Consider the following 56,138-nt stretch of genomic DNA (forward strand, 5'->3'; position numbering starts at 1 on the left):
CGAACCTAGCGCTGCTAGCGAACCTAGCGCTGCTAGCGAACCTAGCGCTGCTAGCGAACCTAGCGCTGCTAGCGAACCTAGCGCTGCTAGCGAACCTAGCGCTGCTAGCGAACCCGAAGCCGGAGCTGCGGCGGCCGAGTCCGCCGAAGGCGGCGTGCCCGAGTTGGCGGATTCTGGCGACGATGCCGGGTCCGCTGATGAGGTCGGCACAGCCGAGGAGGCCGAGTCTGCCGCCGGCGCTGAGTTTGCCGCTGGCGCCAAGCCGGGTGATGGCACCGAATCGGCCGAGGGCGCCGAGCCTGCCGATGGCACTGATGGCACCGAGTCCGCCGGATCTCTTGCCGATGTTCCGGAAGCCGCCGCCGGACCCCTGCCGGTGGCCTCCGACTTGCCCGACCTCACCAACGACCGCGACCTGCAGGGCGCGGTCGAGGCGCTGCTGCTCGTGGTCGATTCGCCGATCGAGGTGGAGGCCATCGCCGATGCCCTGGAGGAGCCGGTCGAGCGCACCCGCGAGGTGATCGAGCGCATCGCCGAGCGCTACACCGAGGCCGGCAGCGGCATCGACCTGCGACGCACGGGCGGTGGCTGGCGGTTCTACACGCGCGATCGGTTCGCGCCGTTCGTGGAGAAGCTGCTCCTCGACGGCCAGCGCGCCAAGCTCACCCGGGCCGCCCTCGAAACCCTCGCCGTGATCGCGTACCGCCAGCCGGTCACCCGGTCGCGGGTGGCGGCGGTCCGCGGCGTCAACGTCGACGGTGTCATCCGCACGCTGCTCGCCCGCGGCCTCATCGAGGAGACCGGCACCGACCAGGAAACGGGCGGCAACCTCTACCGCACCACGGAATTGTTCCTGGAGCGCCTCGGGTTGTCGTCGTTGGAAGACCTGCCCCCGCTGGCGCCGCTGCTCCCCGAAGTGGACGCGATCGACGACATGTGAGCGCAGCGCTGGCGGGAAGCGGTGGCCCACCTGGCTCGTTGATACTCTGCGTTGTTCCTACATTCCGCAGCACCAGCAGGGAGAAACGATGTCCGACGGACCCGCACCGGAGGGCGTGCGCCTGCAGAAGGTGCTCGCCAAGGCCGGGGTCGCGTCGCGGCGGGTGGCGGAGGAGATGATCGTCGAGGGGCGGGTGAGCGTCGACGGGCGCACGGTCACCGAGCTCGGGCGGCGGGTCGATCCCGAGACCGCCGTCATCCGGGTCGACGGGACGCGGATCATCGTGCGGGACGACCTGGTCTACCTCGCGTTGAACAAGCCGCGCGGCGTGCACTCCACGATGACCGACGACCGCGGGCGACCCTGTGTCGGCGACTACGTGCGTGAACGCGGCGACCGGCTCTTCCACGTCGGCCGCCTGGACGCCGACACCGAGGGGCTGCTGCTCCTCACCAACGACGGCGATCTCGCGCACCGGCTCATGCACCCGTCCTACGAGGTCTTCAAGACCTACATGGCCGAAGTGCCCGGGCCGATCCCGCGCGACCTCGGCCGCCGGCTGCGTGCAGGCGTCGAACTCGAGGACGGTCTGGCCACGGCCGACAAGTTCCGCGTGATCGACATGACCGCGGGCAAGGCCATGGTCGAGGTCGTGCTGCACGAGGGACGCAAGCACATCGTGCGCAGGCTGCTCGCCGAGGTCGGGCACCCGGTGCGCCGGCTGATCCGCACCAAGATCGGCGACGTGGCGCTGGGCAACCAGCGGCCCGGCTCGATGCGCGCCCTGAACAACGAGGAGATCGGCTCGCTCTACGCCGCGGTGGACCTGTGACCTGGATCGAGCCCATCGCCCGTGGCTGGGTGGTCCGCGGTGAAGTCCCCGGCCCCGACGTGGACGAGTTCGCCGACCCGGTCGCCATCACCGGTGCCCTCGCGACGGGGATCGGCGGTCTGCTCGCGGTGCAACACCCGCAGCGGACTCCGGCGGCGTTGGCCAAAGGCGCGACGTTGGACGAAGCGCTCCCCGCCGCGCGAGAAGCGTTGCACGCTCTGCGTGACGAGCACTACGACGAAGTGTCCAATGTGGTCGCCTTGTACCAAGTGGACGGTCCGGACGCGTCGGCGTGCGGCCTGCTCTGCCTGGTCGACCCGGCCGCGGTCGACGTCGACGGCACCCTGCGCGTGCGGCACAGCGAAGAGGTCTACCCGGCCGTGGTCGCTGAGCGTGCCGCCGCGCTCGCCGGGCTCGGCTGCGCGACCAGCGCCGCCATGCTCGTGCCCGTGACCGATGGCGACGTGCTGACCGAGGCGGTCACCGCCGCCATCGGACGCGCGGGATCGCCTGCCGTGCAGGCAAAAGACGCAGCCGGTCGGGCGCACCGGCTTTGGCTGCTCGGCCCCGGCGGCGAACGCCAGGCGCTGCTGGAGCTCGCGGGCAGGCGCCCGCTCCTGGTCGCCGACGGCAACCACCGCGTGGCCGCGGCGTCGGGCACCGGCAAGCTGCTCGCGTTGATCACCGGCGGGCCGGACCTGCGGATCGGCGCGTTCCACCGGGTGCTGGCCGGCACCGGCAAGACGCTGGCGGATCTCGAGAGGGCGTGGCGTGCCGCCGGGCTGACCGTCGACCCGGCGGGGGAGCCGCGGCCGGGAGTCGTGGTGGCGCGCGCCGGCGACGGTGCGATCGAGGTCGTGTTACCGGTCCCCGACGGGCCTGGCCCGCACATCGACCACGCGACCGTCGAGCGGGTCCTGCTCGCCGACGCGCTCGGCCTCGACCCGGAAGGCGACCACGTCCGCCCGATCCCGGCCGGTGCCGATCCCGGTCCGGACGCGGACGCGCTGCTGATGCTGGCCCCGGTGTCCTTGGCCGAGCTGCTCGCGGTCCACGCGGCCGGACGCACGATGCCGCGCAAGTGCACGTACTTCCAGCCCAAGCCCCGCAGCGGCCTGCTCCTCGCCGACCTGCATCTCTAGCAGAGCTAGCTTTCCTAGCACTGCTAGACATCGCCTCATGTTTGGCGGATGGCAAAACCGTTGAAGCCGATCGGCCCATGGCTAGCAAAGCTAGTTTTCCTAGCACCGCTAGGTATGGCCCCTTGCTCGGCCGGTGGCAAAGCCGTTGAAGCCGATCAGCCATAGCTAGCAATGCTAGTTTTGCTAGCTTTGCTAGCTTGAGGCCCGCGGCTGAGGCCCGCGGCTGAGGCCCGCGGCTGAGGCCCGCGGCTGAGGCCCGCGGCTGAGGCCCGCGGCTGGTCGGTGGGTGGCGGAGTCCATTTCTTGGCGGCGCTAGCAACGCTAGTTTTGCTGGCAACGCTAGTTTGCTAGCGCTGCTAGATATAAGCGCGGCTCGGGGTGGGCGACCGGCAACGCCTTGCAGGCAATTCCAGGCGGCTAGCAACGCTAGGTTTTCTAGCGATGCTAGCAATTCAGCGCACCCACCACAGACCAGCGAGCCCTACGCGCCAGCCTCAGCCAATGCGCGCCACTCGTCAGCAAGCACCGACCACACCTCGGTGTCGTGCCGTACGCCGTGGTGGAGGTAGTTGCCCCGCAACACGCCATCCAGCTTCATGCCCAACCGGCGAGCCACCGCGATGCTCGCCTCGTTGCCTGACGCTACCCGCCACTCGACCCGGTGGATCCCCCGCTCCCGCACCGCCCAGTCGATGATCACCCGCGCGGCCCGGGTCACGAGACCCTTGCCCACGGCCGACGGCTCCAGCCAGCAGCCCGCCTCGGCCGTGCCCTGCTCGACGTCCATCGTGCGGAAGAGCACCCCGCCGACGAGGGTGCCGTCGAGCCAGATGCCGTAGATGCGCCCGGTGTCGGTGGCCGCTTTGTCCGCGTAGTTCCGCAGGACTGCTTTGCTCGCGGCCAGGTCGGCCACCGCGTCGGCCAGGCCGATGAACCGGCCGATGAACTCGCGGCCGCGGTCGACGTGGGCCAGGAACTCGGCAGCGTGCCACGGCTCGAGTGGCCGCAGCACGGCACCGTCGGCGCCCAGGGAGAGTTCGAACACCCGGCGGACTGTATAGCGCCGAAGCGTGTCGGTGGACCGGGATACCGTTCGCCCCATGACCGATGAGATGACCGGCACGCAGCGGCTGACGTTGACGATCGCCATCCTGGCCTCGTTCGTCAGCGGGCTCGACGGGTTCATCGTGAACGTGGCGCTCCCGGCCATCAGCGGCGACCTCGGCGGCGGGCTCAGCACGCAGCAGTGGACGGTCGACGCCTACCTCATCACCCTCGGCTCGGTCATCCTGATCGCCGGGTCGCTCTCGGACCTGTTCGGGCGCAAGCGAATCCTCGTCATCGGGCTCTACTGGTTCGGCATCACGTCGGGGTTCTGCGCGCTCGCGCAGAACGGCGTCATGCTGATCATCGGCCGGGCGTTGCAGGGCATCGCGGGCGCGATGCTGGTGCCGAGTTCGCTGGCGTTGATCGTCAGCGCGTTCAGCGGTGCCGCCCAAAGCAAGGCGATCGGCACGTGGACGGGCTGGACGACGATCTCCGCGGTGATCGGGCCGCTGCTCGGCGGGCTGCTGGTCGGCATCGCGTCCTGGCAGTGGATCTTCGCGATCAACGTCGTGCCGGTCGCGGTCACGCTGTACATGTTGCGCGGGCTCGAACTCCGCGAGGTGACCCGCAGCGAGACGAAGGTCGACCTGCCCGGCGCGATCCTCTGCGCGATCGGCCTCGCCGGCCCGGTCTACGCCCTGATCGAGGAGCCGAGTCGCGGCTGGCGTCACCCACTGGTCTGGGTACCGCTGATCGTGGGCGGCCTGGTGTTCCTGGCGTTCCTCTGGGTCGAGCGGCGCACGCGCGCGCCCATGCTGCCGCTGTCGATGTTCCGGGAGCGCAACGTCGCGTTCGGCAACCTCGCCACCATCGCCATCTACGCGGGCTTGACGATCGCCACGTTCATCGTCGTCATCACGCTGCAGCAGGTGGCGCACTACAGCGCGCTGGTCGCCGGTTTCGTGATGGTGCCGGTGACGGCGATCATGTTCGTCGGGTCGGGCCGGTTCGGCGCGCTCGCCGGTCGCTACGGGCCGCGGTTCTTCATGACCGCGGGCCCGCTCGTCGGCGCGGCCGGGTTCCTGCTGATGCTGGTGACGCGCGAGGACATGAACTACTGGACCCAGTTGCTGCCGGGCATCCTCGTCTTCGGGCTCGGCCTCAGCATGACGGTCGCGCCGTTGACGTCGGCCATCCTGGGCAGCGTCCCCGAGGAGACCGCGGGCATCGCGTCCGCGGTGAACAACGCGGTGGCGCGGGTCGCCGGGCTGGTCGCGGTCGCGCTGACCGGGCTCGTCACGGGCCCCGTGCTCACCCTGGCCGGGTTCCACCGCGCGCTGGTGCTCATCGCCGTGCTGCTCGTCGCGGGCGGGGTGGTCTCGTGGTTCGGGATCGTCAATCCCGAGCGGGCCACACCAGCGCCTGACAGACGATGACGCTGTTGCCGTCGAACGTCGCGGTCGGGCCGCCGTGCAGCTCGAACCCGAGGGTCATCGCCTCGCTGACGCGGCGGCAGAAGTTCTCGTCGTCGGGCCCGGACAGCAGACGGTAGCGGGGCAGGCCGTTGGGCGGCGGCTGCGGAAATCCGGATCCGGTCACAGCACCGATCTTGCCACGCGATCAGGCGGGTTGGCGCCTGCGCAACGCGGTCGCCAGCGGCTCCACGAACCGTGCGGTCAACGGCCCGATGATCGCCATCAGCAGCACGTAGGCGGTGGCCAGCGCCGCGAGTTCGTGCGCGACCGCGCCTGCGGCCACCGCGAGCCCCGCGATCACGATCGAGAACTCGCCGCGCGCCACCAGCGCCGCTCCCGCACGCGCCCGGCCCATCCGCCCGATCCCCTGGCGCGCCGCCGCCCACCAGCCGGTCACGACCTTCGTCAGCGTCGTCACCACCGCAAGGAGCACGGCCGCGACCAGCACCGGCGGGATCGTGCTCGGGTCGGTGTTCAGGCCGAACACCACGAAGAAGAGCGCGGCGAACAAGTCGCGCAACGGTTCGAGCATGCGCGTCGCGTTCTCGGCCGTCGAGCCGGAGATCGCGATGCCGAGCAGGAACGCGCCGACCGCGGCCGACACCTGCAGCTGCGCGGCGACCCCGGCGACCAGCAACGCGGCGCCGAGCACGCGCAGGAGGAACACCTCGGGGTCGGGACTGTCCACGATGGCCGACACGATCCGGCCGAACCGCAACGCGATCACGAGCACGATCGTGATCACGACCAGCGACACACCCACGGCGGTCAGGCCGCCGATCAGCGTCGCACCGGCCAGGACGGCGGTGAGGATCGGCAGGTACACCGCCATCACGAGGTCCTCGAACACCAGCACCGACAACACGACCGGTGTCTCGCGGTTGCCCAGCCGGCCGAGCTCGCCGAGGACCTTCGCGATGATCCCCGACGACGAGATGTAGGTGACCCCGGCCATCGCCAGCGCGCCGACCGGTCCCCAGCCCAGGATCAACGCGCACGCGGCGCCGGGCAGCCCGTTGAGCACCAGGTCGACCAGCCCCGCGGTCCACGAGCGGCGCAGCCCGGTGAAGAGTTCGTCCGCGCTGTACTCCAGGCCCAGCAACAGCAACAGCAAGATGACGCCGATCTCGCTGCTGAGCTGGGCGAACTCGTCGATGCCGTCCAGCGGCAGCAATCCGCCGCTGCCGAAGACGAGCCCGCCGATCAGGTACAGCGGGATGGGGGAGATGCCGACCTTCCACGCCAGCTTGCCGAGCATGCCCAAGCCGAAGAACACGGCTCCGAGCTCGATCAGGGAGACCGCGGTGTGCTCCACGGGGCTCAGCCGTGCTCGAGGAGGTCGGCGGCCGCGGCCAAGCCCTTCGCCGTGCCGACGACCACCAGCAGGTCACCGCCCGCGAAGGTGAAGTCCGGCCGCGGCGACGCGTGCACCGTGCCGGAGCGGACCACGGCGACCAGGGAAGCGGCGGTGCGCGTGCGCATGGCCGTGTCGCCCAGCGTGCGCCCGTCGTAGGGCGAGCCGGGGGCCAGCGGGAACTGCTTGGTGGTGACGCCCTGGATGTCGCTCTGCTGCTCGGCGAGCTGGGCGACCAGCATCGGCGCGCCCAGCAGGTTGGCCAGTGCGCCCGCCTCCTCGGCGCTCAACGGCACCGACGCCGTGCACGTGTCCGGGTCGTCCACTTTGGACACGATGAGCTCGAAGTGCCCGTCCCGGTGGGCGATCACGCCGATCCGGCGGCCCTCGCGGGTCGAGAAGTCCTGGCGCGTGCCGATACCGGGCAAAGGGGTCACATCGACGTTCACGACCCCAGGCTAACCCGCGGCGAGCAGTGCGACCGTTTTCGTGCCGCCCTCCGTGTCCTGCCGCCCCACCTCGGTGAACCCGTGCCGCAGGTGGAAGCGCATCGACCCCTCGTTGGGTGGGCGCACGTTCACCTCGCACGTGACCGGCACCCCGGGCCCGGCGTGGTCGAACACGGCCTTGTAGAGCGCCGTCCCGGTGCCCGCGCCGCGCCCGGACTCGGCGACGATCACCCGGTCCACGTACAGGAACCGCGGGTAGCGCGCGCTGAACCACAGGTAGTTCGCGCTGTCGTAGTCGGCGCCCTCGGCCATCGCCAGCACGAAGCCGAGCAGCGTGTCGCCGTCGGTGGCGACGGTGGCCAGTTCGGCCATGCCGCCCAGTTCGGCGAACCGGCCGGCGTCGAGTTCGTTCACGTTGGGCACGGCGGCGTTGTTGACGGTCAGCAGTTCCGGCAGGTCGGCCGGGGAGATCGGGCGCAGCAGCACAAGCGGAGTGTAAGTCGGGTGCCTGTCCGGGCCGGTCGGGCGACCAGGCAGAATGGAGCGTTGGAAACCCCGTCCGGCCCGAACTGGAGGAAAGCGCGTGGCACCTGGCCAGTTGCGTGGTGTCGTCGCTCTCGACGGGCCCTCGGGCACCGGCAAGTCCACGGTCGCGCGCCGTCTCGCGGGCAAGCTCGGCGCGGGTTACCTGGACACCGGCGCCATGTACCGGGCGATCACGGTCGCTGTGCTGCGGGCCGGCGTCGACCCGTCCGACGACGACGCCGTCGCCGCGATCGCCGAACGCACCGACCTGCACATCGGCGACAGCCCGGCCGCCGCGCAGGTGCGCATCGGCGACGACGACGTCACCGTCGAGATCCGCGGGCCCGAGGTGACGCTCAACGTCTCCGCCGTCTCGGCGGTGCCGCGGGTGCGCGAGCTGATGGTCGCCCGCCAGCGGTCGATCATCACCGACGTCGTGCGGCGGCTCGGCGGGATCGTCGTCGAGGGCCGCGACATCGGCACGGTCGTCGCCCCGGACGCGCCGCTGAAGGTCTACCTGACCGCGTCGGCCGATGCCCGTGCCGGGCGTCGGACCAGGCAGGACGCCGCGTCCGGGCGCAACGCGACCATCGCCGAGACCCGCAAGGACGTCGAGCGCCGCGACCGGCTCGACTCCACCCGGACCACCTCGCCGCTGCGCCCCGCGCACGACGCGGTGGAGCTGGACACCACGGCGCTCGACATCAACGGGGTGCTGAACCGGCTGGTCGGCCTGCTCGACGAGCGCGGGCTGCGGGGGCAAGCCTGTGAGGCCGGTGGCCGGTGACAGCCGGGCCCGCGCCGCTGCCGCCGGGGACCTCGACGGGGCTGCTCGCGCTCGGCCGGTGGATCGGCGCGCACCTCTACCTGCCCGCCTACCGGATCCGCAGGCACGGCTGGGAGCTGATCCCGGTGACCGGGCCGCTGGTGGTGGTCGCGAACCACAGCACGATGATCGAGCCGCAGCTGCTGTTCGGAATGTTGCCGAGGGATGCGTCGTTCCTCGTCAAGGAGGAGTTGTTCCGCGGTGTGGCCGGCAAGGCGCTGCGGGGCATCGGGCAGATCCCGATCCGCCGCGGCGCCGCCGACCGGGCGGCGCTGAGCACGGCCACCGGTGTGTTGCGGGCGGGCGGTGCGATCGGCGTGTTCCCGGAGGGCACGCGGGGCAGCGGCGACGTGGCGGCGGCCCAGCAGGGTGCGGCGTGGCTGGCCCGGGCGACCGGCGCGCGGGTGCAGCCGATCGCGACCCGGGGCACGTTGCGACCCGAGGGATCGCGACGCCGGTTCCGGCCGGTGGTGGACCTGCTCGCGGGTGCGCCGTTCGACCCGGAGATCGACAAGGGGCGAGCAGGGCTCGCCGAAGGAACGGAACTCATCCGCGCCACGCTGGCCAAGCTGGTGCGTGAACTCGACGGCATGCGTGGGAACGATGACTGAGATTGATGACACCGCCGGCTCGCTGGACGGGACCTGGTCCGACGAGACCGAGTGGGCCGCGTTCGACGCCGACGTCGACGCGACGGGGGAGCAGGCACCGGTTCCGGTGCCGACACTCGCCGTGGTCGGCAGGCCCAACGTCGGCAAGTCCACTTTGGTCAACCGGATCCTCGGCCGACGCGAGGCCGTGGTGCAGGACGTGCCCGGCGTGACCCGCGACCGGGTCTCCTACGACGCGTTGTGGAACGGCCGCCGGTTCACCGTGGTCGACACCGGCGGCTGGGAGCCCGGCGTGGACGGCCTGCAGGGCGCGGTCGCCGCGCAGGCCGAGTACGCGATGAAGAGCGCGGATGCGGTGCTGCTCGTCGTCGACGCGACCGTCGGCGCCACGGCGACCGACGAGGCCGTCGCGCGGGTGCTGCGCCGCTCGAAGCGCCCGGTCCTGCTGGCCGCCAACAAGGTCGACGACGACCGGCTGCTCGCCGACACCGCATCGCTGTGGTCGCTGGGCCTCGGCGAGCCGCGTCCGGTCAGCGCCTTGCACGGGCGCAGCTCCGGCGACCTCCTCGACGCCATCCTCGACGCCCTGCCCACGACGCCACGGGAGACCTTCGGCGGCAAGGGCGGCCCGCGCCGGGTCGCGCTGGTCGGCAAGCCCAACGTCGGCAAGTCCAGCCTGCTCAACCGGCTCACCGGCGAGCAGCGCGCGGTCGTCGACTCGGTGGCCGGGACCACCGTGGACCCGGTCGACTCGCTGGTCGAGCTGGACGGCGAGGTGTGGCGCTTCGTCGACACGGCGGGCCTGCGCAAGCGCGTCAACACCGCGAGCGGCGCCGAGTACTACGCATCACTGCGCACCAAGGCGGCGATCGACGCGGCGGAGGTCGTGATCGTCTTGCTCGACGCGAGCGAGCCGATCAGCGAGCAGGACCTGCGCGTGCTGACCATGATCGTCGAGGCCGGGCGCGCGTGCGTGCTCGCGTTGAACAAGTGGGACCTCGTCGACGAGGACCGGCGCCACCAGCTGGAACGCGAGCTGGAACGCGGTCTGGTGCGGGTGCCGTGGGCGGAGCGGATCAACGTGTCCGCGCTGACCGGCCGCGCCGTGCGCAAGCTGGCGCCCGCCTTGCGCACCGCGCTGACCTCGTGGGACACCCGTGTGCCGACCGGGCAGCTCAACGGCTGGCTCTCCGACCTGGTCGCGGCCACCCCGCCGCCGGTGCGCGGCGGCAAGCAGCCGAAGATCCTCTTCGCCACGCAGGCGGCGATCCGCCCGCCGACCGTCGTCCTGTTCACCTCCGGCTTCCTCGAGGCCGGCTACCGCCGGTTCATCGAGCGCAAGTTCCGCGAGACGTTCGGGTTCACCGGCAGCCCCGTGCGCATTTCGGTGCGAGTTCGGGAGAAGCGCCCCCGGAAGTAGGCAGGTCGGTCCGTGACCGGCCGGTTACGCTGGCGTGGAGTCGGGAACGGCCCGGCACCTGGTCAGGGGAGGCACGGCGTGGGGGTGCGGGTCGTGCTCGCCGACGACGAGCCGCTCCTGCGTGCCGGGCTGAAGGTGCTGCTGGAGGCCGACGACCGGGTCGACGTGGTCGCCGACGTCGGTGACGGCCAGAAGCTGCTCGACGCCGTGGAGCGGCACCAGCCCGACGTCGCGCTGATCGACGTGCAGATGCCGGTGCTCGACGGCCTCGGCGCGTTGCGCGTGCTCGCGCAGCAACCCGACCCGCCGGTCGCGGCCGTGCTGACCACGTTCGACCTCGACGAGTATGTCGCCCAGGCGCTCGAGCTCGGCGCGCAGGGCTTCCTGCTCAAGGACGCCGAACCCGACGCGCTGGTCCGCGCCGTGCTCGACCTCGCAGCGGGCGGCGCCGTGCTCGACCCGCGGATCACCGCACGGCTGCTGCCCCGGATGCAGCTGGCGGGCGGACGGCTGCGTGAAGCGCAACTGCTCGACGCGTTGAGCGGGCGCGAACGCCAGGTGCTCAACCTGGTCGCGTGCGGCCAGTCGAACGCCGGGATCGCCGCCGAGCTGGGCCTGACCGAGGCGACCGTGAAGAGCTACGTGTCGGCGTTGCTGACCAAACTGGGGGTGTCGAACCGCGTGCAGGCGGCGCTGTTCGTGCAGCGGGTCCAGGGTGGTGCGTCGTGACCCGGCTGCCGCGCTGGCTCCGGCTGACCCTGGTCGAAGTCCTCGCGGTCGGCTGCCCGATGGCCGTGGTGCTGATGTCGCACCCGACGTGGTGGCCGCTCGCCACGCCGGTGGCGCTGATCGCGTGCGCGTTGCTCCCCGTGCGGTTGGCCTGGCCGTGGCTGGCCATGCTGGCCTGCGGGCCCGCGTTGGTCGGCGGCCTGGGCTGGGCGCCGGTGCTGGTCGCGATGTTCCGGCTCGGCCGGTGCTCGACCCGGGTGCGTTACGTCGTGCCCTGGGTCGTGTTCGCGGTGCTCTGCTCATACCTCCCGGTGCAGCTCAAGGAATCGCTGCCGGTGCCGGACGCGATCCTGTCGATCGCGTTCGTGACGTTGACCGCGGGCGCGCCGGCCGCGCTGGGTGCGTTGCTGCGCGTGCGCCGCGAGCTGACCGAAAGCCTCACCGAGCTACGCAAGGCGCGGGAATCGGAGATGGAGGCGCGCCTGGACAACGCGCGCGCCCAGGAACGCGCCCGCATCGCCCGCGAGATCCACGACGCCGTCGGCCACCACGCCACGTTGATCGCCGTCCAGTCCGCCGCGCTCGCCGCCACGACCACCGACCCGCGGGCCCGCGCGATCGCCAAACGGTTGCGGGAGCTCGCGAAGGAGTCGCTCGCCGAAATGCGGGCGGCGCTGGGCCTGCTCAACGCCGACCGGACGCCCCGCGGCCTGATCGACCTGCCGGAGCTGATCGACCGGGCCCGCGACGCCGGCCTGTCGGTGACCCTCGAGGACGGCACAAACGGCGAGGAGCCGCTGCCGCCGGTGGCCCGCGCGGCCTACCGCGTGGTCCAGGAGGCGCTCACCAACGCGGCCCGGCACGCGCCGGGCGCCGAGGTGTCCGTGCAGGTCAACCGCGAGCGCGCCAAGATCGTCGTCACGGTGTCGAACGGCCCGTCGGTGATCCCGGAGCCCGTCGACCGCAACGGCGGGACGGGCCTGGAAGGGCTGGCCGAACGCGTGCACAGCGCCGGCGGCATCCTGCAGTCCGGCCGGGCCGCCGACGGCGGTTTCGTGCTGCGGGCCGAGCTACCAGCGAACCCGACGAAAGTTGGTAAGGAGCAGTCCACCATCGGCGGTGGTGGCGACTCCGTCGCTGCATCATGATGCGGAACGTCGCCGCGTGGGTGCGGAGGCAAGGGCCGAGGGGAAAGCAGGGATTCGCGCAAGCGGGTCCCTGCTCCTTTGTGTGAGGGCTTTTGCCTGGGGCCTTTGCCTGGGGGTCAGAGGCCACCGCGACGAGGTCTACAGGCGACCGCCGTCGCTGACCTGCGGGTTCGCCGTGGATCGCGAGCCCGCAGGCGCGCCTGCCGGCCGTTGTGGTCGCAAGGTGGTCTCAGCAGTCCGCATCGCCTCCAGCTCGGCGGCGGCCGCGTCGAGGCTCGACGCCATGGCGTCGGCCGCGTTGAGCGCGACGTCGTGGAGGAGGTGCCCGTACAGGTCGACGGTCGTCGACACCTTCGTGTGGCGCAGCATCTTCGACACGACGGCGAGCGGGACGCCTTCGGCGAGGAGCATGGTCGCCGCGCCGTGCCGGAGGTCGTGGACGCGGATCTCCGGCAGTGGGTCGGGCATCGTGGCCGTCTTCAACCCCTCGAGCGCCTCGGCCTCGGACAGCTCAGGGTGCGCCCGCTGGTAGTCGGCGATCTGCCGCGCCCGGCGCGCTCGGTTGGTGATCGACCGGAAGTGCCTCAGCACCCGCTTCGGCCGGAGTGGCGCGCCGTCCTCGCGCGGGAAGACGAGATCGTTGTCCTGGTACTCGGCGCCCCACTGGGCCCGCTCCAGCTCCAACAGGGCACGCTGAGCCTTGAGCGCCTCGACGACGCGCTGCGACAGGCCGACGCTGGCCGCCGACCCGTCGGTCTTGGGCGCCGTGAAGACCAGTGCGCCGTTGACGTCCGACAGGGTGCGTCGGACCTTGAGCGCCCGCGCGTCGAGGTCGATGTCCGACCATCTCAACGCCAGTGCCTCGCCGCGACGGAGCGCGCACCCGGCGATCGTCTCGAACAGGTACACCATCCGGTCAGCCTTCGCGTGCTGGAAGAACAGGGCGAACTGGCCTGCGTCCCACGGCAGCCGCTCGACGGCTTTCGCCGGCGGCCGTCTCACGTGCTCGACCGGGTTGTAGGGCAGCCGTCGCTGCTCGACGGCGTCGCTCATCGCGCTCGACAGCGTCGACAGGATGCGGTCCACGGTCACCGCGCCGCGGCCGGCGGCCATCAGGTCGTCACGGAACGCCTGAACGTGGTTGTGCCGCAACTGCTCCAGCTTGATCGCGCCGATGGCGGGGATGATGTCGAGGTTCACGTACCGCCCGTAGTTGAGCATGGTGCTGGGCTTGAGCGCGAGGCGCATGTCCCCGACCCAGCCGGTTAGGAACGCCGCGACGGTCTCCCGGTCGTTGATCTCGACGCCGATCCCAAGGCGCTTGAGCAGCTCGCTGAGTGCGCTTTCGGCGGCCTTCTTCGTGGGAAACCTACCGCCGCCATCCCGTGATCGGCGCACCGTCTTGCGCCGTCCGTCCACTGTGGGCACATCGACCGCGTAGTACCACTGGCCGTGCTTCCGGTCTGCTGCAAGCTTGGGGCACGCCTTGCCGAGCTGCTTTCCGGCTTCGTCGCGGCATGCGCATCTTCGGTACACCCGTCCCTTGCTCATTCGGTCTCCCTGATCTTGACGTTGATCTCATCCACCAGTTGGCGAGTTACGTTCCCACGCTTCACCGCGGCGGACTGTGACGTCGGGTCGTCAAACGTTCCCACGCGCCGGGCGTGCTCGACCGTTGCCGAGTGGCCGAACAGTCCAGCGGCAGCGGTGGCGACAGCATGCGCAGTGACGCCGAGCCGGTCGGCGATCTCGAAGGCGACGAAGTCCGGCGGCCCGGCTGAAACGTGGGCCACAAGCGCGTCTGGGTCGTCGATGGTCAGCGTCGGAGGCTTTCGACCGGACAACGCTTCGCGCCAAGCCTCGCGCTTGATCGTCGTGCCGGCGCCGGTTCTCATCTCGCCACTTCCTTCGTACAGCGAGGGGAGTGGAACGTTGAGCGTGCCGGCCAGTTGCGCAAGTTCGGCATCCGTGATCCGTGGCCGCGCGCCGCGCTCCAAGCTCGCGACGTTGCCCTTCGTCCACGGATCACCGTTGGCGCTCAACAACTTCGCGAGTGCGGTCTGTGTCATGCCTTGTGCCGTGCGGATGCGCTGGACGTTCTCCCCGACGACCGCACCGAACGCCATGGGTCGGGGAGCGTCGTCGTCGACGATCCACCCGTTCGCGTCAACGCGGAGTTGCTTGCTGCCCACCTGGTCTCCATCCGTCCATTTGGTCCGGCCCGGCCCAGCGTGTCACAGCGACGTGCTGGTGTCCAGTACATCGACGTGGTACGGTTCTATCCGAAGTGCTGGCAGGCAGCACTTCGAAGTGGAGGTAGCCCTGCCATGGGTAGACCGATCACCGATGTCCAGCCGATCGACGTGCTAAGCGCGGCTGGTCCGACCGTGTCCATGGAAGTCGCAGCAAAGGCCCTGAGCATCTCGCGCGGGCTGGCCTATGAACTCGCGAAGTCGGGCCAGCTCACGGACGGGATCAGGGTGCTGAAACTGGGCACGCGGGTCGTCGTCCCGACTGCGGATCTGCGCCGCGTTCTTGGGCTCGCCGCGTGAGCACCCCGCCCGCGGCACGCGGGGTCGACATCCTCGCGCGAGCCGACGCCACCGTCTCCATCCCGGAGGCGGCAAGAGTGCTCGGCGTCTCCAGAGATCTGGCCTACGACCTCGCCCGCCGCGGCGAACTCGGCGTCCGGGTGCTCAAGCTCGGCTGTCGCTGGAGGGTTCCGACCAATGACCTCCGGCGTGCCGTCGGGCTCGACCCGGCTGCTTGATCAAGTGGCCTGACCAGCCGCTTTACGACAACCACAGCAACCTCGCCGCGCCGCTTCCCCTCCCCAGGCGGCTGGCGCGACTAGGAAGGCCAACACACAATGGTCAACTCGAACTTGGTCACACAAGCCGAAGCCCCGGCGGTGACCAGCTCGCCGGGGCTTCGAGACCCTGAACGCCAACACAACGCTCCCGTTCAGCATGCACAGACCGTGTCACAGGTCCCGACGCGCGCCAGGGCCGGGACGCCCGCAGTCCCCGCCCTGTCCAGCGTGGTCACGATCCGTGCAGACGGCGGCTACCTCGACGTCCCGCGGCGCAGCATCGAAGGTCGGCGCGTCCGAGTGATCGTCGGGGACGCGCCGATCCTGGACCTCCCGAACATCCACGAACTCGCCGCCGCCACGTTCGCGGCCCAGCACGTCCAAATCGAAGGCAACCTCGACGCCATTCAGTACCTGGAACGGCACCTGCCGAACGCGTGGCGGGAAGCCCGCGTCGCCTACGAACTGACCATGGCCAACCTCGACGACGTGCCGCGGTTCTGATGGCCGACCTCGAAGATCCATATGCGGCCCGCGAGTGGGATGACCCGTACGCCGGCATGCCGTCACTCGCCGAGATCGAAGCAGGGGGCGACTTCGTGCCGGACGATCCGCGAGACGCCGGGGATGTCTCCACGCTGTTCCCCGAGGTCAACTGGCACGAAGTGTGGGAGCAGACCCCTGACGACGTGCAGTGGCTCGTAGAGCCGGTCATCGAACAGGGCAGGCTGTACGCGCTGTACTCGCCGCCCAAGGTCGGCAAGAGCCTCGTCACCCTGGACATGGTGGCCGCACTGGCGACCGGGCGATCGGCCCTCGGCTGCGCGCCGCGGCCGCCGATGCACGTGCTCTATGTGGACATGGAGAACTCCACCGCCGATCTCGTCGAACGGTTGAACGCGTTCGGGTACACGCCGGACGACCTGGCCGGCCGGCTGCACTACCTGAGCTTCCCCGGCCTCGCCGCGCTGGACTCCATGCGCGGCGGCCAAGAGCTACTCGCCGCGGCAGAGCACTACAAGGCTGAACTCGTCGTGATCGACACTGTGTCCCGCGTGATCGCGGGCAAGGAGAACGACTCCGACACCTTCCATGCCCTCTACCGGCACGCCCTCGCGCCCCTCAAGGCCCGGCGCATCACCGTCATCAGGCTGGACCATGCCGGCAAGGACGAGGGGCAAGGGCAGCGCGGATCGTCCGCGAAGTCATCCGACGTGGATGTCGTCTGGAAGCTCGCCAAGACCGGTCACACCACGTTCCAGCTCGACCGGATCGCAGCCCGGACGCCGCACTCGCCCGAGTCCGTGCGACTCGAGCGGCGGTTCTCGCCGCTACGGCACGAGATCACCGGAGAGGCCGGCGTCGACGCCGGAATCATGGCCGTCGTTGACGAACTCGACCGCCGCGGCGTGCCGGAGGAGCACGGCCGCGACAAGTGCCGCAGCGTGCTCAACGCGGTCGGCTTCCAGTGCTCCAACGGAACGCTCGCGGCCGCGATCAAGTACCGCAAGGACCGTGCTGAGAGCGCCGCATGACGACCTCGAACCTGTCCGGGACAGGTTCGAGCTCCCGGACAGGAGCTGACCTGTCCGCCGACCGTCCACACGCGACCCAAAACCGCACGTCGGACCTGTCCCGGACAGGTGGCGGACAGACCGGACAGTCCCACCTTGTGCACCTGTCCCCTCCCACCTCCCTCCAGGGAGGGGACAGGTGCACAGGGACCGCAGCAAACGCCCGGAGGACAACCCGATGACCAGCCACCCCGGCAACCGCAAGCCCGACCCCGATCAGCAGAACGGGCACGTGCCGTCAGGCGCGCGCGTCCCGCGCGCACGCGTTGGTTCACAGAAAGACCGCTGCCCGCCCGGTCAGCACCTCCCGGCGTGCCGCTGCGGCGTGCCTGACGACGACGAGCGGGAGCACCTGGCCACAGGGTTCGGCACGCACCTTCGCGCGCTTCGCGATGAGGTCGGGCTGACGCAGGAGGCGCTCGCGCGCCGCGCCGACCTGAGCCGGGAGATGGTGGCCCACCTTGAGACCGGCGGTCGCCGGCCGGAGACGCGAACGGTACGGCGGCTGGTCACCGCCTTGCTGCCCGGCGCGGCCAACGCCGAACGGCGCAAGGGGGAGCGCTCGACCCTCAACCGGTTGGCGGCCGACTCGGGGCGCGAGTGGCAGCGACGCCAGCTGACGCCGAGGCGTGACCGTGCGGAGGCCAGGAAGGCACGGCGGGACGCGTTCGCGTTGAAGGAGGTCGAGCGCCTGGGCAAGGAGATCGCCCGGCTGGAGGCGATCCGTGGACCCCGACCCTCTGTACCGCCAACAAAGGCCACCCCCGGCGAGCAGGGCTGATGGGACATGTGGTCGCAAGGTTGTCCGGCGGTAACGCCGTGGTGGGGGAGGGGCGACGTTCTCCGCATGAAGTCCGTGACCTCAGCAGCACAACTCACGTCCGCCGAGCATTACGCCGAAGCGGCGCGACTGCTCGACGAGTCGGCCACCAAGACGCCCCGAGACCCGGCTGTCGTCGGCCTGGCCGCCCGAGCCAGCGCGCACGCGGCGCTGGCCGCGGCCCGCGCGCAGATGGACGCCGCCGTGGCGAACTGACCGAGGCTGGTCAGTCGCCGCTGACGTCATACAGCAGTTCGTAGAGGTCCGCGGACATCACCATCTCGGTCACCTCGACCGGCCGGCCGCTGGACGTCGCTACCCGCGTCACCGTGAGCACCGGCGTGCCGCGGGTAAGACCGAGCTGGGTGCGTTCCTCGCTGGTCGGCATGCGCGCGCCAACCAGCTCCTCGAACCGGAGACGGTGGCCCGCCTCCTCAAGTCGGGCGTAGGTGCCGCCGTCCCCGGTGTCGACGTCCTCCAGGACGGTGCCCTGGGTCAGCTCGCGCGGGAGATGGGACACGGCGAGCTGAACCGGTTCGCCGTCGGCACGCATGATCCTGTCTCGGATGGTTACCTCGGCGCCAGGCGCGAGCTGGAGAAGCTCAGCTACCCGGCCCGCCGCTGGCTCGAACCTGATCCGCACCGACACGGACGGCGTCCAACCGCCCTCGTCGGCATCGGCCAGGAACGCACCGCGGCCGGCGTCGCGGGCTGCACGGGACAGCCGGTTGCGGGCGAGCCTGCGCACCGTGGGGCGTTGCCGAACGAAGATGCCGCGGCCGTGCTCGGCGACAAGAACGCCGTCGCTGCGCAGCAACTCGATGGCCTGCCGGATCGTTGGCCGGGACACGCCGAACTCGTCGACGAGGTCGCGCTCGGATGGCACCTGGTGACCGGGCGGGTACTGGCCAGTCGCAACGCGGTCGCGCAGGGTGTCCGCGACCTGCCGGTAAGCCGGGACACCCGACTCCTTGTCGATCACGCCCCTCCTCCGGCTGGTCGTGACGTCCTGATGGGTGCACACACTACCGACCGTTAACCCGACGGGCTGAGATTCCCCAACTGGTATTGACCAGTTGGCGTCACGCTGCTGTAGTGGAGGTGGACAAGACGTCATTACCAGTGGGAGCGTGGGGGCTGTGGCCGACCCGTGGAAGCAGACCCTGTCATGCCGTGACGTGGCAGGACGGCGCCGCGAGGTCACCGTGTCCATCCCCGCCGCCGAGCTTGAGCTGTACGTCCAGACCCCGCCCGGCGAGGTGGTTCGCCTCAACGTCGACGAGCTGCGCTGGATGTCGCAGGCGTTCACCGACGCCCTGCGCCAGCTGGAAGCTAGGTAACGGTCGTGGCCTGGCACCCGATCATCCGACTCCGGTCCCGCCTCATGGTGCGCAGCGAACGACGCGCCGGCTACCCCAGGCCGCGGCCGGCAGTCTGCACCTCGCCCGCGGTCCGGCGGCCCACGCCGATCATCGTGGACGCCGCCACCCAGAACGTCGTGTCCGGCTCGGCACACCCCTCCTCCCCCGTAGGAGCCGAGCCGGGCACGGCCCCGCAAGACCGGTGGGGAATTGATCTGCGTTGGGGTGTCGAGCTTCTACACCGCATCCCCGACGACGCCGAGCCGCTCTCGTCGGTCGACGACCACCCGCTGCAGGTCTTCCAGGGCGCGTGCGGACGGCCGGCGCTGCTGATCCGCCAGCACCTGCTCGACAGGACGCGCACGGTGTGGTTCGACTGGGCGGACTGGGATCGCTGCCCGAACTGCGCGCGGTAGGTGGGCCCGTGTCGGATACCACGCACTGGCACCGCGACGCGTTCCGCCTCGAGGAGGCGCACGCCGTGGACATCAACCACACCCGGCTCGCGTTCGGCCGCCGGGTACGCCGCTACGTTCCCGCGCTGTGTGGATCTTGGGCGCGGGCCGACCTGCCGGCGAGCGGGGTCACTCGGCGGTGCCCGCTCTGCGTTTGGCTTGTCGACGGCGAGCAGCGACAGACTTAGCCGCCATCGTCTGGTAGTGCGCTTTCCTCGCCGACTCGGCGGCTTTGGCCCGCGCTATCGGGTCCATCACGCCGTCCGGGTCCACCAGACGTTCGAACCTCTCGTCGGCGGCGGCGCGCCCTGCGGCTGTCCGGGCCGCCCGGTTGGGCGTACGCGCCCACGACGTGTTCGCCGCCGCCTGCGCATGGAGGCGCTTCTCCGGCGGGGTGCGTTCGTCTGCCATGCCAGCAGCGTCCCACCCTGCGCCGCCAGAGACCACACCGAGATCACCAGGCCAGTCGATGCACCTGAGCGGCCGTGGGCTCTGTTCACCGATCACCGACCATGGCGCGCGTTGCGGCGGCGCAGGGGAGGGATGACACGCACCCACGACCCTGGACGCCGTGGCACACACATCGAACCCGTTCCCTGACCTGCGGGAACTGAAACACTTCACGGACGAGACGCACGCGCGCGCCCTCGAGCTGCCGATCAACGGCAAGACCTACCGGTTCGACGCGGGAAAGATCAGCTTTCGGGCGGGTCTCCTGATCACCAGGATGCGCGTCGCGCAGGCCCTCTACCAAGCTGCGCTCGACGCCGGCGAAGACCCGGACCCCGAGGTCGTGACCCTCGATGACGACGAGTACCGCCACGTCCTCGAGCAGCTGGTGACGCCCGAACGTCGCGACGAGTTCATCGCCGACGGCCTCACCGTCGACGAGGTCGAGCACGTCCGCAAGACCGTCTTGCTCTGGCTCATGTGGGGCGAGGAAGCCGCGGCCGACTACTGGGTTGGCAAGTTGTCGGACGGCGGGAAGGACGGCCCCGACCCAAAAGTACCGGCCTCCGCATCGACGAAAACGGCTGGGTCGTCAACGCGGAAGAGTTCAACAGGGACGAACCGGCGCCGTTCGACTGGGTCGACGTCCTCGAAGCCTGGGGACTCGTCGAGGCCGGATTCCACGCCCACTACGCCGTCGACCTCGCGTCGTCGGAAGCCCTCGACGGACACACCTGGCGGTGGTTCGAGGTGAGGCTGTGGGGTTTGCCGTCCGAGGCCCGGCTGTGGCGCAAGCTCGCGCCGGCCGAGAAGCCACCCGAGGAAGCCACCGTCGAGGGCATCGACGCGGCACTCGGTCTAAGCCGGGAGGGGTGACGACGGATGGCCCTGATGGTCGGCGAGATCCAGGCGCTCATAACGGCCGACGCGTCGAAGTTCAAGCAGGAGACCGACAAGGCGCTTGCGACCGGCAAGAAGTTCCGGTCCGACGCCAGCCGCCCGGTTGAGATCAACGGCGACGGCAAGCCGTTCGCCGACACCTTGAACAAGGCCGACGCGAACTGGATGAAGACGGTCCAGTCGATCGGCGGCAAGCATGCGGCGCTCACCGCCGACGACAAGGTGTCGCCCGTCCTCAAGGCAGTGAATGCCCAAGATCTGCCGGACAAGAGCGTTGCGCTCAACGCCGACGACAACGCCAGCCCCGCGGTCGACAAGATCAAGCGCGAGCAGATCCCCGCCAAGAAGGTCCCCGTCGAGGTCGACGACCAGACCGCCGAGGGCACCGCGAAGATCGGCGAGAGCCTCACCAAGTGGGCGGCCGGCCTCGGGTTGGGCGCCTTGATCGCCAAGGGAATCGCGACCGGCCTGGACATCTCCGACGCCCGTACCGCGCTACAGAACCAGATGGGCCTGTCCACACAGGACGCCGAGAGGTACGGCGCCCTGGCCGGGAAGGTCTACGCCGACGGGTTCGCCGAGTCGCGCGACCAGGTCGTCGAAGCCATCTCGTCGGCCAGCAGCAACTTCGCCGGGTTCATGCAGCTGACCGAGGACGCACAGGACGCGGTCGCGAAGGCGGGCATCCGGATAGCCAACGTGTTCGGCCAGGACGTCACCGGGGTCATGCGCGCCGCTGGCGCCATGGTCGCCTCACACCTGGCCCCCGACATTCAGACCGCGATGGACACCATCACCACCGGACTCCAGAGCGCGGCCAACAAGAGCGACGATCTGCTCGACACCTTCAACGAGTACAGCCCCTTCTTCGCCAAGGTCGGGCTGTCGGCCTCGGAGTCGCTCGGCCTGATGAACGCCGCGATCCTCGCCGGCGCGCGCGACTCCGACCAGGCGGCGGACGCGATCAAGGAGTTCACACTCCGGGCCACCGACGGATCGGCGACGACCGCGGACGGGTTCAACTCGATCGGCCTGTCCGCACAGGAGATGTCGGCGGCCATCGCCGCGGGCGGCGACTCGGCGCACGGGGCGTTCATCAAGACACTCGCCGGGTTACAGTCCATACAGGACCCGTTGGAGCGCAACAGGATCGGCGTCGAGCTGATGGGCTCGCAGTGGGAGGATGCCTTTAACAACGCGCTCCCCGCCATGGACCTGACGAAGATCGGCATGGACAACATCGCCGGCTCGACGGACCGCCTCCACACGTCGAGCAGCCAGATGTTCAGCGTGATCATGCGCGGCTTCCAGGAGTGGGCGCCCGCCGTCGGTGGCGTAGTGCTCGCGCTCGGCGCCCTGCCTGGGGCGTTCGGAACGGTCAAGGACGTCGCCACTAGCACGTGGGAGAAAGTCACCACGGGCCTCACCAACCTCAACTCGAAGATGGGTTCGGGCTGGAAGACCGCGGGCCTGCTCGCGGGCGGGTTCGGCGTGGCCGGCCTCGCCGCCGCGGCTGTCTCCATCGGCATCGGCGAGCTGGTCGACCAGAACGAAAGGGCCGCGCAGGCCGAGGCCGAGCATCAACAGCGGGTCCAGGCGCTGGCCGCCGCGCTGCGCGAGTCCAACGGTGCCATCGACGACAACGTCCGGGCCATCGCCGCGAAAAACCTCGCCGAGACGCAGGTCGAGGGCGGCAAGACCATGCTGGAGATCGCCCGCGAAACCGGGGTGGCTCTGCCGGACCTGACCGACGCGTACCTCGGCAACGCCGACGCAATCGAGCGTGTGCGCGCCGCGGGCAACAAGTGGGCCGCCGACCAGTTGAACGGCGCCGGCTCCGGCGAAGACGCCATGAGCCGGGCGCGGACGATCGCCGACTACACGAGCAAGGTCAACGGCCTCAACGGCGAGTTCAACGACGGTGTCCAGGCTGAGAAGAATCTCGCCGCTGCCACCAAGGAAGGCAACTCGGCGCAGCAGCAGGCCGCAGCGGCCACCGAGCACCACACGCAGGCGCTCAAGGAGTTGCAGGACCTCCAACTCGGCTTCGCGGACAAGAACCTCGCCTACCGGTCGTCCGTCGCGCAGTTGGGCGATGCTCAGCAGCGTCTCGCCGACGCCACCAAGGCGCAGGCCGACGCGCTCAAGGCGCACGGCAAGAACTCAGCCGAGTACAAGCAGGCGTCCGCCGACGCTGCCGAGGCGAGTCGCGGCGCCGAGTCCGCGATGCTCGGTGAAGTCCGGGCGGCCGGCGAGCTCGCCAAGGCGGAGAACGCCGGCAAGGACCAGAAGGTCATCGACGCTGCGGTCACAAAGGCGCAGACGGCGGAGATCATCAAACTCGCCGAGGCTTCCGGCAACCATGCGCCGCTTGCCTTGCGGCAGATGATCGCCTCCCTCGACGCGACTTCCCTTGCCGCCCTTGGTGTGACGCGCAAGGTCACCAACACCGGCGACGCCATCTACGAGCTGCCTGACGGCAAGACGGTCACCATCAAGGCGTCCGACTTCGCGAGCGGCACCCTGGACAACGTCGCGAACAAGGTCAACAGCTTGCACGACAAGACCGTCACCGTGAAGGTCAAGGCTGACATGGCCGGCTTCTACCACTCGGTCAATGCGGCTGGGCAGCAGTTCGGCGTTCCCTTCTACGCCAAGGGAACGGACTACCACCCCGGCGGGCTCGCCGTGGTCGGCGAGCATGGCCCGGAGCTTTTGAACCTGCCGAAGGGCTCGCAGGTGATCCCGGCCGCCCCGACCCGCGACCTCATGCGTCCATCGGTCAGTTCAACGACCTCGACCGCGACCTCGACCACTCACACGGACAGGTCGCGTCACGTCACGTACAACATCGAGCAGGGCCTCGCGCCCCACGAAGTGGTGCGGGTGATCAAGCGATACGAGGCCGAGCAGATGGCCTTGTACGGGCCCTGAACCTCCGACGGCGGGCGTCCCGTGCCATCGCCCGCCGTCGGTCCCACCTTGCGATCGCGCGCGCTTTTTGTTGCAGATCAAACAGGGCATGGGCCTTCCATCCGAACCGAGGGAGCTCCAGGGGTTCCGCATGCGGTGACATCCCTCTCGGATGATCGTCCTCATGACCAGTTCGCAAGCGGCTGCCGCCCTTGGCATCTCAACGCGACGGGTTCGCTACCTGGCGGCCCGCGGCTGCCTGCCGGGCGCCTACCGGCCGGGCCGCGACTGGTTGATACCACTCGCCGCTATCGAGGAACGTCAAGCGGCACAACGGAAAGAACGAGGCTGACCCAGTGACCACACCCAAGTCCCCGACGAAGCAGGCCGACACGATCGTCGACAAGACCGGCGCCGAGCTCGAGGAGGCCAGAGCCGCGCACGCTGCACTGGCAGACCAGAAGCTCGAGGCGCAGACGGCGGCCACCGACCTCGCCAACGAGGCCGACGGCCTCGAGACGCGTCTGCGCGACGGCGACCGGTCCATCACCTACAAGGACATCACCGAGGCGCAGGAGAAGGCAAAGCACGCCGCGCTGGTGGCGGTCAGCTTCGAACGCGAGATCGAGGAAGCCGAGACCACTGAGAAGCGAGCGAGTCTCGCCCACGCGGCCGCCCGGCTGACCGCCCTCGAGGACAGGTTCGGTGCGGCGCTCGGCAAGGCCGCCAAGCCGATCGTCGACAACCTCGCCGGCCTGTTGCAGGGGTTGCAGGAGACGTACGACGAGTACCGGCTGTGCGTCAGCTTGGCGGCCGGAGGCAACGGCACCCCGCACCCGCAGGGCCTCAACCGCACGCTCCACTACAACCCGAGCGATGGCTACGTGCCGGCGCTCGAGCTGCCGGATGCCGGCGACCTGATCGCGGAACTCATCGCGACGGGCGTGGAACGCGCGTTCGGCTCCCTCCAGGACGACCGCGCCGGCGCAACGTCCACGCTGCGGGCGCTCTCCACGACGCCGAAGATCCCCAACCACCCGGCCGTGGAAGCCGCGCGCAAGACGCACGCGGACACCCACAACAGCGCCGTGCACTGGGTCAAGGCGGTGCAGGCGTGACCGCCCCGGCTCCCCAGGGCAGCGAGCCCCAGCCGATGCCTCACCCCAACGACGATCCCGACTTCGCGGCGGCACGACAAGCCAAGGCCGACTACGAGGCCGCGGTCGGCCAAGCGCGCAAGCTGACCGGCGTCGGCGCGCTCTCGCTGCTCAGGCAGGCCGAAACCCTCGAGGCTGCGCACACCACTTACGCCGAGGCGGTACAGGGCGCGTGGGACCGCGTGATCGAGCGCCGCAAGGGCCGCTACGAGCACCTGCAGGCACAACTGCCGATGGGCCCCGCGGTGCCATCGGACGCGACGCCCGCCGACCGGGCCGCTCTGATGGCCGCGTTCCAGAGCCAGCACGACCGCGCGACAGCGACCGACCGGGACGGACGCGCCAAGATGCTCGACCAAGCCGACCGGTTCGGCGACGAACATGCCCGCCGTGCCGCGTTCACCGCGATCCTGGACCGCGGTGAGATGGACACCCTGCAGAACCGGTCGGACCGCTACGGCGGCGTCCTCGACCAGATCAGCGAGATGCGTGACCTCCAGAACGAGGGCGGCCACGTCGCTCGCGGGTTCGCCCACAAGACGTTCCGGCTGGAGCCGGCGCCCGCTGAGGTCGCACAGATGCCGATGCTGCGGGAGGCCGCCGAGACGCAGATGCAGTCCTGGCGCCAGCATGGATACCGGGTGTAGCCATGGTGAACGCAATCACTTCGATCCCGTCGCTCGGCCTCCGGGACCTGGACCGGTCGCTGCCGTGGTCGAACATGATCGTGCTCCACGGCGTCGCGTTCCGGGACGAGACCCTCAGGGGCCGGGTGCGGGCGACGCTGCGCCCGCACTGTGGCCCCGGCCAGGATCTCGCCGAGACGCTCGCCGAGGCGTGCGTGGCCGTGCACTGCCCCGACGACGATGCGCCGCACCGCTGCGCCGAGTGTGCCGAGGCATGGCCGTGCCAGTCGATCAGCGCCGAACTGATCACGCTCGGCGTGTTCGTTTGACCGTCACCGAGTACCCCCGTCTTCCCCGTGCCATCCCGTCATGGCACGGGGAAGCGGCGTGCCGGTTGTTCCCCGAGCTCGCCGACCTCTGGCACGACGCCAAGGCGAAGTCTGCCGAGGACTTGGCGGTGCGGCTGATCTGCGCCGGCTGTCCCGTGCGCTTCCAGTGCGCCGTGGGCGCGCTCGAGCGCGGGGAGGCCTACGGCATCTGGGGCGGTCTGGACCGCCGCGACCGCAAGGCGATCGCGCTCAAGTACGGCTACCCGATCCCCGCAGTCGTGCCGGAGCACGGCAGCGACGCGAGGTACAAGAAGCACGGGTGCCGTTGCCCGGAGTGCAAGGACGGCCACGCCCGCTACGAAGCCGAGCGGCGCCAGCTTGTGCGGGAACGCGGGAACGTGTGGCGGAAGCGCACGCCGGCCGTGCCGGTGGCGTGCTCGCCCATCCATGCGCCGACGACCCGCTCGTCACGGTCGATCAGGCGCCGTCTCGACCGCTGCGGCCGGGCGCACGCCCGCGCCCGGCGAGCGCGTCGCGCACACGCTCGATAGGGCTTCGTCAGACCTCGGACCGGTCGGCCTTGAGGATCTTCCGCACGTACTCGCCCGACCACTCGTGGTCGATGCCGCGGACGATGTCAGCTTGGCGCATGCCGGCCGCGTAGGCGTCGCGGATGCCGTCGGCGAGCGCGTCGCGCGCTTCGCCGAGCGCTGCAGTGGCTGCGCGGTACTGCTGGGTGAGCTCGGCCAGGTCCGGCCCCGACTTCTCTGCCATGCCCTACAGAGTTGCACAATCGTGTTGCCCAAACAAGTTGCCCAACTCTGTTGCACTATCCAACTCGGTTGTGCAACACTGTTGGCAACGCAGAAAGCGGCCCCCGGAAGGTGCGGGAACACCGACCAGGGGCCTCGACCGAACACCTGGTTGGAGATGTTGGCCGTGAAGCAGATCATAGTCCGCGGTGGGCGCCCCATCGCTCCGCAGCCGTTCCCCGTCCGCCCCGTCGTCGTCGCCCCGCGGCGCGACCAGTTCGGCGCCATCGTCGTGCGCCAGCTCGGCGGCCCGCGATGACCGCGGCCACCAACGCCAAGCCGACCACCAAGAAGGCCCGCAAGGCGATCGACTGGCCGGCCGTGATGTACCGGGCCGCCAGGCACGGCGGGCTGCAGATCGTCGACCTGGACTTCGACCAGTGGAACGCCGCGTTCGGACCCGGAGACGCCCGCGTGGTCGTCGACGGACAGGTGATCTGGATGTCGCCGAAGGCCCGGCCCGCGGACCTCGAGACGGCGCTCCTGGAGATGGATCACGTCAGCCACAAGAACTGTCAGCGTCCCGACGACGTCGTCGAGATCGGGTCGCCGACGAGCGGCTACGTGACCCGCTCCATCGAGTTGCGCCGCACACCGCGCGTCTCGATCCCCGAGCTGGACTGGACCTCCAAGTGATGAGCGGTGCGCACTGGAGCAAGAGAGCCGCGAAGCCCGGCGAGGTGTGCAGCTGCGGTCAGCCGGCCGTTGTCGTCTACCTCGTCAACGACGATCGAGGGAGCCGCGAGGTGCCGCACTGCGGGGCCAGCCGGCAGTAGATGCCCAACCGCCAAGGAGAAGACGGAACCGCCCCCGAGAGTTGGCCACTCGGGGGCGGTTCTGCGTATGCGCCATCCGGCCTTTGCGCAGCGATGTCTCCTGTGGTCGCAAGGTGGTCGCAGAGTGCAGCCACCGCGACCGTACTTGCGCCTACCGGTCCGACGCGACATACGGTCTGACCAGGGCCTAACCGTTTCGGGCCATCTCTAGCCGACGTTGATCCTTTGCCTGGGGGTCAGAGGCCACCGCGCTGGAACTTGTCGAGCACGCGGCGTTCACGCTTCGTCGGCCGGCCCGCGCCCCGTTCCCGCCGCGCGACGGGCACCAGTGCCTCGGGCGGGGGCTTGGGCGTCCGGTCGATGAAGCAGGTCGCCGCGTCGGCCGCACCCACGCGCTTCTGGATGACCCGGACCACCTCGACGACCCGGTTCGTGCCGTTGAGGTGGGCCCGGACCTCGTCGCCGGGGACGACCGTGGTGGCGGGCTTGGCCGGCTTGTCGTTGATGCGGATGTGCCCGCCCCGGCACGCGGCGGCGGCGTCCGGGCGGGTCTTGGTCAGCCGGACCGCCCACAACCACCGGTCCACGCGCGTCGACTCCACGCCACCATCATGGCAAGCCCAGCAGCCGGTCGCCGAGGCCACTGCGGTGGTAGAGCACCATCCGCCCGGCGCGCGTGCGTGTGATCAGGCCCGTCGCGTGCAGCACGCGCAGGTGCTGGGAGACCGCGCTCGGCGTGACGCGCAGGCGCCGCGCGAGCTCGGCGGTGGCCAGCGGCTCCTCCAGCAGGTGCAGCAGCGTCTCCTTCGCCGCGCCGACCAGGTCTTTGAGCGCCGTGGCATCGGTCCGCGGCGTCGACCACAACGTCGCCGCGCCCCGGCACGGGTAGGACAGCGAAGGCGTGGCGTGCGGGTCCATCGGCGGCACGGGCTTGTAGGCGAAGACGGCCGGGAGCAGTTGCATCCCGCGCCCGGACACCACGACGTCGTGCTTGCCGATCATCTGCTCGATCTCCAGGCGGCCGTCGCGCCAGCGCACGTTCGGGTGCAGGTCGGCGAACAGCAGCCGGGCGCCGCCGGTGGCGAGCTGGCGGGCGCGGTAGGTCATGTCGGCTTCGAGGAGGAGGCGGAGCTGCGGCCAGATCGGTGCCAGGGCCAGGTCCCAGTAGCGGCGCAGGAGGTCGCAGAGGTCTCCCAGCGACGGGATCACGGGTGCCGGCTCCGGCGCGTAGGTGGCGACGAAGTCCCGCCGCACCACCTCGGGTGGCGTCCGAGCGACGATCTCGAGCTCGTCGTCGAAGGTGGGTGCGAAGGTCGTAGGCCGCGGGGTGAGGAAATCGGGAAGCGCCCTTGTCGGGCCCACCAACGAAAGCAGGGCCCGTTCGTCCTTTGTGCTCAGTGCACTTCGGACGGTGCGCAGCCACGGCAGGTGCAGCGCGTACCGGCCGGGGTCGCGCAACGCCCAGAGGCTGAAGACCGCCTCCTGGATCGGCGTGATCGCGAACCGCAGGTCGGCGAGGTCCTCAACGCCCAGCTCGAACGTGATCATTTAGCAATAGCCTAAATGCTTGGTGTGCTCGAGGCCAGCCGCGGTGCGCTTGGGACATGAACCCGGCCCGCCTGCTCCTGCTGGCCGTCACCTGCGGCGTGGCGGTCGGCAACGTGTACTTCCCGCAAGGCATCACACCCCTGATCCCCGACGCGACCGGTGTCGTACCCGCGACCCAGTTCGGTTACGCGTGCGGCATCTTCCTGTTGGTGCCGTTGGGCGACCGGGCTCGCCCGCGCACGCTGATTGTGACGCTGCTGGCCCTCACCGCCGCGGGCCTGGTGCTGGCGGCGGTGGCCTGGACGTGGTCGGTCTTGGTGATCGCGAGCTGGAGCGTGGGCGTGACGACGGTGGTCGCCCCGATCATCGGCCCGCTGGCGGCGGGAAGGTGCCGCCCGCCCGGCAGGGTGCGGTAGGAGGCATCCTCCTGAGCGGCTCGATCGCCGGCATCCTGCTGGCCAGAGTCGGATCCGGAGCCCTCGCCGCGCATCTAGGCTGGCGATCCCCGTACCTTGGTCGCCGCGGTCCTGACGGCCGGGTTGGCCCTGCTCCTGTCCCGCTCGCTGTCCAACGCCGGGGGCGTGCTGGTGGCCTCGCGGCACCGGTTCGCGTTGACCGAGCCCGTGCGTCTGTTCCTGGCGTCGTCGGAGCTTCGCTGTTCGTGCCTCTACCAGGCGTGCGTGTTCGCCGCGTTCAGCGCCGCCTGGACAACCGTGCCCATGCTGCTGACCGGCCCGACCTTGGCCTTGTCGGTCCAGTCGGTGGCCGCCGTCGGCCTGGTCAACGCGGTGCCGATGGTGTGCACACCGCTCGCCGGTCGGCTGGTGGACCGAGTGGGCCCGGCCCGCGTGAACACGTGGTGCTTCACCGGCACCCTCGCCGCGGCTTTGTTGCTTGCGGTCGGCACCCTGCCCGCCGTTGTGGCGGGGATGCTGTTGCTGGACGTGACGATGCAGTGCGGCATGGTGGCGAACCAGACGAGGATCTACGCGTCGACCAGGGGTTTTCGAAGCCGCATGAACACGGCGTACATGACCACGTCGTACCTGGCAGGCGCCGCCGGCTCGTGGCTGGGCACCGTCCTGTACCTCCACCTGGGCTGGCCGGCCGTGACGGCCTTCATCGCGGCTGTGGTCGCCGTGGCCCTCGGCCGCCACCTGAGGCAGCCTGCCGACAACCCGGTGGCGGGCGTGCGCTAGGCTAACGCCGCACCTCGGGTGATTGAGGTGCGGCGGGCTGTGGCGCAGTTTGGTAGCGCACTTGACTGGGGGTCAAGGGGTCGCAGGTTCAAATCCTGTCAGCCCGACCGAACGGAAGTAGCCCCTGACCAGCGGAAACGCAACGGTCAGGGGCTACTCTCTTAGTCGGCGCCGGAGTCAGTGTTGGACCAACTTTGGACCAATGCGCTTGACCGGTGCCCTGGTTGAGCGGTCTTGGGCAAGGACTGCATCTCGGTGAACGGTCGTGATCGGGAGGCTTCCAGCCGGCCGGATGTAGGCCTTGCAGGTGGGAGTTGTGGCATAGCCTGTGTGCATGTCCGATGACTTCAGCCTCCCGCGCGATATCTCGATAGGTGAGTTGTCCGCTCAGGTTGTCAGCGTGTCGCATCGGCAATCCTTCTCGATTTATCATCTTTACGCTGCAAGGCATGCGGCCGCCCAGGCCGCAGAGCTTGAGGTACAACCGCAGCGTAAAGGGCTCGACGTGCTACATCGTAGCTACGTTATGGCCGCCGTAGTCGAGTCTGCTTCGTTTCTTGAAGCGTCTATAAACGAACTATTTGGAAATGCTGCTGACGGCGTTCGTCACAGCATGACAGGGCTGCCCGATCATGAGGTCCGCGCATTGGCCGCTGTGTGGCATATAAGTGGCTCGGGCCTCCAGGGCAGGGTGCTGGACAAGTACGATTCGGCGCTCGCGGTTCGCGGTCAGCCTGCCTTCGTCAGGGGGGAGGATCCGTATCAATCGGCCAAGCTGCTGATAGAGCTTCGAAACTACCTGGTGCACTATAAAGTGCATTCAACCAGTCTTGATGAAGAACACGAGCTATCTGCGAAGCTGAAGAACCGGTTCGACAGCAACACTCGCAGAGAAGACCCCAACCACCCCTGGTTTCCGGATCAAGCGCTCGGCGCGGGATGCGCGCGGTGGGCCTGGGAGTCCGCCACGGCGCTGACATCCCAGTTTGAGGCGGTCATGGGCGTGGCGTTGGCGTACTCCACGCAACCTGAAGACTTCTGGCCGGACGGAAGCGGTGGACTGCTGTAACGCGGGACCAACATGTGACCGACATGGCGCCGGCACGCGTCGGCAAACGTCGCCAAGCGATCAACGCCAGCAGCCGCAGCTCCTGGGCCACCTTCTTGATGCCTCGTCGGTTAGGGGTGAAGTCGACTCGCCATGACTTGGCCCGAGCTAGGCTTGGTATGGACGTTGACTTGTCGTCATCCGGCGAGGCGGACCGTTCGACAACCCGCCGTTCATTAGAGTGTCCTGACCATGAGTGACGAGACCTACCGGTTCTGCAAGATCTTCCTCCGTGCGGAGTCCCGTGCGGCTATGGATCTCTTGGCCGTTTTGCTGGAAACACCATTTCAGCGTCGAACCCTGACTTTGCCCGACGGGGTTGTGGATGTAATGAGAAATCCCGATATGGGAGCAGTGGACGACTTCATTGGTTGGCCAACGGTCGTCGAGATCGACGCTGAGGAACACGCCGACAGGGCTTCTGTCATCGTTATCACCTCCAGAATCGTGACTGCGATGTGGGATGCTGGAATTCCGGCAGTAGCAGCGTGCGATTACGAAGATGACCTGCCCTGGTCTGGCGGAATAAAACGGCTACGCGGACTCGGGCAAGAGTGTTGAGGAATGAAGAGAAGGGTGAGCGTGAAGGTAGGGCGGAATCGGGGCAACTAGATCGTTCTGGGTCGTCGCGGAGTCGATGATGGTCTGCACCTGAATCAACGCGGAGGTCGAGGGCTATCGGGTGCCAGTCCACGCCGTGGCCGGTCGCTGCAGCGCTGCGGGCCAGTTCCCGTGCGCTGCCCCGGCCGGGGTCTGGCGGCATCGCACGCGGGCCCGTCACCTCCTGGTCCGCCGCCTCATGCCGGGACGGCCGAGGTGAAGCGCGTCAGCAGGGCGTCGAGGTAGCGCTGCGAGGAGTTCAGCCGGATGAGCGCGCCGATCGCGATCTCCCTGCCGGTCGCCGGGTCGCGCTGCACGAGCGGGGCGACGACGTTCTTGAACCAGCCCGACGCGTGCACGGCGTCGATGCCGATGTGCAGGTCGTGGTAGCGGATGCCGGCGTCGGGCAGGCCTGCTCGGCGCCACCCGGCGACCATGCACTTGAACCGGCGCGGGACGAGGTACTCGGTGACCGCGAAGTAGCCGACGGACTTCAGGTAGTGCCTGCGGGCCAACGCCAGCGCCGCGGACAGGTTGCTGGAGATCCTGGCTTCCAGCAACAGGTTCTCGCTCAGGTAAGCGTCGTCTATGGACAGTGCGTCGAGCGCGGCCGCGAACATCCTGGTGTGCACGTCGTCGGGGTTGCCGTTGCCCATCTCGTCCCAGTAGTTGCCCGCCAGCTCCAGCTTCTCCTGACCGCTGGTGCCCAGCTGCATCAGCGCGAGGATGTCGTCGAAGCGCGGGTCCAGGCAGGTCTCCTGGGCCATGAAGAACCGGTAGTCGGCCGGTGTCGCGTGCTTGAGCAGGTAGCTGCGGTAGAGCTCGTGCTGGCCCGCCGGGTGCTCGACGATGATCCGCTTCAACCAGTGCACGAACGACCGCCCGTCGGCCGGGTAGTCCTGCAGTTGCCGCTCGTCGACCTGCGCGAGCTCGTACGCCAGCACGGGCTGCTCCAGCCGGGCCGCGACGTCGCGCAGGATCGGCTGGGTCTCGCAGTGCACCTTCGCCAGCTCGGTCACGCCGAAGTCCTGGTCGTAGATCACGGCCAGCGTGTCGTGCAGCCGGCGCAGCGCGACCGGGTCTCCGTCGCCGTAGGCCTGCGTGACCAGCCGCCCGCATGCGGCGTCGAGCTCCGCCCGGAAAACGTAGTCCCCGGTGCGCTCGCGCCATTCTTCGGCCGTAAGTTCCAATAGGCCGGTAACGAACTCGCGATCAACAACGATCGGGTCGACTCTTCGGGTGGGCACGGCCATTGGTTGGGTCCCTCCAGTCGTGCGAAATGCCGCGCGCGCCCGGCCGATGATGGCGGCAAGCGGACGATCAAGAGCAGCGGCGGGGCCGTCCGGCCCGAGCCGATACTCGATGATGTGCTGCTGAACTGGCAATACTCCGATCGGTCGACCTCGCTGTCCGGGGTCTCGGTCATCCTGAGTTTGATATTCGCCAATGTGGGTGACGATAGGTCTATCGGCCCGGGGCGGAATGCCAGTTTGTACTCCACCTGGCGGATCGCGATATTGTTCGGCAGGGGGTACAAACGAGTGTCCGGGTCCATCCCGGATTATTCCGGTGCATTTCTGGGGGGATCGATGGGTCGAGATTCCGGTCGCCCGCTGGTGGCGGTCGTGTACGACCTGGGCGCCGCGGACGCACTCGAGATCATCGGCTCGGCCCGGCGCGTTTGCGACCTGCTGTTCGTGTGTGACAGCGGCGGCCCGGACGGCGGTTTCCTCGCCGACAGGTTGCCCCAGCTGCGCGACTACGCCGAGGTCTGCGACATCACCGGCATGACCGCGGCGCAGGCCGCCGACGCGGTCGCGGCCGCCCGGCCCGACGGCATCGTGACCTTCAGCGAGCGACGGCTCCCGGTCACCGCGATGCTCGCGCAGGCCTGCGGCCTGCCGTACCACTCGCCGGAGCTGGTCGCCCTGCTCACCGACAAGCAGGCCCAGCGCGACGCACTGCGGGTGGCGGGCGTCGACGATGTGCGGTGTCACCGGATCTCCTTGTCCGACAACGACTTCGACTTGGACGCGGTGCTCGCGGAGGTCGGCTTGCCCGCGATCGTCAAGCCTCGCACCGGTGGTGCGGCCAGCCGGGACACCTACCGGGTCCGGACTCGGGCCGACGTGCTCGCCGCGCTGCACGCCCACCCGGACGACGAGTTCGTGATCGAGCAGCTGCTGGTCGGCGACCCGTCGGTGGCCGGTCCGAGCTGGGGACGCCGGGTCTCGGTTGAATCCTTCGTGGTGGACGGCACCGTCGTGCCGGTCGGCATCACCGGCAAGTTCTTGCTGGCCGAGCCGTTCCGGGAGACCGGCCAGTTCGCGCCCGCCACGGTCTCCGCGCCGATGGCCGCCCGGATCGAGCAGCTGACCGCGGCGGCGATCGGCGCGCTCGGCGTGCGCTGGGGCGCGACCCACACGGAGCTCAAGCTGACCGCGCAGGGCCCCCGGGTGATCGAGGTCAACGGCAGGCTGGGCGGCAACCTGGCCGACATGTTCAGGCGCGGTGCCGGGTTCGACGTCGTGGGGGCGGTGCTCGAGGTCGCGCTCGGCCGGATGCCGCGACAGCGGCCGAAATCCGCGGCCAGGGTCGTCTACCAGCGATACCTGGCGCCGCCGATGCGCGTGACGACCGTCCAGGAGCTGCGTGGTCTGGACGTGGTGCGCGGGCTGCCCGGCGTGCAACGCGTGGAGGCCCGGATCGGCCCCGGAGCGGCGGTGGACTGGCGGCGCGGCACGGAGGAGTGCCTGGCCGTCGTCTACGGCAGCGCAGAGGACCACGACGAGCTGCGGGCCAGGGTCGACGCCATCGACACGGCGTTCGACCCGGTCTACGCGGACTTCGAGGAGAGTGCGCGGTGACCCGTCGCGTGGAGATCCCCGCACCGGATCGGGCGTTGGCGGCGGCTCGCGTCCTGTTCTACAAGTATTCCGGGCAGCACGAGTTCGACGTGGAGGCACCACCGGACTCGGCTTGGCGCACCCTCGACCCCCGCGCGGCGCTGGCGGATGTACCCGCCGAGCCGATCGACGAGATCAGAACCGCCGACCTCGCGGCTTCGCTGCACGGTGACCGGCTGGTGCTGGAGCTGGATCCGGCGCGGTACCCGGTCGGCGGCGCGGTGCTCGAGCACCTCGATCGCATCGTCCAGGCGATGACCGCAACGCCAGCGCTCCCGGTGGCCGAGCTGAGCTTGCCTGCGGCCACCGAACTGACCCGGGTGACGAGCGAGTTCAACGACACCACCACGAGCTACCCACGCGGCGCGAGCATCCCCGAGTTGTTCGCCGAGGTCGTGGCCCAGGGCCCGGACCGGACCGCGGTCGTCCACAACGGACGGTCGATCAGCTACGCCGAACTGCACGCGCTCACCGACGCGCTGGCCGCCGAGCTGCGCGCGGCAGGCGTCCGGGTGGACGAGCCGGTCGGCCTGATGACCGGCCGGACCCCGGCCTGGGTGATCGGCGCGCTCGCCATCGTCAAGGCAGGCGGGGCGTACCTGCCGATCGACGCGCGCTACCCTCCTGCGCGCATCGAATTCCTCCTGCAGGACAGCGAAACCCGGTTCGTGCTCACCACCGGGGAGTTGCGCGACACGGTCCCGGTCACCGCGTTCGTCATCGACGAGCCGCGCCCGGCCGCCGCGGTGGAGCCGGTGAACGGTCCCGACGACATCGCCTACCTGATGTACACCTCCGGCACGACGGGGCGACCCAAAGGCGTGCTGGTCACCCACCGCAATGTCGTGCGGCTGGTCCGCGGCACCACCTACGTCGAACTGTCGCGCGACACCACGGTGTTGCAGGCCAACGCGATCGTGTTCGACTCGTCCACCTTCGAGCTGTGGGCGACGTTGCTCAACGGCGGCCGACTGGTCCTCGTCGACACCGACACCCTGCTCGACGCCCGCAAGCTCGGCGCCGCGATCACCGAGCACGGCGTCACCCACCTGATGCTCACGCCCGCGTTGTTCAACCAGCTGGCAGATCAGGACCCGACGCTGTTCCGGCCGCTGCGCTACCAGTTCGCCGGCGGTGACGTCCTGTCGCCCACGCACATCAACGCGGTCCGCGACGCCTGCCCGGACCTGCGGATCGTCAACGGCTACGGGCCCACGGAGAACACCTGCATCTCCACGAGCCACCACGTGACCGAGCGGCACACCGACCGGATCCCGATCGGCAAACCGCTGTCGAACTCGACGGCGTACGTGCTCGACGCCGACGGACGCCCGCAGCCCATCGGCGTGCCCGGCGAGCTGTGGGTCGGCGGTGACGGCCTCGCTCGCGGTTACCTGAACCGGCCCGAGCTGACCGCGGCCGCGTTCGTCGACACCGAGTTCGGTCGCCTCTACCGGACCGGCGACCTGGCGCGCTGGCGCCCGGACGGGACGCTCGACTTCCTCGGCCGGGCCGACGACCAGGTGAAGATCCGCGGGTTCCGGATCGAACCCGGTGAGGTCGAGCACGTGCTGCGGGCACACCCGCGGGTGCGGGCCGCGGTCGTGGTGGTGCGCGAGCGCGACCACGGCGAGAAGTACCTGTGCGGGTACGCGGTCGCCGACGTGCCACCGCGCGAGCTGCGAGAGCACCTCGCCGGTCAGCTGCCCGCACACATGGTGCCCACCACGTTGATCGGGCTCGACGAGCTGCCGATGACCGCGACCGGCAAGGTCGACCGGGGCGCGTTGCCGGACCCGGGCAGTTCGCCGTACCAGCAGGAGTACCTCGCGCCACGCGACGATGTGGAGCGGCGGCTGACGCTGATCTGGCAGGACGTGCTCGGGGTCGCGCCGATCGGGGTCACCGACGACGTGTTCGACCTGGGCGTCAGCTCGCTGGCCGCGGCCGCGATCGCCACCCGCGCCGGTCGTGAGCTTGGCGTCGAGCTGGCCGCGACCGCCGTGCTGCGGCACCCGACGGTCGAGCTGCTCGCCCGGCACGCCGCCGCGCTGGGGCCTGTCGCGGCGCGGTTGATCAGCCGTGCCGCCGACGCACCGGACCATCCGGTTTCCCCGCAACAGCACCGAATCCTGGTCGAACAGGGCAAGGACCCGGCGGCGGTGCACTACCACCAGCCGATCACCGTCGAGCTGCCCTCGGACATCGATCCGGACCGGCTGGAGCAGGCGCTGCACGCGCTCGTGGCCAGGCACGAGGCGTTGCGAACCGGGTTCGACCAGGTCGGCACCCGCACCCGGCAACGGGTGCACGCCACCGTGGCGTTCACGGTCGAACGGGCCGGAGCGGCACCGGACGTCGCCGCGTTCGTCCGGCCGTTCGACCTGACCCGGCCGCCCCTGCTGCGGGCCGGGATCTATCCGGGCGCTCTGCTGCTCGACGTGCACCACGTCGTCGTCGACGGCCTCTCCTTGCGGGTGCTGCTCACGGACCTCGAAGCCCTGTACCGCGGTGATCCCTTGCCCGAGCTGCCCGCGCTGCGCTACGTCGACTACGCGGAGTGGACGGACAGCGCGCAGGCGAAGGACCTGGCCGCCCGGTCGGGCCAGGTGTGGGCCGACGTGCTCAGCGGTGCGGCGACGCCCGACCTGCCGACCGACTTCCCACGGCCGGCGACCAGGTCGACCGCGGGCGCCACCATCGAGGTCGACCTCGGCGTGGCCCGCACGGCCGCGCTGCGGGACCTCGCCCGGGCACTGGACACCACGTTGTTCCCGGTGTTGCTCGCCGCGTACGGCGTGCTGCTGCGCAGGATGACCGGCGGCACGGACGTCACCGTCGGCACCCCGGTCGCCGGGCGCGTCAACCCCGGCCTCGACGGCGTCGTCGGCATGTTCGTCAACACCGTCTGCCTGCGGTTGCGGCCCAGCCCGGACCGCACGTTCACCGAGTTCGTACAGGAGTGCGCCGAGCACGCGTTGCGGGCGGTCGAGCACCAGGACGCCCGGATCGACGAGCCGGCGGCCGGGCGCGACTACGGCCGCAACCCGGGGTTCGACACCATGATCGCGTTGCAGGACACGTCGTTGCTGACCGAGACGTTTCTCGGCGGCGCGGTGCGGTTGGCCGACGACCGGCTCGGGGCCAGCATGTTCGACCTCAACCTGCACCTGTTCGACCACGGCGACCTGTTGACCGGCACCTGGGCGTACAGCACGGCGTTGTTCACCGAGCAAACCGTGCGGACGTTCGCCGCCCTGCTGCTCGACGTGCTCGACGCGGTCCTCGCCGCTCCCACCGCGCCGCTCGCCACCGTCATCGGTGCCGCTGAACCCGCGCCTGCCGCCGAGATCAGCTTCTCGTTCTGAAGGGACGTCATGACCGACCAGTCGCTGGGCCAGCTCAAGCTGGCCGCTGCCGCACAGCCGGAGTCCGCCGCGTTCTGGCGTGACGTGCTGGCCGGGGGACTGGGCGGCACCGCGTTCCCGTCGGCAGCCCCGGCGACGACCGGTCTCGTGGCGACCGTCGAGCTGAACGCCGGGACGGTCGTGGCGGTGCAGCGGATCACCGGCGGCGACGACCGTGCGGTGCGCGTGCTGACCTCGGCGGTCGTGCTCGCGTTGTTGCGGGTCCACACCGGCAGTGACGTCGTCACCATCGGGTACCGCGACTCGGACCAGTGGCTGCCGCTGCGTGTGGAGCTGTCCGGCGACGACACCGTCCGCGAGGCGATCCTGCGCTGCCGCGACCAGGTCACCGCGATGGCACCGCACGCCGCCTTCCCGCTCGCGGTGCTGGAGTACCCGCCCCTGACCGTCGGCGTCGCCGAGGACGGTGATCTTGATGTGCTGTTCTCGTTGCACCGCAACGGCGAGCACCTCAGTGTCACTGTGCGCGGCCAAGCCGCGGACGACCTCGCCACCCGGTTCGCCGCCCTGCTGACCCGGATGGTGGCCGACCCTAACCAGCCGCTGGCCGGCCTGCCGTTGCTGACCGGCCACGACGTCGCCGCGCGCAGCGCGATGAACGCGACCGCCGTCGAGCTGACCGAGCCGCTCGTCCTGACCGAAATCTTCGCCGCACAGGCGGCCGCGACCCCGGCCGCGCCCGCGCTGCTCGGGTTCGGCAGGCCATGGACCTACCGCGAGCTGGACCTGCGGGCGAACCGGCTGGCGAACACCCTGCGCGCCCGCGGGATCGGGCGGGACGACCTGGTCGCCGTCCTGGCCGAGCGTTCGCCCGAGATGATGGTCGCGATCCTCGCCGTGCTGAAGGCAGGCGCGGCCTACCTGCCGGTCGACCCCGGGTACCCCGCGGCGCGGATCGACTTCGTGCTGGCCGACAGCGCCGCCGCACTCGTGCTGGCGCAACCGCGGTTCGTGGTCGAGGGCGCGCTGGACCTGCTCGACGAGACGCTCTACGCGGCCGACGACACGCCTCCGGTCACCGGGCCCGCACCGGGCGATCTCGCCTACGTCATCTACACCTCGGGCTCGACCGGGCGGCCGAAGGGCGTACAGGTCGAGCACCGCTCGGCGGTGAACCGGCTCCGCTGGATGCAACGCGCGTACCCGCTGACCGAGCAGGATGTGGTCCTGCAAAAGACGCCGATCGCGTTCGATGTCTCGGTGTGGGAGCTGTTCTGGTGGATGGGCGTCGGCGCCTCGCTGTGCCTGCTTGCTCCTGGCGGGGAACGGGACCCGGACGCGATCGTCACGGCGGTGCGCGCGCATCGCGTGAGCACGATGCACTTCGTGCCGTCGATGCTCGGCGCGTTCCTCGACTACCTGGGGAGCACCGGCCGCGCCGCGGAGCTGAGCGGGCTGCGCCAGGTGTTCGCCAGCGGCGAGGCGTTGGGCCTGCACACGATCCGGCGGTTCCACGCGCTGCTGCCCGGCGCCCGGCTGATCAACCTCTACGGGCCGACGGAGGCCACGGTCGACGTGTCGCACTTCCCGTGCGACGGCGACGACCGCGTGTCGATCGGCAGACCCATCGACAACCTCCGCCTGCACGTGCTGGACCGCGCGCTGCGGCCGCTGCCGCCCGGCGCGCCGGGGGAGTTGTGCATAGCGGGCATCGGCCTCGCCCGCGGTTACCTCGGCCGTCCGGAGCTGACCGCCGAACGGTTCGTGGCCGCGCCGCTGGCCGGGGAGGACCGCGTCTACCGCACCGGTGACCTGGCCTGCTGGTGGCCGGACGGCACCGTCGACTACCTCGGCCGGTTCGACCACCAGGTCAAGCTCCGCGGCTTCCGTATCGAGCTGGGCGAGATCGAGACCCGGCTGCGCGCGTACGAGTCGGTCACCGAGGCGGTCGTCGTCGTCCGTGACACCGACCTCGACCCCTATCTGTGCGGGTACTTCGTGGCGACCGAAACGGTGGACACGGCGGCGTTGAGCGTCTTCCTCGGTGCGACCCTGCCCGAGTACATGGTGCCGGGCCGGTTCGTGCAGCTGGACGCGTTCCCGTTGGCGCCCAACGGCAAACTCGACCGTGCCGGGTTGCCCGAGCCACGTGCCGCCGCCGACGGCTACGTCGCGCCGCGCACCGCGAAGGAGGCGGCGCTCGCCGCGGTCTGGGCCGAGGTGCTCGGCGTCGAACGGGTCGGCGTGCACGACAACTTCTTCGCGCTGGGCGGCAACTCCATCCACTTCGTCAGCGCGCTCGGGCTGGCCCGCGCGGCCGGCGTGACCGCGACGTTCCAGCAGCTCTTCGCCCACCCGAGCATCGCGGACCTGCTTGCGCACGTCGGCGAAGGCGACGACACCCCGCGCGAGTACGCCCCGTTCGAACTCCTCGGCGAGGCCGACCTCGCCGCCGTCCCCGCGGGCGCGGAGGACGCCTACCCGCTGGCGATGCTGCAGGAAGGGTTGATCTACCAGAGCGAGGTCACCCGCGGTACCGCGCAGTACCACGACGTGATGAGCTACCTGATCCACAGCCCGTTCGACGAGGCCCGGTTCACCCAGGCGGTGGACCTGCTCGTGGCCCGCAACCCGATGCTGCGCACCACCTACCACCTCACCGGGTTCAGCGTGCCGATGCAGGTCGTGCACACGCACGTGCCGCGGCCACTGTCCGTTGTGGACCTGCGAGAGCTGAGCCCGGAACGTCAGCGGGCATGGCATGACGACTGGGTCGCCCGCGAGCAAGCCCGCCGGTTCCGCTGGGACGAGCCCGGTCTGGTCCGCCTGCATGTGCAGGTGCTCTCCGCCGACGAGTTCCGCTATTCGATCGACCTGCACAACTCCGCGCTGGACGGCTGGAGCATCAACCTGGTGCACACCAAGCTGTTCGACCTCTACACCCGGCTGCGCGACGGCCTGGACGTGGCCGCCGTGGACAAGACCGACCACATGCGCACCTTCGTCGGCCTTGAGCAGCAGTCCCTCGCCTCCACTGCGGACCAGGAGTTCTGGGCGGAGGTCATGGCGGGCGCGCGGCCCGCCGAGGTGCCGGGCAAGCTCGCGCCCGGCGCCGCCGAGTATCGCGTCGACATGCACGAGGTGGCGGTCTCGGCGGAGCTGTCCGAGCGGGTCGTCGCGCTGGCGGAGACGCTCGCGGTGCCGGTGAAGAACGTGCTGCTGGCCGCGCACGTGCAGGTGCTCGGTGAGCTGTCGGGCACCGCTGACGTGCTGACCGGGTACGAGCAGGCCGGACGGCCAGAGCTGCTCGGCGCGCAGGACACCATCGGCATGTTCCTCAACACCGTGCCGTTGCGCGTGCGGCTCCGCGGCGGCACCTGGGCGGAGCTGGTGCGGTCCGTGCACGACACCGAGATCGCGATGCTGCCGCGGCGGCGCTACCCGATGGCACGGATCAAGCAGGACGCCGGCGTGCGCGGGCCGTTGTTCGAGTCGGTGTTCAACTACACGCACTTCTACCCGTTGCGCGACCTGCGGGACAGCTTCGCGCTGACCGAGGTGCGCGCGTGGGCGGAGACGGAGTTCGTGCTGCGTGCGGAGTTCCGCAGGCACTTCTTCACCGACCAGGTCGGCCTCGCCCTGCAATACCACGCCAACGTCTTCGACGAGCACCGGATCGCCGAGATCGGCAGGCGCTACCTCGACGTGCTCGAGTCGATGACGGCCGACCCGCAGCGACCGACCGGGCACCGGCTCGTGGTCGCAGTACCGCCTGCGCAGCAGGCACACGGCACGCACGCGCAGCACACCGTGACCCCGGTCGGCGAAGACGTCCTGGCCGCGGAGCGGACGATCGCGGCGGCCTGGTCGCAGGTCCTCGGCATCGCGGCCGAGCGGATCGGACCGGGCGACGACTTCTTCGCGCTCGGCGGCCACTCGCTCTCCGCGTTGCGCGCCGTGGCGAAGCTGGCCGGGATGGTCTCGGTCGCCGACCTGACCGTGCAGCCGACGCTGCGCGGGCTCGCATTGGTCGCCGTCGGCCGCACCAGCAGACCGACGGGCTACCTGCGCCGTCTGCGCGAGCCGGCCGACCCGACTGGCACGCTCGTCTGTTTCCCTTATGCCGCAGGCAACGCGGTCAACTACCGGCCATTGGCCGAGCGCCTCGAACAGGTCACCGTGCTGGCCGTGGAGCTGCCCGGGCACGAGGTCGACGTGGACGAGGCGTTCGTCACCGTCGCCGAGGCGGCTGCCGCGATCGCCGCCGAACTGTCCACAGTGGACGGTCCGCTGGTGTTGTGGGGACACTGCGGCGGCGCCGCGGTCGCCGTCGAGACCACGCGGGTGCTGCGGGCGCGCGGGCGGGCGGTGCAGCACCTCGTGCTCGGCTCCAAGCTGCTGCCCACCGAGGACGACATGCGCGGCGCGCTGGCCGAGCTGGCCCGTAGCACCGACGCCGACGTGCTCGACTGGATGACCACCGAGTCCGGCTACACCGCGCTGGACGGGCTCGACCCGGCGCACGCGGACACCATCGCGCGCGCGTTCCGCCACGACGTCGACGGCGGGCACCGCTACTTCCTCGGCGTCTGCGCCGACCCGGATCGCCACCACCTCGGCGTCCCGGTCACCGTGGTCGCCGCGGCCGACGACCCGCTGATGGCGGGCTACCCGGACAGCCACCGCCGGTGGGGCCTGCTCGGCGGCGACGTGACGCTGCGCGAGCTCGACCACGGCGGGCACTACTTCATCCGGACCAGGGCGGCGGACTGCGCCGCGCTGGTCACGTCCATCCTGACCAGCACAGCAAGGGGCTGAGCATGAAGGCGTACCTGGCGGTGCTGCGCATCGCCGACTACCGGAAGCTGTGGATCGGTTCGCTGATCAGCCTGCTCGGCGACGGCACCAGCTGGACGGCGCTGGCGTGGCTCGCGCTCGGCGCGGGCGGCACCGGGGCGCTGGCGGTGATCGGCGTCTGCTACACGCTGCCGGTGATGATCGGCGGCGCGGTGGTCGGCCCGATGCTGGACCGCTTCTCCCGGCGCACGTTGCTGGTCACGGACAACGTCGTGCGCGGTCTGACCGTCGCCGCGGTGCCGGTGGTCGCCATCGTCGGTGACGTCCCGGTCGGGCTGCTCTACGTGGTCGCGGCGGTCTACGGCCTGTTCAAGATCATCCCATTGGGTGTGGTGCCCGCCGTCGTGCCCGACCTGGTGCCGAAGGACCAGCTGCAGCCCGCCGCCGCGCTGGAGACGGTCGGCTACGGCGTTGCCGGCCTGATCGGCCCGGCCATCGGTGGTCTGCTGATCCCGGTGATCGGCGGCGAGGGCGTGCTGGCGGTCGACGCGGTGACGTACGGCCTGTTCGCGGTCATGGTGCTGGCGATGTCCTCGCGCCTGCCCGCCCCCGTCGCCGAGGGCGAACCGATCTCAGGTGGTTGGCGTCCGGCGATCCGGTTGCTGACCCGGGACCGGGTGCTGGTGGCGATCGTGGCGTCGTTCATGCTGTTCAACTTCGTGTTCGGGATGCTCACGGTGACCAACCCGTGGCTGGTGAAGTTCGAGCTGGGTGATCACCCGCAGCTGCTGGGCCTGCTGCTGGGCGTGCTGTCCGGTGCCGAACTGATCGGCTCGTTCGCCGGCGGCGCGCTGAAGCCGGCGCCGCGGGTGATGCTGCGGATGGGCGTGCTGCAGACGTTGGCAGGACTGGGACTCGCGTTCCTGTTCGTGCGCAGCCTGCCGACGGTCCTGCTGGGCCTGCTCGTGGTGGGCGTGCTGTCGGGCCCGGTCACCGTGTCGTCGATGGCATTGCGGATGGCCCGCATCCCGGCGCAACTGCGCGGCCGCACCATGACGTTGATGCGTACGGTGATGAACGCGTCGCCGCCGCTGGGCGCTGCCGTGGCCGGCGTCTTCCTGGCGGCGGGCAACTACCCGGGCGCCATCTGGGTGATGGTGCTGGCCGCGTCGTTGCCAGGCGTCGTCGTAGCACTGACATTCCGCTCCACCTCGTTCGCTGACGAGCTGGGCATCACCCCCAAGACGGAACCGGCAACCGCCTAGCGGACGAATAGCCAAGCACATGCCAAAGCTGCCGTCGACCGAGGACGGACTCTAATGAAATACGAGGGCAGCCCAACGGCGTGCCTGAGGGTCGTTGCCGTAACGGTTCGCTCGACCCCGATCGCCGCCCCCGGAGAGCGACCTCTGCGTGCTGGGCCGATGGGCTCTGGCTCAAAGCCAGCCGCGGCGTTCGGCCAGGCATCCTGCTTGGAATCGGGTGGAGGCGCCGAGTTCGGTCATCAGGCGTTGGAGCCGGCGATAAGTGGTGCGGGTGCTCCAGCCGTTCACGCGGGCGATGGCGGTGTCGGTCAAGCCCGCCATCATCATCGCCAGCAGGGACCGGCTTTCCTCGTCCGGATCGGCAACTCCCGTGGCGACGCCCGGCGTCATCGCGGTCGCGTCCAGGGGGTTTGCCTGGGCCCATTCGCCCTCGAACAAGGCTGCCAACGCGGTGAAGAGTGGGGAACGCCGGACGAGGTAGGCGACCTGGAGGCCGCTTCGGCTGAGGTCGAACGGGATTAGGGCGTCCTGGTCGTCGCGGATGATGAGTTTGATGGGCAGCGTCGGTCGCGTTCGGGCGTGCTCCCCGCCGTGCACGGCGGGGAGGATGTCGGTCTCCAGCTTCGTGGGCCACGCCAGGGCGTCCTGGCTGTAGATCACGCGGTGCGCTATGCCGTCGTTCTGGTGGCGGGCGATCTGCGTCTGGGTGTTCCAGGCAGCACCCGCGCCGCCGGGGCTCTCGTAGTAGGGCGGGGTGTCGAACACCCGCACCTGCACACGGGCCTCGGACTCCATGTGGGCCACGGCCGCGGCGATCGTCTCCCGGTCGGTCAGCTGCTCGATGACCAGCTCAGGGCTCGTCCGGTTCGCGCTGCGGTGGATCTCGGAGAGCGAGTACACCTTCGCGCGCGCGGCGCTCAACTCCCTCTCCCGCAGCTGCACGAGCTGGTTGATCGCGATATCCGGAGGAGCCGCCACGTACCGGCACGGATCGCCGCTGCAGCTCACCAAGTGCTTCGCCGAGAGCGCCGCGAGGACGTCCGCGAGCGGGCCGTCCGGGATCACCAGGTGGTCGGCGAGCGCGCCGACCGTCGACCCCGGCGCCGCGACGAGCGCCTCGTAGACCTGCTCCTCATCGGCGGACAACCCCAGGACCGCGAGTTCCATGCGGCAGTCCTACCTGATGTGGCGAGATTGTGCCAAGTGGCACCTAGTGGCCCAGCGCAGCTCTTGTAATCCGGTCATTCCCGCCTGACAGTGATGCCGCTGTGCTTGTTCCTGCGCGAAAGGACCCCGTCGTTGACAACCTCTCGCAAGCGCCGAGCCCTTGCGGCGGCCGCGTGCCTCGCGTTGTTACCCCTCCCGATGGGGCTCGCCGGGCCGGCGACGGCCGCTGCGGCGGACCACCGGCTCGCCGACTCCACCTCGGTGCACCACACGATCACCCTGATCACCGGCGACGTGGTCACCGTCGACACCACCGGTGACGCCGGCGGGACGATCTCGGTGACCGGGCCCGACGGTGGGCCCGCCAACGCGCGGATCCTGGAGTCGGCGGGCGACGTCTACGTCTACCCGTACGCGGCGATCTCCTACATCTCCAAGGGGATGCTTGACCGGCGGCTGTTCGACGTCACGGACCTGATCGCCGACGGTTATGACGACGCACACCGCAGCGACCTCCCGCTGATCGTCTCCTACAGCCCCCAGACGCCCGGGTTCCGCGCGAATGCCCTGCCCACGGGCACGGCAATGGTCCGGCCACTCGCGAGTGTCAACGGCGCGGCGGTCACCGCGAACCACGCACGGGCTCGGGACTTCTGGGCAGGGGTGACAGGCGGGTCGAAGTCGTCGTCGTTCGCGGCGCCGGCACCGTCGTTCACGAACGGCATCAAGCAGATCTGGCTCGACGGCAAGGTGCACGCGGACCTGGCCGAGTCGGTCACGCAGATCGGCGCGCCCTCGATCTGGGCCGACGGGGACACGGGCGCGGGCGTCGACGTCGCGGTCCTCGACACGGGCGTGGACGAGACCCACCCCGATCTGGCCGGGCGCATCGCCGACACCCGCAGCTTCATCGACGGCGAGGACGTCAGGGATCTCAACGGCCACGGCACCCACGTCGCGTCCACCATCGCCGGCACGGGCGCCGCGTCCGGTGGCACCGAGAAGGGGGTGGCCCCGGGCGCCCGGCTCCACATCGGCAAGGTGCTGTCGAACTCCGGCTCCGGGAGCGACTCGGCGGTCCTCGCCGGCATGGAGTGGGCAGCGGTCGACGAGCACGCCAAGGTCATCAACATGAGTCTCGGGGACCGGGTGCCCTCCGACGGCACCGACCCGATGTCGCAGGCGGTGAACCGGCTCAGCGCGCAGACCGGTGCGCTGTTCGTCATCGCGGCGGGCAACGACGGCGGCTCCGGCACCGTCAGCGCACCCGGCGCCGCCGACGCCGCCCTCACGGTGGGCGCGGTGGACGGTGCCGATCAACTCGCCTACTTCTCCAGCCAGGGTCCGCGAGTCGGCGACGGCGCGCTCAAGCCCGAGATCACCGCCCCCGGTGTCGACATCCTGGCCGCGCGGTCGCAGTACGCCCCCGAGGGTGAGGGCTACTACCAGACGCTCAGCGGCACGTCGATGGCCACACCGCACGTCGTCGGCGCCGCGGCGCTGCTCGCCGCGAAGCACCCGGAGCTCACCGGGGCCCAGTTGAAGGACCTGCTCACCAGCACCGCCAAGCGAACCCCTGACTTCAACGCCTTCCAAGCCGGCAGCGGGCGCGTCGACGTGGCGGCCGCCGCCGACGCCGGGATCTTCGCCTCGGCCACCGCGTACGCCGGGCAGAACGAGCCGGGCAAGGTCCAGCGGCCGGTGACGTACACCAACCTCGGGGCCACCCCGGTGGATCTCGCCCTGTCGATCGACGCACCCGGTGGCCCGGATGGGCTCTTCCGGCTGTCGGGCGACCACGTCACCGTGCCCGCGCACGGCACGGCCACCGTCACCCTGACCATCGATCCGACCGTCGCGTCGGGCACGTCGAACGGCTTCAGCGGTCAGATCCTGGCGACTGGCCCGGACGGGCTCGCCGCGCACACCGCGATCTCGCTCGGCGCGATCGCGCACAAGATGACCATCAACGTCAAGGACGCCAACGGAAATCCCGCGTCCGCCTTCGTCTTCCTGCTCAGGGCGGGTGATCCGACCCCGATCCCCGTCCCGGTCGACGGCAGCGTCACCTTCTACCTGCCGGACGACCAGTACTCGGCGCTCGGCTACCTGGTCGTGCCCGGTGTCCACGGCCCCCGCTCGCAGGGACTGGCGTTGCTCGGCGATCCCGACTTCACCTTCGACGCGGACCGCACGGTCACGCTCGACGCCGGCAAGGTCCGGCTGGTCGACGAGACCACGCCGCAGCCCGGAACCCCCACATACCTGCGGCTCGAATACTCGCGGATGCTCAACAAGGATGGTCGCTGGCACGACTTCGGTCTCGCGGGTGACGGCTTCGACAGCCTGTGGGTCCAGCCGCAGGGCAAGGTGACCCACGGCGACTTCACCGTCGGTGCGAGGTGGCGCAAGGAGCAGCCGGCGCTGACGTTGTCCGTGCAGGGGACCGACTACACCGATGTCCTGCGCCAGGCGGGCGTCACCCCGCTGGACGCGGGCACCCGCACGTTGCCCCTCGTCTTCGCGGGCAACGGGACACCCGCCGACTACGCGGGCCTCCGGGCGCGGGGCGGTGCGGTCGTCGTGCGCCGCACCGAGTCGGTCAGCCCGGCCGCGCTGGCCACCGCGGCGGCGGGCGCCGGCGCGCGGCTGCTGCTCGTGGTCAACGACAGCCCGGGCCGCCAACGCCTGTCGTTCAGGTCCGCCACGATCGACGTCGGACTTCTCAGCCCGGACGAGGGCGAGAAGCTCATTGCCGCAGCCCACAACAAGAACGCGGTGCTGCACGCTGAGTCGCACCCGACGATGTCCTACGTCTACGACCTCATGCACACGTGGAACAACGACCTGCCCAAGGACATGGTCGTCCACGCGTCGAAGGCGAACCTCGCCCGCATCGACGAGACGTTCGCCGGGGCCGTGCACGAGGGCCGAGGCGAGGAGTGGCGGTACGACTTCCCGGTCTACTCGGAGTGGGGGATCGGCAACTACGTCCCGTTGGCCGCCGACAGCCACCGCACCGACTGGGTCAGCACCGACGGGGCGAACCGGTGGGGTCACGAAGTCACCGACGGGGTCCTGAACGCGTGGGGAGTCAGCCGGAAGTACCAGCCCGGCAGCGTCACGCGCGACGAGTGGTTCACGCCCGTGCAACGTCCCTACCTCAACAACAACTACCTCGGCCCGACGCGCACGGACGACCAGTTCCGCGTCGACGTCCCGGGGTACGGCAACGCCGACCACGTCGGCGCGGCCCAGGACACGCAGCTCTCGCCCCAGACCGTGACCCTCTACCAGGGCGACAAGCAGTTGGGGGTCAGCGACAACGGACTCATCATGTACGCCAACGCCCCCAGCGCCGGACCGCTGCGGTACCGCCTGGTCGTCGAGAACCATCGGGACGCGTCCATCAGCCCGTACTCAAGCTCGACGTCGACGACCTGGTCGTTCACGTCCGCCGCGGCGAAGGTCGCCGGGGAACGGGATCTGTTGCCGCTGCTGCAGATTCGCTACAACCTCGAGCCGGACGGCTCCGGAGTCGTATCCCGCAAGTCGGAATTCGGCGTCACAGTCGAACAGCGCGCCCCGGTGTCCGTCGGTCTCGTCGAGACGCCGGTCGCGGGCGGCGGTTCGCCGGGCGCGCCCCGAGTCACCGTGTCGTACGACGACGGTGCCACGTGGACGCCGTTGACCGCAGACCGCAAGGGCCGTTACCGGCTCAACGCCCCCGAGGCGGCGCAGTTCGCCGCCCTGCGGGTGACCGCGACCGACTCGGCCGGGAACTCTGTCGAGCAGACGGTGATCCGCGCGGTCGGTCTGCGCTGATTCGGTTGTGGCCCGTCCCGGCAGGGGCGGGCCACAACCTCGGCAAGGGCGCAGATCTGCGCCCGTCCGTGAGATGCGGCGGATTGGCGTCGTCGCACGGAATATCGCGTGTTGTAGATGTGACTGCCAGGCGGGTCTGCGACGTGGATCTGGACCGACGGGTTCGGAACGCCGGTATCGCGTGGGCGTGGAGAGGGCTCGGGGTACCAGGTGTGGCCGTGCCACCGGCTGCGGGAGGGGACCGTGTGGTCCAGCAGGAGGTGGTGGTGTGATCAAACAGGGTAGCCTGAGCCCTGTGAGCACGCCGGAGAAGGCAGAGGCGACGCGGAGGTTGACGCCACGCGGCGCCGCCACCCGTGCGCGCATCGTGGCGGCCGCCCTCGAACTCATGTACGTGAAGGGCGTGAACGCGACCACGCTGGACGACGTCCGCGCCGCGAGCAACACCAGCAAGTCCCAGTTCTACAACCACTTCACGGACAAGGAGGACCTGGTCCGCGCGGTCGTGGAAGCGCGCGCGGCGCAGGTCCTCGAGCGTGAACGCGGCTACCTGCTGCGGTTGAAGTCCTTCCGCGGGCTGATCCGCTGGCGCAACGCCCTGGTGCAGCGCAACGCCCTCCAGAACGGCGCATACGGCTGCGGGCTCGGGTCGATGGCGAGCGAGCTGGCCGACCAGGACGAGGTGGCCCGCTCCACGCTCGCCGAGTCGTTCGCGGAGTGGGAGGGTCTGCTCGCCGCCGGTCTGCGCCGGATGCAGGAGAGCGGGGACCTCAAGCAGGACGCCGACCCCGAGAAGCTCGCCACCGGCCTGATGGCGGCCCTGCAGGGCGGGTACCTGCTCGCCGAGACCGCGCACGACATCGCTCCCATGGAGATAGCCCTCGACATGGCGCTCGACCACGTCAAGTCGTTCCTCGTCCCGTGAGCGCGTGTGCTTGGACGTAACCGAGGGCCATGTCCAGCGCCGTCTCGAGTTGCCGGACATCGCGGGTGGTCCGGGCGAGGAGCAGGCCACCTTGCAGGGCGGCCATCAGGCCCGTGGCCAGCCGGCCGGGATCGGTGTCCGGTGCCAGTTCGCGGTTGTCCCGCGCACGCCTGATCGCCGCCGCCAGCAACGCCTCCCAGGCGGTGATGCCGGCCTGGACGGCCACGCGTCCAGTCTCCTCGCCATCGACGAGCAGGTCGGCCAGGCTGCAGATCGCGTAATCGCGCGTCCGTGCCAGGCGCACGACCTCGTCGCGCCACCGAACGAGGTCGTGCACGGACTCCATGGACTTCAGCAACGGCTTCTGTGCTGCCAGCAGCTTCTCGATCCCGGCTTGCACGGTCTCCGTGGTCGGGGCCTTTTCAGAGAGGTCGCAGTCCTGGCCGTAGTGGTCCACAAGGTCCACTATAAGCAATGGCACTGACGTCTAACGCGGGTGGAGTGGACTAAATGGTCCTAGTGGGCGAAGGGGCGGCCGTTCATGCGATGTCGTCGCGGACGATGTGGATCGCGGCCTCCTCGGCGGACGCCGCGGATCCGTCCACGCCGATGTCACGCGCGTAGAGGTAGGCGTACGGGGTGTCTTCGTCGGCGCCTTCGATGAGGCGTCCGGCGCGGTCGACACCGACCTCGTCGTCATACGGTTCGCCGTCGGTGTCGTTGCTGTCGCCGATCCCGTCGCCCTCGTCGTCCACCGCGATGTCCGGGACCTCACGGGCCAGCCGCCTTGCCAGTGGCTCGTGGCCCGCTACCTCGCGAGCCGTGACGCCCCAGTCGAAGGCGGCGATCGGCCGCTCCGGTGGCGAGTAGCCCTCGTCGAGCACGTCGGCGACGCCGCGGTCCTCGAGGCTCTCGTCGGGTTCGAGCAGTCCGGAGTCGTTGTCGATGTCGTCCCTCACCGCGGCGTCCCGCCGGGGAGGGCGACCCGAATGGACGCCGCGCCACGCAAGTCCAGCCACGCATCGGTCGGCGTGCTGACGAGGCGGCCCAGGACCGATGTGCATTCGGGGCAGCGGGCGACGAGCCCGGCGCCGTCGTAGACCCGGGCCTCGGCGAACCGGCTGGGGCGGGCGCACCGCGCACAGGTCAGCACGGCGTTCGTGGCGTCGATGCCGAGGGCCTCGCTGAACGGGCCGGCCGCGCCGTTGCCGTCGATGTGGTCGCTGTCCGAGATCGTGCTCATCATCGTCCTCCGCTCGGTCCGAAGCGTTCGGTCCGGATGGTGCCGGGGTTCTGCCCTTGAGCCAGGAGGAGCACGGAGACCGTTTCCACGAAGCTGGTCGGGCCGCAGATGTAGGTGCGCGCGTCCATTCCGGACGGACGTGCGGCGGCGAGGTCGTCCGGGCCGATCCGGCCCGCCGGGCGGTTGGTGCCGAACGCCTTGCGGGTGAACAAGATCGTGACGTCGAGCCCGGGACGGGACCGCAGCTCGGCGTCGTAGTAGATGTCGGCAGGGGTGCGCACGGAGTAGAGGAGGGTGAACGGTGGCGGGTCGGCGATGCGTGCCCGCTGCCGGACCATGGTCATGATCGGAACGATGCCGGAGCCGCCCGCGACCAGCAGCACCGGCATGGTCTCGGTGCCGTGCCAGGTGAACCAGCCGCCGATCGGTCCGCGCAGTTCGAGCTGGTCGCCCACGACCAGTTCGTCGACGAGGTAGGAGGAGACCTCGCCGCCAGGCAACCGCTGCACGGTCAGCTCGACGCGGTCGCCGTCGGCCGGGGCGGCGATGGAGTAGCTGCGCTGCGCGCTGTAACCATCGGAGGAGGTGAGCTTCACGTCGACGTGTTGTCCCGCGGCGTGGCCGGGCCAGCCGGGGACGTCGAACACGATCGTGCGTGCGGTCGGCGTCACTTCGCGGATCTCGACGGCCGTCGCGACCCGCCAGCCGAGGCGCAGCCGGGCGATCGTTGCCGGTTCGGTCATCGGCTCAGTCGCCGGTGTAGCGCTGTTCGCGCCACGGGTCGCCGTAGTTGTGGTAGCCGAGCTGTTCCCAGAACCCTGGTTCGTCGTCGTCGAGGAGGTCGATGCCCGTCACCCATTTCGCCGACTTCCAGAAGTAGAGGTGTGGCACCAGCAGCCGCGCCGGGCCACCGTGCACCCCCGGCAGATCCTCACCGTCGAAGCGGTAGGCGATCCACGCCTTGCCGTCGAGCAAGTCCTCCAGCGGCAGGTTTGTCGTGTAGCCGCCATAGGAACGAACCAGCGCGTAGTCGGCGGCCGTCTACACGTTCTCGAACAGGGTGTCGAGGGAGACGCCCTCCCAGGTGGTGCCGAACTTCGACCATTTGGTCACACAATGGATGTCCACGGTCGGCCGCTCGGCCGGCAGCGCCATGAGCTCGCGCCACGTCCACGTGGTCTCCGTCCCGGTCTCCGCGCGGATGGTGAACCGCCACGCATCGAGGGGAACCGTCGGGGTCGGCCCGGCCTGCAGCACCGGGAAGCCCTCGGTCAGGTACTGGCCGGGCGGCAGGTCCGCGGCGGGACGGTCACGGCGCCCCTGAAACCCTCTGCTGATCACACTCATCTACACCTCCGGAGTCGAAGTCGAAGCATAACTGAACTAAAAGGTCCACTCCAGCAGGGCTATGCTCAAGGCTCCCAATGGGAACCTGGCTAGGATGCCGCTTGCGGGTGGACTGTGTGGTCCGCTGAGAGGGAGATCGTGCCAACCAACCTCGACCGGATCCGGGCGGAGATCGTTGGTCACCAGTCCAACGCCTGGGCGCGCGACCTCGGCTACGAACCGATCTATTCCGTGGCTCCGGCCGCCCGGATCGCGCTCATCGGACAGGCACCCGGCCGCAAGGCCCAGGAAAGCGGCGTGCCTTGGGACGATGCCAGCGGCGTGAAGCTGCGCGGCTGGCTCGGCGTCGACGACGAGCAGTTCTACGACCCGAGCCTGTTCGCGATCCTCCCGATGGACTTCTACTACCCGGGCAAAGGCACCTCCGGGGATCTGCCGCCGCGCCGGGACTTCGCGGGCCTGTGGCACGAACGCATCCTCGGTGAGCTGCCGGACCTCGTCCTCACGATCCTGGTGGGCGGGTACGCCCAGAAGCACTACCTGGGAGAGCGGGCGAAGCCGAGCCTGACCGAGACCGTGCGCGCCTACGCGGAGTACCTGCCGTGCACGATCCCGCTGGTGCATTCCTCGTCGCTGAACTTCCGCTGGCACGCCAGGAACCCCTGGTTCGAGGCGGAGGTCGTCCCCGTGTTGCGATCGCTGGTTGCTGAAGCGATCACCGCCTAGTGGCGATACGTCCACCTGGGACCATATAGTCCACTTCGGCATGACGATCGTCGGGGCCGATGTCAGGAGAAGCGGATGGCGCTGTCGCTGGCGGATCTGCAGCACCGGAACGAAGAGCGTGCCTGAGGCTTTCGTTCCGATGCTCCTCGCGGCCGTCGATGGTCAGACGAAGGTGAACAGCCGGTCGGCTTCGAAGCGCGAAATCGGGGAGGTGTACACCCTCGAGGGCTCGGGATAGCCAAGGGCCAGCAGACCCCGCACCAGCCTTCTCGTCGATGGTGCCTCTTGTTCGGTCATGAGCATGAAGACCTTGCCGCGCACCTTGCAGAGATCCCAATCGGGTCGAATCGGCGCTCGAAATCGGCACCGGGCAGCTCCACAGCAGTCGCCTGCGATCTTCTGCAGCTCCTGTCGCTCACCGCGTGCGCTGACGGTAGGCCCACGTGAGGACGAGCAAGGCCGGGCCCCAGAGGTTCAGCGGCGCGTAGCAGACCACGAAGACGATCGCCCAGACCGGGCCGGCCATCTGCCGGGCTTGCACGCCGGTCCACACGGGCCAGAAGCCGACTGTCCAAATGAGAATCAACAGGATCGAGCCCATGGTGGCGGCGATGATGGCGGCTGGCGGGTGAACCGGCCGGCCGCCGATGATCGGGATCCACGTGGGGACCACCTCGCCCCACGGGCGGACAAGCCCGAACCCGGTCAAGGCAACGGCTTCGGCGAAGATCGAGATCGCGAGGACGTAGACGGCCGGCCAGCCGCGCAAGACCTGGCTGTGCCCGGTCTCGTCGAGCATGCCCATCGAAAACCCGAGCGCGACGGTGAGCCGCCACAAACCGGATGGCAGCACGAAGAACGGGATCACGTGCGCCAGCCGGTCGGCCCACCGCGGCACCGGACGCGCCGTCGTCGTGCGGGCGTCAACGACCATCTGATACGTCGATCCGGTCACCACGGGACAGGTCCGTCGGCGCTGAGGAAGGCGGCCGTGCCGCCGGTCGCATCCCCGATGGCCGCCTGCACGACGACCTCCGCCCCTTGCGCGACGGTGAGCACGCCCGTGTGGTTGTTGCTGTCCGTCGCCACGAAGCCCGGTGCGACCACGTTGACGGCGATCCCGTCGGCACTCAACTCTTTCGCGTACTGGACGGTGAGCGCGTTGAGCGCGGACTTGGACGGCAGGTAAGCCGCCGACGGCAGGAGCCCAGCCAGCGGGCCGGACAGATCGGCGTTGAGGGTCACGGAACCACCGTGACTGCTCACGTTCACGACGCGTGCGGCCTTTGCCCGGCGAAGCAGCGGGAGCATGGCGTTGGTGACCCGGATCACGCCGAGCACGTTCGTCTCGAACACGGCGCGAACCATGTCCACGTCGACGGAACTGGGCACCTGGTCGTGCGCGTCCGCCGGGTCCACCGGCCCGGAGCCGGTGATGCCCGCGTTGTTCACCAGGACGTCGAGGTGGCCGAACCGCTCGTCGATCCACCGCGCGGCGGCTTGCACCACGTCTTGGTCGGTGACGTCGAGCCGCAGCGCGTACGCGTCGGCACCCGTGGCCCGCAAGTCGTCGGCGATCGCTTCGCCGCGCCGGACGTCTCGCGCCCCGAGGAGCACGGTCATGCCCAGCGCGGCCAGCTTCGCGGCGATGCCGCTGCCGATTCCCCGGTTCGCTCCCGTGACGACGGCGATTTCCTGTTCCATGGTCATTCCTTTGTGGTGTCGGCGTTCGAGCGCGCCTGGATGGTGTCGTGGACGACCGCCCAGCCGTCGGCGACCGGTGCGATGTGGGCGAGCTTGTCGGGGTTGGTGACGGCGTGGATCGTCTGGATCCGTCCTTCGACGATGTCCAGCGCCCAGGTGTTGATGATCCGTCCACTGTGGTCCCAGAAGATGGCACCGGGCTGCCCGTTCACCTGGTGCGGCTCGACAACGCCGCCGATGCGCAGGAACGGGACGACCAACGCGGTGAGCAGCCGGGCGACGTTGTCCACGCCGAAGATGCCCGAGCCCCAACGCGGGGCCTTCCCCCCGCTGTCGCCGACCACCGCCACGTCCTCGGCGAGCAGCGTCCGGAGCCGCTCGACGTCGCCGTCGCGGAAGGCGTCGAAGAACCGGTCGGCGAGTTCGGCGCGCTCGCGGCGATCGACGCGGAACCGGGGCCGGCCCGCCTGCATGTGCCGGCGCGCCCGGGCGACGTGCTGGCGGCAAGCCGCCTCCGAGCGTTCGACCGCGGCCGCGACGTCGCCGTACCCGAAGCCGAACACGTCGTGCAGCACGAAAGCCGCTCGTTCCAACGGAGTCAGCCGTTCGAGCAACACCAGCGCCGCCATCGACACCGAGTCGGCCAGTTCCGCGGACCGCGCCGGGTCCTGGTACTGGTCGTCCAGCAGTGGCTCGGGGAACCACGGCCCGACGTAGTCCTCGCGGCGGACGCGGGCCGAACGCAACACGTTGATCGAGATCCGGGTGACCACGGCCGACAGGTACGCCTTCGGCGACGCGGGCTCGGCCGGGCTTGCCTCGTAGCGCAACCAGGTCTCCTGGACGGCATCCTCGGCCTCGGTGACGCTGCCGAGGATCCGGTAGGCGATCGATTGCAACATCGGTCGCACCTGCTCGAAGTCTTCG

The 56,138-nt window shown here is 69.9% G+C and carries 60 protein-coding genes, 1 tRNA gene and 1 pseudogene (1 of these 62 only partly in view); 39 read left to right on the forward strand and 23 right to left on the reverse strand.

Annotated features, from left to right (window positions below; translation table 11 throughout):
• The first annotated feature begins 376 nt into the window (after positions 1-376).
• The 3 genes from scpB to EV186_RS36065 all read left to right on the forward strand — a co-directional run bounded on the left by scpB (position 377) and on the right by EV186_RS36065 (position 2,914).
• Entirely contained in the window at positions 377-940 is a 564-nt protein-coding gene (scpB, locus tag EV186_RS36055) for an SMC-Scp complex subunit ScpB (protein WP_424984047.1), read from the forward strand.
• 88 nt (positions 941-1,028) lie between these two features.
• Complete coding sequence (locus tag EV186_RS36060) at positions 1,029-1,772, forward strand: pseudouridine synthase (protein ID WP_133854032.1); 744 nt, start codon at positions 1,029-1,031, stop codon at positions 1,770-1,772.
• The gene (locus tag EV186_RS36065) at positions 1,769-2,914 is read left to right on the forward strand and encodes a DUF1015 family protein (protein WP_133854033.1); all 1,146 of its coding nucleotides are present in this window, start codon (positions 1,769-1,771) and stop codon (positions 2,912-2,914) included. The genes EV186_RS36060 and EV186_RS36065 overlap by 4 nt, the downstream gene beginning before the upstream one ends.
• A 481-nt stretch (positions 2,915-3,395) precedes the next feature.
• Here the strand turns inward: EV186_RS36065 and EV186_RS36070 are convergent, their stop codons facing one another.
• On the reverse strand, positions 3,396-3,959 hold the full coding sequence (locus tag EV186_RS36070) for a GNAT family N-acetyltransferase (protein WP_133854034.1): 564 nt from the start codon (positions 3,957-3,959) through the stop codon (positions 3,396-3,398).
• Positions 3,960-4,014: 55 nt separating this feature from the next.
• On the opposite strand from EV186_RS36070, the gene EV186_RS36075 reads away from it, so the two are divergent.
• Positions 4,015-5,397 carry an MFS transporter gene (locus EV186_RS36075; RefSeq protein WP_208115965.1) on the forward strand — a complete coding sequence of 461 codons (1,383 nt, stop codon included), beginning with the start codon at positions 4,015-4,017 and terminating at the stop codon, positions 5,395-5,397.
• Here EV186_RS36075 and EV186_RS36080 read toward each other — a convergent pair.
• The 4 genes from EV186_RS36080 to EV186_RS36095 are packed head-to-tail and all read right to left on the reverse strand — an operon-like array spanning position 5,357 to position 7,725.
• Entirely contained in the window at positions 5,357-5,560 is a 204-nt protein-coding gene (locus EV186_RS36080) for a DUF1737 domain-containing protein (protein ID WP_133854035.1), read from the reverse strand. The genes EV186_RS36075 and EV186_RS36080 overlap by 41 nt on opposite strands.
• Before the next feature lie 21 nt (positions 5,561-5,581).
• Positions 5,582-6,751: a cation:proton antiporter gene (locus EV186_RS36085; RefSeq protein WP_133854036.1), complete on the reverse strand. Its 1,170-nt coding sequence runs from the start codon at positions 6,749-6,751 to the stop codon at positions 5,582-5,584.
• 5 nt (positions 6,752-6,756) lie between these two features.
• Positions 6,757-7,239 carry a cation:proton antiporter regulatory subunit gene (locus EV186_RS36090; RefSeq protein WP_133854037.1) on the reverse strand — a complete coding sequence of 161 codons (483 nt, stop codon included), beginning with the start codon at positions 7,237-7,239 and terminating at the stop codon, positions 6,757-6,759.
• A 9-nt stretch (positions 7,240-7,248) separates the two neighbouring features.
• A complete protein-coding gene (locus EV186_RS36095; protein WP_208115966.1) occupies positions 7,249-7,725 on the reverse strand; it encodes a GNAT family N-acetyltransferase in 477 nt (158 codons plus the stop codon).
• A 52-nt stretch (positions 7,726-7,777) separates the two neighbouring features.
• Here EV186_RS36095 and cmk point away from each other — a divergent pair, with 52 nt between their 5' ends.
• The 5 genes from cmk to EV186_RS36120 all read left to right on the forward strand — a co-directional run bounded on the left by cmk (position 7,778) and on the right by EV186_RS36120 (position 12,498).
• Positions 7,778-8,551: a (d)CMP kinase gene (cmk, locus tag EV186_RS36100; protein WP_133854038.1), complete on the forward strand. Its 774-nt coding sequence runs from the start codon at positions 7,778-7,780 to the stop codon at positions 8,549-8,551.
• On the forward strand, positions 8,548-9,201 hold the full coding sequence (locus EV186_RS36105; protein WP_133854039.1) for a lysophospholipid acyltransferase family protein: 654 nt from the start codon (positions 8,548-8,550) through the stop codon (positions 9,199-9,201). Before cmk ends, EV186_RS36105 begins: the two co-directional genes overlap by 4 nt.
• A complete protein-coding gene (gene der, locus EV186_RS36110; RefSeq protein ID WP_133854040.1) occupies positions 9,194-10,621 on the forward strand; it encodes a ribosome biogenesis GTPase Der in 1,428 nt (475 codons plus the stop codon). Before EV186_RS36105 ends, der begins: the two co-directional genes overlap by 8 nt.
• 78 nt (positions 10,622-10,699) lie before the next feature.
• The gene (locus EV186_RS36115) at positions 10,700-11,350 is read left to right on the forward strand and encodes a response regulator (RefSeq protein ID WP_133854041.1); all 651 of its coding nucleotides are present in this window, start codon (positions 10,700-10,702) and stop codon (positions 11,348-11,350) included.
• Entirely contained in the window at positions 11,347-12,498 is a 1,152-nt protein-coding gene (locus EV186_RS36120; protein WP_243754506.1) for a sensor histidine kinase, read from the forward strand. Before EV186_RS36115 ends, EV186_RS36120 begins: the two co-directional genes overlap by 4 nt.
• Positions 12,499-12,636: 138 nt before the next feature.
• On the opposite strand, the gene EV186_RS36125 is transcribed toward EV186_RS36120, so the two are convergent.
• Both EV186_RS36125 and EV186_RS36130 read right to left on the reverse strand, forming a co-directional pair.
• Positions 12,637-14,049: a tyrosine-type recombinase/integrase gene (locus tag EV186_RS36125; protein WP_133854042.1), complete on the reverse strand. Its 1,413-nt coding sequence runs from the start codon at positions 14,047-14,049 to the stop codon at positions 12,637-12,639.
• Positions 14,046-14,690, reverse strand: coding sequence for a helix-turn-helix domain-containing protein (locus tag EV186_RS36130; RefSeq protein ID WP_133854043.1), 645 nt, complete (start codon positions 14,688-14,690; stop codon positions 14,046-14,048). Before EV186_RS36130 ends, EV186_RS36125 begins: the two co-directional genes overlap by 4 nt.
• Before the next feature lie 135 nt (positions 14,691-14,825).
• Here EV186_RS36130 and EV186_RS36135 point away from each other — a divergent pair, with 135 nt between their 5' ends.
• From EV186_RS36135 to EV186_RS36160, 6 genes are all read left to right on the forward strand, one after another.
• Positions 14,826-15,050 carry a DNA-binding protein gene (locus EV186_RS36135; RefSeq protein WP_133854044.1) on the forward strand — a complete coding sequence of 75 codons (225 nt, stop codon included), beginning with the start codon at positions 14,826-14,828 and terminating at the stop codon, positions 15,048-15,050.
• A complete protein-coding gene (locus EV186_RS36140) occupies positions 15,047-15,268 on the forward strand; it encodes a helix-turn-helix domain-containing protein (RefSeq protein ID WP_133854045.1) in 222 nt (73 codons plus the stop codon). Before EV186_RS36135 ends, EV186_RS36140 begins: the two co-directional genes overlap by 4 nt.
• Positions 15,269-15,538: 270 nt before the next feature.
• Positions 15,539-15,814, forward strand: coding sequence for a hypothetical protein (locus EV186_RS36145; protein ID WP_133854046.1), 276 nt, complete (start codon positions 15,539-15,541; stop codon positions 15,812-15,814).
• The gene (locus tag EV186_RS36150) at positions 15,814-16,845 is read left to right on the forward strand and encodes an AAA family ATPase (protein ID WP_133854047.1); all 1,032 of its coding nucleotides are present in this window, start codon (positions 15,814-15,816) and stop codon (positions 16,843-16,845) included. The genes EV186_RS36145 and EV186_RS36150 overlap by 1 nt, the downstream gene beginning before the upstream one ends.
• A 178-nt stretch (positions 16,846-17,023) precedes the next feature.
• Entirely contained in the window at positions 17,024-17,665 is a 642-nt protein-coding gene (locus tag EV186_RS36155) for a helix-turn-helix transcriptional regulator (RefSeq protein WP_133854048.1), read from the forward strand.
• 66 nt (positions 17,666-17,731) lie between these two features.
• Positions 17,732-17,920: a hypothetical protein gene (locus tag EV186_RS36160; protein WP_133854049.1), complete on the forward strand. Its 189-nt coding sequence runs from the start codon at positions 17,732-17,734 to the stop codon at positions 17,918-17,920.
• 10 nt (positions 17,921-17,930) lie between these two features.
• Here EV186_RS36160 and EV186_RS36165 read toward each other — a convergent pair whose 3' ends face one another.
• Positions 17,931-18,686: a GntR family transcriptional regulator gene (locus EV186_RS36165; protein WP_133854050.1), complete on the reverse strand. Its 756-nt coding sequence runs from the start codon at positions 18,684-18,686 to the stop codon at positions 17,931-17,933.
• Positions 18,687-18,882: 196 nt separating this feature from the next.
• On the opposite strand from EV186_RS36165, the gene EV186_RS39255 reads away from it, so the two are divergent.
• Both EV186_RS39255 and EV186_RS36170 read left to right on the forward strand, forming a co-directional pair.
• Positions 18,883-19,044, forward strand: coding sequence for a hypothetical protein (locus EV186_RS39255; RefSeq protein ID WP_166659493.1), 162 nt, complete (start codon positions 18,883-18,885; stop codon positions 19,042-19,044).
• Between the two features lie 44 nt (positions 19,045-19,088).
• Positions 19,089-19,481, forward strand: a complete 393-nt coding sequence (locus tag EV186_RS36170; RefSeq protein WP_133854051.1) for a hypothetical protein — start codon at positions 19,089-19,091, stop codon at positions 19,479-19,481.
• 168 nt (positions 19,482-19,649) lie between these two features.
• Here the strand turns inward: EV186_RS36170 and EV186_RS36175 are convergent, their stop codons facing one another.
• Positions 19,650-19,931: a hypothetical protein gene (locus tag EV186_RS36175; protein ID WP_133854052.1), complete on the reverse strand. Its 282-nt coding sequence runs from the start codon at positions 19,929-19,931 to the stop codon at positions 19,650-19,652.
• A 160-nt stretch (positions 19,932-20,091) separates the two neighbouring features.
• Between EV186_RS36175 and EV186_RS39695 the strand changes: the two genes are divergently transcribed.
• From EV186_RS39695 to EV186_RS39270, 8 genes are all read left to right on the forward strand, one after another.
• Positions 20,092-20,724 (forward strand): DUF7426 family protein, encoded by a 633-nt coding sequence (locus EV186_RS39695; protein ID WP_208115967.1) that lies wholly within the window; start codon positions 20,092-20,094, stop codon positions 20,722-20,724.
• Positions 20,721-20,846 carry a hypothetical protein gene (locus EV186_RS40635; RefSeq protein WP_279538357.1) on the forward strand — a complete coding sequence of 42 codons (126 nt, stop codon included), beginning with the start codon at positions 20,721-20,723 and terminating at the stop codon, positions 20,844-20,846. Before EV186_RS39695 ends, EV186_RS40635 begins: the two co-directional genes overlap by 4 nt.
• 6 nt (positions 20,847-20,852) lie before the next feature.
• Positions 20,853-23,804, forward strand: a complete 2,952-nt coding sequence (locus tag EV186_RS36190; protein ID WP_133854055.1) for a phage tail tape measure protein — start codon at positions 20,853-20,855, stop codon at positions 23,802-23,804.
• 163 nt (positions 23,805-23,967) lie between these two features.
• A complete protein-coding gene (locus EV186_RS40890; protein ID WP_166659494.1) occupies positions 23,968-24,135 on the forward strand; it encodes a helix-turn-helix domain-containing protein in 168 nt (55 codons plus the stop codon).
• 4 nt (positions 24,136-24,139) lie between these two features.
• Positions 24,140-24,901: a hypothetical protein gene (locus tag EV186_RS36200; protein WP_133854057.1), complete on the forward strand. Its 762-nt coding sequence runs from the start codon at positions 24,140-24,142 to the stop codon at positions 24,899-24,901.
• Positions 24,898-25,587, forward strand: coding sequence for a hypothetical protein (locus EV186_RS39260; protein ID WP_166659495.1), 690 nt, complete (start codon positions 24,898-24,900; stop codon positions 25,585-25,587). Before EV186_RS36200 ends, EV186_RS39260 begins: the two co-directional genes overlap by 4 nt.
• 2 nt (positions 25,588-25,589) lie before the next feature.
• A complete protein-coding gene (locus tag EV186_RS39265) occupies positions 25,590-25,895 on the forward strand; it encodes a hypothetical protein (RefSeq protein WP_166659496.1) in 306 nt (101 codons plus the stop codon).
• A complete protein-coding gene (locus tag EV186_RS39270; protein WP_166659497.1) occupies positions 25,892-26,446 on the forward strand; it encodes a WhiB family transcriptional regulator in 555 nt (184 codons plus the stop codon). Before EV186_RS39265 ends, EV186_RS39270 begins: the two co-directional genes overlap by 4 nt.
• A 7-nt stretch (positions 26,447-26,453) precedes the next feature.
• On the opposite strand, the gene EV186_RS36210 is transcribed toward EV186_RS39270, so the two are convergent.
• Positions 26,454-26,669 carry a hypothetical protein gene (locus EV186_RS36210; RefSeq protein WP_133854058.1) on the reverse strand — a complete coding sequence of 72 codons (216 nt, stop codon included), beginning with the start codon at positions 26,667-26,669 and terminating at the stop codon, positions 26,454-26,456.
• 165 nt (positions 26,670-26,834) lie between these two features.
• On the opposite strand from EV186_RS36210, the gene EV186_RS40640 reads away from it, so the two are divergent.
• Together EV186_RS40640 and EV186_RS36215 are read left to right on the forward strand one after the other, a co-directional pair.
• Complete coding sequence (locus EV186_RS40640) at positions 26,835-26,966, forward strand: hypothetical protein (protein ID WP_279538358.1); 132 nt, start codon at positions 26,835-26,837, stop codon at positions 26,964-26,966.
• Positions 26,963-27,343 carry a hypothetical protein gene (locus tag EV186_RS36215; RefSeq protein WP_133854059.1) on the forward strand — a complete coding sequence of 127 codons (381 nt, stop codon included), beginning with the start codon at positions 26,963-26,965 and terminating at the stop codon, positions 27,341-27,343. Before EV186_RS40640 ends, EV186_RS36215 begins: the two co-directional genes overlap by 4 nt.
• A 376-nt stretch (positions 27,344-27,719) precedes the next feature.
• Here EV186_RS36215 and EV186_RS36220 read toward each other — a convergent pair whose 3' ends face one another.
• Positions 27,720-28,085 (reverse strand): RNA-binding S4 domain-containing protein, encoded by a 366-nt coding sequence (locus tag EV186_RS36220; RefSeq protein WP_243754507.1) that lies wholly within the window; start codon positions 28,083-28,085, stop codon positions 27,720-27,722.
• Between the two features lie 7 nt (positions 28,086-28,092).
• Positions 28,093-29,031 carry an ArsR/SmtB family transcription factor gene (locus EV186_RS36225; protein WP_133854060.1) on the reverse strand — a complete coding sequence of 313 codons (939 nt, stop codon included), beginning with the start codon at positions 29,029-29,031 and terminating at the stop codon, positions 28,093-28,095.
• Positions 29,032-29,087: 56 nt separating this feature from the next.
• On the opposite strand from EV186_RS36225, the gene EV186_RS39700 reads away from it, so the two are divergent.
• From EV186_RS39700 to EV186_RS36245, 5 genes are all read left to right on the forward strand, one after another.
• Entirely contained in the window at positions 29,088-29,447 is a 360-nt protein-coding gene (locus tag EV186_RS39700) for an MFS transporter (protein WP_208115968.1), read from the forward strand.
• A gap of 96 nt (positions 29,448-29,543) precedes the next feature.
• Positions 29,544-30,230: an MFS transporter gene (locus EV186_RS39705; protein WP_208115969.1), complete on the forward strand. Its 687-nt coding sequence runs from the start codon at positions 29,544-29,546 to the stop codon at positions 30,228-30,230.
• A gap of 33 nt (positions 30,231-30,263) precedes the next feature.
• Positions 30,264-30,337: transfer RNA gene (locus EV186_RS36235), tRNA-Pro, on the forward strand.
• A 227-nt stretch (positions 30,338-30,564) separates the two neighbouring features.
• Positions 30,565-31,299 (forward strand): hypothetical protein, encoded by a 735-nt coding sequence (locus EV186_RS36240; RefSeq protein WP_133854061.1) that lies wholly within the window; start codon positions 30,565-30,567, stop codon positions 31,297-31,299.
• A 231-nt stretch (positions 31,300-31,530) separates the two neighbouring features.
• Positions 31,531-31,899 carry a hypothetical protein gene (locus tag EV186_RS36245; protein WP_133854062.1) on the forward strand — a complete coding sequence of 123 codons (369 nt, stop codon included), beginning with the start codon at positions 31,531-31,533 and terminating at the stop codon, positions 31,897-31,899.
• Between the two features lie 236 nt (positions 31,900-32,135).
• Here EV186_RS36245 and EV186_RS36250 read toward each other — a convergent pair whose 3' ends face one another.
• Positions 32,136-33,185 carry an iron-containing redox enzyme family protein gene (locus tag EV186_RS36250; RefSeq protein ID WP_208115970.1) on the reverse strand — a complete coding sequence of 350 codons (1,050 nt, stop codon included), beginning with the start codon at positions 33,183-33,185 and terminating at the stop codon, positions 32,136-32,138.
• A 342-nt stretch (positions 33,186-33,527) separates the two neighbouring features.
• Between EV186_RS36250 and EV186_RS36255 the strand changes: the two genes are divergently transcribed.
• Genes EV186_RS36255 through EV186_RS36270 form a run of 4 tightly spaced genes read left to right on the forward strand, consistent with a single transcriptional unit; the run spans position 33,528 to position 44,274 of the window.
• Positions 33,528-34,805 carry an ATP-grasp domain-containing protein gene (locus EV186_RS36255; RefSeq protein WP_133854064.1) on the forward strand — a complete coding sequence of 426 codons (1,278 nt, stop codon included), beginning with the start codon at positions 33,528-33,530 and terminating at the stop codon, positions 34,803-34,805.
• Positions 34,802-38,212, forward strand: coding sequence for a non-ribosomal peptide synthetase (locus EV186_RS36260; protein WP_133854065.1), 3,411 nt, complete (start codon positions 34,802-34,804; stop codon positions 38,210-38,212). The genes EV186_RS36255 and EV186_RS36260 overlap by 4 nt, the downstream gene beginning before the upstream one ends.
• A 9-nt stretch (positions 38,213-38,221) precedes the next feature.
• Positions 38,222-43,030, forward strand: coding sequence for a non-ribosomal peptide synthetase (locus tag EV186_RS36265; protein WP_133854066.1), 4,809 nt, complete (start codon positions 38,222-38,224; stop codon positions 43,028-43,030).
• A 2-nt stretch (positions 43,031-43,032) separates the two neighbouring features.
• Complete coding sequence (locus EV186_RS36270) at positions 43,033-44,274, forward strand: MFS transporter (protein WP_133854067.1); 1,242 nt, start codon at positions 43,033-43,035, stop codon at positions 44,272-44,274.
• Positions 44,275-44,445: 171 nt separating this feature from the next.
• On the opposite strand, the gene EV186_RS36275 is transcribed toward EV186_RS36270, so the two are convergent.
• Complete coding sequence (locus EV186_RS36275) at positions 44,446-45,441, reverse strand: helix-turn-helix domain-containing protein (protein WP_133854068.1); 996 nt, start codon at positions 45,439-45,441, stop codon at positions 44,446-44,448.
• Between the two features lie 132 nt (positions 45,442-45,573).
• Here EV186_RS36275 and EV186_RS36280 point away from each other — a divergent pair, with 132 nt between their 5' ends.
• Together EV186_RS36280 and EV186_RS36285 are read left to right on the forward strand one after the other, a co-directional pair.
• Positions 45,574-49,266, forward strand: coding sequence for a S8 family serine peptidase (locus EV186_RS36280; RefSeq protein ID WP_208115971.1), 3,693 nt, complete (start codon positions 45,574-45,576; stop codon positions 49,264-49,266).
• Between the two features lie 295 nt (positions 49,267-49,561).
• Entirely contained in the window at positions 49,562-50,191 is a 630-nt protein-coding gene (locus EV186_RS36285; protein WP_208115972.1) for a TetR/AcrR family transcriptional regulator, read from the forward strand.
• Here the strand turns inward: EV186_RS36285 and EV186_RS36290 are convergent.
• The 5 genes and pseudogenes from EV186_RS36290 to EV186_RS36310 all read right to left on the reverse strand — a co-directional run bounded on the left by EV186_RS36290 (position 50,169) and on the right by EV186_RS36310 (position 52,781).
• Positions 50,169-50,648: a TetR family transcriptional regulator C-terminal domain-containing protein gene (locus tag EV186_RS36290; protein WP_133854070.1), complete on the reverse strand. Its 480-nt coding sequence runs from the start codon at positions 50,646-50,648 to the stop codon at positions 50,169-50,171. The two genes, EV186_RS36285 and EV186_RS36290, sit on opposite strands and share 23 nt — an antisense overlap.
• An 82-nt stretch (positions 50,649-50,730) precedes the next feature.
• A complete protein-coding gene (locus tag EV186_RS36295; protein WP_133854071.1) occupies positions 50,731-51,150 on the reverse strand; it encodes a DUF5709 domain-containing protein in 420 nt (139 codons plus the stop codon).
• A complete protein-coding gene (locus tag EV186_RS36300; RefSeq protein ID WP_166659498.1) occupies positions 51,147-51,434 on the reverse strand; it encodes a DUF6510 family protein in 288 nt (95 codons plus the stop codon). Before EV186_RS36300 ends, EV186_RS36295 begins: the two co-directional genes overlap by 4 nt.
• Positions 51,434-52,177 (reverse strand): ferredoxin reductase, encoded by a 744-nt coding sequence (locus EV186_RS36305; protein ID WP_133854072.1) that lies wholly within the window; start codon positions 52,175-52,177, stop codon positions 51,434-51,436. The genes EV186_RS36300 and EV186_RS36305 overlap by 1 nt, the downstream gene beginning before the upstream one ends.
• Positions 52,178-52,181: 4 nt before the next feature.
• Positions 52,182-52,781, reverse strand: a pseudogene (locus EV186_RS36310) (sulfite oxidase-like oxidoreductase).
• Positions 52,782-52,919: 138 nt separating this feature from the next.
• Here EV186_RS36310 and EV186_RS36315 point away from each other — a divergent pair.
• Positions 52,920-53,507: a uracil-DNA glycosylase family protein gene (locus EV186_RS36315; protein ID WP_133854073.1), complete on the forward strand. Its 588-nt coding sequence runs from the start codon at positions 52,920-52,922 to the stop codon at positions 53,505-53,507.
• A gap of 162 nt (positions 53,508-53,669) precedes the next feature.
• Here the strand turns inward: EV186_RS36315 and EV186_RS39710 are convergent, their stop codons facing one another.
• The 4 genes from EV186_RS39710 to EV186_RS36335 form a co-directional block, all read right to left on the reverse strand.
• A complete protein-coding gene (locus EV186_RS39710; protein ID WP_208115973.1) occupies positions 53,670-53,828 on the reverse strand; it encodes a hypothetical protein in 159 nt (52 codons plus the stop codon).
• A gap of 94 nt (positions 53,829-53,922) precedes the next feature.
• Positions 53,923-54,441 carry a hypothetical protein gene (locus EV186_RS36325; RefSeq protein WP_133854074.1) on the reverse strand — a complete coding sequence of 173 codons (519 nt, stop codon included), beginning with the start codon at positions 54,439-54,441 and terminating at the stop codon, positions 53,923-53,925.
• A gap of 17 nt (positions 54,442-54,458) precedes the next feature.
• Entirely contained in the window at positions 54,459-55,211 is a 753-nt protein-coding gene (locus EV186_RS36330) for an SDR family NAD(P)-dependent oxidoreductase (RefSeq protein ID WP_243754508.1), read from the reverse strand.
• 2 nt (positions 55,212-55,213) lie between these two features.
• On the reverse strand, positions 55,214-56,138 hold the 3' portion of the coding sequence (locus EV186_RS36335; RefSeq protein WP_133854076.1) for an RNA polymerase sigma-70 factor. 11 nt of this gene lie beyond the right edge of the window; 925 of the gene's 936 nt are visible here — the last part of the coding sequence; its start codon lies off the right edge, out of view; it ends in the stop codon at positions 55,214-55,216.

The sequence above is a fragment of the Labedaea rhizosphaerae genome (assembly GCF_004362825.1).
GTDB lineage: Bacteria > Actinomycetota > Actinomycetes > Mycobacteriales > Pseudonocardiaceae > Labedaea > Labedaea rhizosphaerae.

What these genes read in the sequence shown, in the direction of transcription:
- EV186_RS36060 (WP_133854032.1), top strand. Translation starts at nt 1,029, where the DNA reads ATGTCCGACGGACCCGCACCGGAGGGCGTGCGCCTGCAGAAGGTGCTC.
- EV186_RS36075 (WP_208115965.1), top strand. Translation starts at nt 4,015, where the DNA reads ATGACCGATGAGATGACCGGCACGCAGCGGCTGACGTTGACGATCGCC.
- cmk (WP_133854038.1), top strand. Translation starts at nt 7,778, where the DNA reads ATGGAGCGTTGGAAACCCCGTCCGGCCCGAACTGGAGGAAAGCGCGTG.
- der (WP_133854040.1), top strand. Translation starts at nt 9,194, where the DNA reads ATGACTGAGATTGATGACACCGCCGGCTCGCTGGACGGGACCTGGTCC.
- EV186_RS36125 (WP_133854042.1), bottom strand. Translation starts at nt 14,049, where the DNA reads ATGAGCAAGGGACGGGTGTACCGAAGATGCGCATGCCGCGACGAAGCC.
- EV186_RS36135 (WP_133854044.1), top strand. Translation starts at nt 14,826, where the DNA reads ATGGGTAGACCGATCACCGATGTCCAGCCGATCGACGTGCTAAGCGCG.
- EV186_RS36150 (WP_133854047.1), top strand. Translation starts at nt 15,814, where the DNA reads ATGGCCGACCTCGAAGATCCATATGCGGCCCGCGAGTGGGATGACCCG.
- EV186_RS36160 (WP_133854049.1), top strand. Translation starts at nt 17,732, where the DNA reads ATGAAGTCCGTGACCTCAGCAGCACAACTCACGTCCGCCGAGCATTAC.
- EV186_RS36170 (WP_133854051.1), top strand. Translation starts at nt 19,089, where the DNA reads ATGGTGCGCAGCGAACGACGCGCCGGCTACCCCAGGCCGCGGCCGGCA.
- EV186_RS36175 (WP_133854052.1), bottom strand. Translation starts at nt 19,931, where the DNA reads ATGGCAGACGAACGCACCCCGCCGGAGAAGCGCCTCCATGCGCAGGCG.
- EV186_RS36190 (WP_133854055.1), top strand. Translation starts at nt 20,853, where the DNA reads ATGGCCCTGATGGTCGGCGAGATCCAGGCGCTCATAACGGCCGACGCG.
- EV186_RS40890 (WP_166659494.1), top strand. Translation starts at nt 23,968, where the DNA reads ATGACCAGTTCGCAAGCGGCTGCCGCCCTTGGCATCTCAACGCGACGG.
- EV186_RS39265 (WP_166659496.1), top strand. Translation starts at nt 25,590, where the DNA reads ATGGTGAACGCAATCACTTCGATCCCGTCGCTCGGCCTCCGGGACCTG.
- EV186_RS36210 (WP_133854058.1), bottom strand. Translation starts at nt 26,669, where the DNA reads ATGGCAGAGAAGTCGGGGCCGGACCTGGCCGAGCTCACCCAGCAGTAC.
- EV186_RS36215 (WP_133854059.1), top strand. Translation starts at nt 26,963, where the DNA reads ATGACCGCGGCCACCAACGCCAAGCCGACCACCAAGAAGGCCCGCAAG.
- EV186_RS36225 (WP_133854060.1), bottom strand. Translation starts at nt 29,031, where the DNA reads ATGATCACGTTCGAGCTGGGCGTTGAGGACCTCGCCGACCTGCGGTTC.
- EV186_RS39700 (WP_208115968.1), top strand. Translation starts at nt 29,088, where the DNA reads ATGAACCCGGCCCGCCTGCTCCTGCTGGCCGTCACCTGCGGCGTGGCG.
- EV186_RS36240 (WP_133854061.1), top strand. Translation starts at nt 30,565, where the DNA reads ATGTCCGATGACTTCAGCCTCCCGCGCGATATCTCGATAGGTGAGTTG.
- EV186_RS36245 (WP_133854062.1), top strand. Translation starts at nt 31,531, where the DNA reads ATGAGTGACGAGACCTACCGGTTCTGCAAGATCTTCCTCCGTGCGGAG.
- EV186_RS36255 (WP_133854064.1), top strand. Translation starts at nt 33,528, where the DNA reads ATGGGTCGAGATTCCGGTCGCCCGCTGGTGGCGGTCGTGTACGACCTG.
- EV186_RS36265 (WP_133854066.1), top strand. Translation starts at nt 38,222, where the DNA reads ATGACCGACCAGTCGCTGGGCCAGCTCAAGCTGGCCGCTGCCGCACAG.
- EV186_RS36270 (WP_133854067.1), top strand. Translation starts at nt 43,033, where the DNA reads ATGAAGGCGTACCTGGCGGTGCTGCGCATCGCCGACTACCGGAAGCTG.
- EV186_RS36275 (WP_133854068.1), bottom strand. Translation starts at nt 45,441, where the DNA reads ATGGAACTCGCGGTCCTGGGGTTGTCCGCCGATGAGGAGCAGGTCTAC.
- EV186_RS36300 (WP_166659498.1), bottom strand. Translation starts at nt 51,434, where the DNA reads ATGAGCACGATCTCGGACAGCGACCACATCGACGGCAACGGCGCGGCC.
- EV186_RS36305 (WP_133854072.1), bottom strand. Translation starts at nt 52,177, where the DNA reads ATGACCGAACCGGCAACGATCGCCCGGCTGCGCCTCGGCTGGCGGGTC.
- EV186_RS36325 (WP_133854074.1), bottom strand. Translation starts at nt 54,441, where the DNA reads ATGGTCGTTGACGCCCGCACGACGACGGCGCGTCCGGTGCCGCGGTGG.
- EV186_RS36330 (WP_243754508.1), bottom strand. Translation starts at nt 55,211, where the DNA reads ATGGAACAGGAAATCGCCGTCGTCACGGGAGCGAACCGGGGAATCGGC.